The sequence below is a fragment of the Legionella genomosp. 1 genome (genome assembly GCF_900640215.1).
GTDB classification, from domain to species: domain Bacteria; phylum Pseudomonadota; class Gammaproteobacteria; order Legionellales; family Legionellaceae; genus Legionella_C; species Legionella_C quinlivanii_A.
Window position 1 is genome coordinate 1 of sequence record NZ_CAAAJH010000005.1, and the last position, 57,671, is coordinate 57,671.

Consider the following 57,671-nt stretch of genomic DNA (forward strand, 5'->3'; position numbering starts at 1 on the left):
CCAAGAAAATGTTTAGGGTATAAAACTCCAGCAGAAATTTTTTCTAACAAACTGTTGCACTTCAAATGTGAACGCAGCTCCCCGCCTTCGCGGGGAGGACAATACAAAGAGGATCTCAAATTTACTTCAGGTTCTTTCTGACTTTTTGAATAGCACGAATCTGCGCAACCGCGCGCGCCAATTCAGTAGCTGCCATAGAATAATCAATGTCAGCATTTTTATTGGCAATCGCTTCTTCAGCTCTGGTTTTAGCAGCAAGAGCCGCCGCTTCGTCCAGGCTTTCAGCACGCTCAACTTCATCAGCGAGTACGGTCACATAGAAAGGCTGAACCTCCAGCATGCCACCCGATACGTAATACACCTCCTGTGTACCGCCCATATGGGTAATCCGAATTTCGCCTGGTTTCAGTACTGTCAGTAATGGAGCATGGCCGGGAGTAATACCGATTTCTCCCAGCTCGCCGGTGGCGACCACCATCTCCACAACGCCCGAGAAAATTTCTCGTTCAGCGCTGACAATATCCAAATGGGTTGTAATAGCCATTTTTTCCTGCCTCATAGTGTCTTGGCTTTAGCGACAGCCTCTTCAATGCTTCCCACCATATAGAACGCCTGCTCAGGCAGATCATCATACTCACCAGCCAAAATACCCTGGAAGCCTTTGATGGTGTCTTTGAGAGACACGTATTTTCCGGGCGAACCAGTGAATACCTCGGCAACGAAGAAGGGCTGAGACAGAAAACGCTGAATCTTACGGGCTCTGGATACAACGCGTTTATCTTCTTCAGATAACTCATCCATCCCCAGAATCGCGATAATATCTTTCAGCTCTTTGTAACGCTGCAGCGTTTGCTGTACGCGTCGAGCGGTATCATAATGCTCTTGTCCAACAATTAATGGATCCAGCTGACGTGAGGTAGAGTCCAGAGGATCTACCGCAGGGTAAATTCCCAGCTCGGCAATCTGGCGGGACAATACAACTGTCGCATCAAGGTGAGCAAATGTAGTTGCTGGTGATGGGTCAGTCAGGTCGTCCGCAGGAACATAGACTGCCTGGATAGAGGTAATAGAACCTGTTTTGGTTGAGGTAATACGCTCTTGAAGCATACCCATTTCTTCTGCCAGTGTAGGCTGATAACCTACCGCAGAGGGCATACGACCCAGCAAGGCTGATACTTCTACTCCGGCCAAGGTATAACGATAAATATTATCGATAAACAAAAGAACGTCTCTTCCTTCATCACGGAATTTTTCTGCCATTGTCAGGCCAGTCAGAGCAACACGCAGACGGTTTCCTGGCGGCTCATTCATCTGTCCGTAAACCAGCGACACTTTATCCAGTACGTTGGAGTCTTTCATTTCATGATAGAAGTCGTTTCCTTCCCGAGTACGCTCACCGACCCCGGCGAATACTGAGTATCCGCTATGCTCAATCGCGATATTACGGATTAACTCCATCATATTAACTGTTTTACCTACACCGGCACCACCGAAGAGTCCAACCTTTCCTCCCTTCGCGAAAGGACAAAGCAGATCGATAACTTTAATACCGGTTTCGAGCAGCTCCTGGCTGCCTGCCTGCTCTTCATAGGAAGGGGCTTTACGGTGAATCGCCCAGTGCTCATCAGCACCAATCGGACCTGCTTCATCCACAGGACGTCCCAGAACGTCCATGATTCGGCCCAATGTTTTTTTACCAACTGGAACCTGAATCGGTTCGCCAGTATTTTTAGCTTCAAGGCCGCGCTTTAAACCGTCAGTGCTGCCCATGGCGATAGTACGGACAACACCGTCGCCCAGCTGCTGCTGCACTTCAAACACCAGATCACCTTCAACCAGGTGCAGTGCATCGTTTACTTTTGGAACGCTGTCACGTGGGAACTCCACATCGACTACCGCTCCGATTACTTCAACTACCTTTCCTAAACTCATATTCAAACCCTCTTATAATGCGCTTGCGCCACCGACAATTTCGGCTAATTCCTGCGTAATAGCCGCCTGTCGAGCTTTGTTATATGCCAATTGAAATTCTTTAATCAAAGCACCAGCATTATCAGTGGCACTTTTCATTGCTATCATTTTAGCCGCCTGTTCGCAGGCAATATTTTCCACCACTGCCTGATAAACCTGAAGTTCACTGTAGCGCTCTAATAAAGCATCCAGCAATTCTTTGGAATCCGGTTCGTAGATATAATCCCAATGGTGTGCCAGTTGGCTGCTATCTTTTTCGTCAGTTGGCAGGGGCAGCATTTGTCTGGTAACCGGCTTTTGGGTCATGGTATTAACGAACTCGTTATAAACCACGTGCAAAGCGTCAATTTCACCCTGGTAAAAGGCATCCAGCATGATCTTTACAACACCGATGATATCTCTGACACCTGGTTTATCACCCAAATGATCGGCACTTGCTATGACATGCCCGCCGACGCGTCGGAAAAATGCCTGACCTTTACGACCTATCACGCAGAGACTGATCTCTTTACCTTCCTGCTGCCATTGGCGCATGTTTTTGATCGTCTCACGCAACAGATTGGCATTCAAACCACCGCACAATCCACGATCGGAAGTTATCACGATAAGGCCGATGCGTTTGATGTCGCGAACCGTCATAAAAGGATGTCGATACTCAGAGTTTGCGCGGGCGATATGTTTGACGACATTATAAATTTTGCTTGCATAGGGTTTTGAGGCTCGCATTGCATCCTGGGTTTTACGCATTTTGCTTGCAGCCACCATTTCCATAGCACGAGTGATCTTTTGTGTATTCTTCACACTCGCAATTTTTGTGCGGATCTCTTTTGCTCCAGCCATATCTTGCTTCGCCTTTAATTATCAGGATGGTTTAACCATCCTGCGTAATCAATTATTCCTAGTATGCTGTTACCAGCTGCCTGTACGTTTGAATTCCTCTACTGCATGTTTCAGTTGAGATTCAATGTCATTATCGTATGCACCTGATTCATTAATTTTGCTCATCAGGCTGGCATAGGAGCCGTGCATAAAGCTGCGTAATGCCGTTTCAAAGGCATTCACTTCAACAACAGGCACATCATCGAGATAGCCTTTCTCTACGATAAACAGAGACAGTCCCATTTCGGCTACTGATAATGGCGCATATTGTTTCTGCTTCATCAGTTCAGTGATCCGCTGGCCACGCTCTAACTGTTTACGTGTAGCATCATCCAGGTCAGAAGCAAATTGCGAGAATGCTTCCAGCTCCCGGAACTGGGCTAGAGCCAGTCGCGTACCACCGCCAAGTTTCTTCATAATCTTGGTTTGAGCAGCACCACCCACCCGAGAAACAGACAGACCGGAGTTGATAGCAGGGCGTACGCCGGAGTTAAACAAATCAACATCCAGGAAGATCTGACCATCGGTAATAGAAATAACGTTGGTTGGTACGAAGGCTGATACGTCGCCTGCTTGCGTTTCGATAATTGGCAGCGCAGTGAGTGATCCGGTTTTGCCTTTCACTTCGCCGTTCGTTAATTTTTCTACTTCAGCGGCGTTAATTCTCGCAGCTCTTTCCAGCAAACGTGAATGCAGATAGAAAATATCCCCAGGATAGGCTTCACGTCCAGGTGGACGACGCAGTAGCAGAGAAATCTGACGGTATGCCCAGGCTTGTTTGGTTAAATCATCATAGACAATCAGTGCATCTTCGCCACGCTCCATGAAGTATTCACCCATAGAACAGCCAGAGTAGGGCGCAATAAACTGCAGCGCTGCAGAATCTGAGGCTCCGGCGACAACCACAATAGTGTGTTCCAGCGCACCGTGCTCTTCAAGTTTGCGAACAATAGCGGACACAGAAGAAGCCTTCTGACCGATTGCGACATAAATACATTTAACGCCAGTGCCTTTCTGATTAATAATGGCATCAATGGCAATCGCTGATTTTCCAGTTTGTCGGTCACCAATGATCAATTCACGCTGACCACGTCCAACAGGGATCATCGCGTCAATCGCTTTAAGACCAGTCTGTACAGGCTGATCAACTGACTGACGGGCAATAACGCCTGGAGCCACTTTTTCGATAGGAGACATTTTGTCGGCTTCAATTGGACCTTTACCGTCAATAGGATTACCCAGGGCGTCAACAACACGTCCCAAAAGCTTTCTGCCAACAGGCACTTCAAGAATTCGACCAGTACATTTTCCTTTCTGGCCTTCTGACAGGCTTGAGTAATCACCAAGGATTACCGCACCCACTGAGTCGCGCTCAAGGTTAAGCGCCAGACCATAGACACCGCCAGGAAACTCAATCATTTCACCCTGCATTACATCAGCAAGGCCATGCAAGCGGACAATACCATCTTTCAGACTAACGATAGTACCTTCATTTCTGGCTTCGGACGCCACATTAAAATGTTCAATTTTTTTTCTGATTAATTCACTAATTTCAGAAGGGTTTAGTGCAACTTGTGACATGAATAGTTCCTCTTGTTATGCGGCAAGGCTGGTACGAAGCGTGGTCAATCTACCACTAACCGAACCATCGATTACCAAATCCCCGGCATTGATAATTGCGCCGCCAATAAGCGACTTATCAATTACAATATTCAACTTGACTTTACGCTGCAGACGCTCACTCAAAGCCTTAATCAGTTTATCCTGCTGAGTATCCGATAACTCGGAATAGCTGAAAACTTCAACTTCGAGTGTCTTCTCATGCTCGGCGCGCTCAGCTTCAAACAGAACCATAATATCTGGTAACAGCATTAATCGTCTGTTCTCTGACAGAAGCGCGATAAGATTATTCAGCCCATCGGCATCCGCTCCGGCATTGGAAGGAAGCAATGACGATAGGAACTGACTATGCTGAGCAGAAGTCGTCGCTGGATTATTGATAAAGCGTTCGCTTTGCTCATTCATAACCAGCAAAGCCAATAGATTTAAATATTCAGACCACACCGCCAGCTTCTTTTCATTCAGAGCATGCTCGAAAATGGCTTTGGCATAAGGTCTTGCAAGGGTTACAGTATCTGGCATGTTAAATCTCTTCAATCAGGTTATCTAACAAGGCACTGTTTGCTTGAACATCAATCGTTTTCCGCAGAATTTTTTCCGCACTGGCAACAGCCAGTTGAGCCACTTGCTTGCGCAAGTCATCTTTGGCGCGATTGATTTCCTGCTGTAACTGTTCGTGAGCCAACTTAACCTGCTTTTGCGCTTCAAGCTTGGCTTCTTCTTTAGCCTCTTCAATAAGTTGGCTGGCTCTTTTGGTCGCTTTTTCGATTATTTCAGCAGAATGCGCTTTAGCCTGCTTGAGCTCATCTTTCACACGGTGCTGAGCCAATTCAAGCTCTTTGCGTCCACGCTCGGCTGCTGCAAGACCATCAGCAATTTTTTCCTGACGCTCTTCCATTGCTTTCGCTAATGGCGGCCATACGAATTTCATGGTAAACCATACAAATGCAGCAAATACGAGCATTTGTATTATTAGTGTTAAGTTAATTTCCAACGCAGTTTCTCCCCTGTAACAGTTCAGGGCGCATTCACGCCCCTAGACGGTGTTATCAAGAACCCAGATTGCTTAAGAATGGATTAGCGAAAGTGAAGAACAGGGCAATACCAACACCAATCATGGTTACCGCATCTAACAGACCAGCTACGATAAACATTTTAACCTGAAGCATAGGAACCATTTCTGGCTGACGAGCAGAGCCTTCCAGGAACTTGCCACCCAGCAATCCGAAACCAATTGCTGTACCCAGAGCACCTAAACCAATTAACAAGGCTACTGCAATAACAGTCATACCCTGAACTTGTGCTATTAAATTTGCTGCTTGCATAAAAATCCCCTTTATGGACGATGATTAAAGTTAAACCTAGTGATCCTCATGGGCAAGACTTAAATAAACAATAGTCAGTACCATGAAAATAAATGCCTGTAACGTAATAACCAAAATATGAAAAATAGACCATCCCAATGATAACAGGAACTGGGCAGCGCCAAGCGTTACCGTTCCGGCGACAGATGACATGGAGTTTAATGTAAGCAGGGCGATTAGAATAAAAATTAATTCGCCAGCATACAGATTTCCAAACAACCGCAATGCCAGAGAAATAGGTTTGGCAATTAAGCCAACCAATTCAAGGACCAGGTTAACAGGAATGAAGTACCATTTATTGAATGGCTGCAATGCCAATTCTTTGGTAAAACCTTTTATTCCCTTAATTTTGATGCTGTAGAACAGTATCAAAATAAATACTGACAGCGACATGCCAAAGGTCAGATTTAAATCATTGGTCGGTACGACTTTCAGATAGTGTACCCCCATAAGCTTGGCTGCTTCAGGAAGAACATCCACTGGAACGATATCCATGAAGTTCATCAGAAATACCCAGACAAATATCGTCAGCGCCAAAGGCCCGATCAATTTATTTTTGCCATGGAAACAATCCTTCACCTGACTATCTGCAAAGTCCAGCATCAGTTCGGCAAAGTTTTGCAGTTTTCCAGGCACAGCAGTAGTAACGCGGCGTGCTCCGAAATACATCATCAGGAGCACCAGACTGCCTAGTGTAATTGAAAAAAACAGTGTGTCTAAATTCAAGGTCCAGAAACCACCCGAACCGAACTGCATCTCTTTAACATTGAAGGTCAAATATGTTAAATGATGTTTAATGTAATCTGTACTTGATACCATTTCAGTCACTTTCTGGCCTATTTCGTTGATTATCAATAAGCAGTGGTGAAAACCAGTGCGATATTACCACTACTATATAGGTTAAAAAAAACGCCAGGGGTTGCACTTTATACGTACTAAAAACCAGCACAAACAGGAATATAGAGGAGCCTATTTTTATAAATTCCCCTAGATAAAAATTTTTCACTATTTGCCGCGCGGCTCTCGCCCCTCGATATTTAAAAAGCAGTTTTGCAAATAATAATGAAGGAAGTAACGCAATCACTCCACCCAGAAAAGCAGAAATACCGGCTTCTCTGTCTTTTACCAACAAGGCAGTGAAAACAATTATCAGGATCAATAACAATTGAATTTCCTGAAGTTTTTTTACCCCGTTTACATTATTATCAAGTTTCACAAAATAACCTACCTTTCCAGGCGCGGATTATAATGGAATCAACCTGGATAAGCAACGCAATCATTCATTTCCCTAATAAATCCTCTCGCCCCTCAGGGATAAAGTTAGAGAGAGGGGTTCATTAAACTATCTCATCATCACCGGCACGCCGTCATCTCGAACGCAGTGAGAGATCTCCCAAATCCTGGTTTGTACCAGCCTTCGGAGATCTCTCACTGCGCTCAAGACGACCTGGAATGACACAGTTTGATGAACACCGTCGCGCCAAATAGCTTATTTCAATCATTTTGCCTATATTTTAATTAGGAGTGCTGCCCTTCTTTTAGGGAGCTTTTATTCCTGTCTGAACTGATTTGACAAGTTAAGGAATTACTTATGTCTGAAAAGCAACAAGGCACCGCAGCCACTATGCGGGAAAAAATGCTCCATCGCTATGACGATGGTCATCATCATAAGCACAACAAAAATCACTTCACCTATCGAAAACACTGCAAATCCCATCCTGTGCAGGCTCTTAATGGACTTGACGAAAGCGATGACAATGAGTCAACCGGATTGTTGCGTGCATTTAAATTAAGAAAAATTCGCAAACGACTGGATAAAGGTCGATTCCATTGATAAAGTTAATGCTAACCTCCAGGTTAGCCACTTCCTGGTTTGGGTCGGTACACTGTGGTCTGTGTTTGCGCAGACCACAGATTTCTAGCCATTTGGAGCGGGGGTTTCGCTCAAATTATAGTAGCGCATCAGTTTTACCACGCGAATGACATCACTTGTATTACGTGCGATCTCAATAACCCGCTCAGCCTGTCTTGGCCGCACATCCCCCATAATGTATACGATTCTATCAGAGGTAATAATTTTAAAGGCATTGGGATCAATTGAGGCATCTGCAAAAATCTGACTTCGTATTTTTGTGGTTATCCAGCTATCCTGCAAACCACTGCCTGCATTCTGACTTACATCGACCTGATCAAATAATTCGCGATAACCACTGAGACTATTTAAACGACGAACCGCAACATCGCGCAGATGCTGGCTGGGTACATGACCTGCTAACAGTACGTCGCCATTTAATACAGCCAAGTCCAGGGAACAGCCGGGTTGCTTCAGGATTCTGTCATCAAACAGGATATGGTGGGCGTTAGCGGCCAGCTGATAATCATCCAGCTTTTTATATACATCATGCCTGTCATAAATCAGGTTAGCGCCAGTCCATACGCTGCCCAGGCAACCGCCGAGCAGCAATGACATCAAGATGATTACGATGTGCCCCATCCCTGGTCTCATACTAGGTTATGTACTGGAAAACTTTGACTACCTTTTGAACTCCAGGAACCTGTCTGGCCACTTCCACTGCCAAATCGCCCTGCTCCTGAGTAACAATTCCCATCAGATAGACTACTGCATTCTCGGTAACAACCCGAATTGAACCGGACTCAAGATTTTTTCGCGTAAGCATACGACTTCGTACCTGGCTAGTCATCCAGCTATCGCGGGTTTGCTGCGACATGGATAATGGGTATCCCAGCGTGATTTCATCATAAACCCGCCGCACATGAGGAGTTCTCTGAGCAATCTTTTCTGCCATAACCCGCAGTGAAGCAGTTGGCGTTTGTCCCACCAGCAACACTATCTGGTTAAAACTGACCACTGAAATCCGGGAATCAGCAAACTGCGGATCAGTTACGATTTCCTTATGAACCAGATGATATATCCGGGCATCACTCTCAAGCATCGACAGGCTGCGCCGATCATAGACAATAGCCCCGGCAGCCGCTCCTGCAACAACCGCTGCGACACAGCCGCTTAATAAAGCGCTAATCAGTAAAAAGCACAAGGCACGAAACTTCATGGTTTACCTCAACATCTGCCCAAACAACGACTGGTCAATTAAATCACAAAAACAGTGCAGGATAAACAAGTGTGTTTCTCTTATTCGTGCAGCACTGTCTGAGGCAACCCGGATCTCAATATCTTCAGGCCCCAAATGATTAGCCAGGAGACCTCCATCACGGCCATTTAAGGCGATAGTGTCCATGCCTCGATCATTAGCAGCATTGACAGCCTGTAAAATACTATTGGAATTTCCCGAGGTGGTTAAAACCAGCAATACATCACCCTCTTGGCCCAGAGCATAGATTTGCCGTGCAAAAACCTGATCGAAATGACTGTAGTTTGCAATCGATGTCACAGCCGCCACATCACTGCTTAAGGAGACAAAAGGCAGCGAGGGGCGCTCGACATCAAAATGATTTAACATGGCGGCTGAAAGATGCAGACCATTAGCAGCTGAACCGCCATTACCGCAAATCAGTACCTTATTGTCGCTTAACAGGCAATTCACCAAACGCAGGCCGGCTTTTGCAATCAGTGAGGACAGACTGTCGGCCACAGCCAATTTGGCTTCGATGCTGATACCAAATAATTGTCTTACTCGTTCTTCCATTTGCGTCATAACTACAACGTTCCTTGTTTGAGTTTAGTAATAACTATCAAATGCATTTTTTATCCACTCTATCTGTAAAGGTTTACCTTCAAAAAGCACTACATCAAAGCGCGCTGCACATTTGTCATGCAGTTTTTTGGTCAATAAATAATAATTCGCTGTTTTTATCAACTTGCGTTGCTTGGCAACTGTGATACTGGCTATGGCACCGCCGTAGTCGGAAGAACTTCTTGCACGAACCTCCACAAAAACCAGCGTGGACACATCACGCATAATCACATCCACTTCACCCCATCGACATCTGAAATTCGATTCAATGAATTGCAGTCCCTGCTTTTTTAAAAACTGAATAGCCTGACTTTCAGTTTGCTTCCCAAATTCTACTGACATAGCGTTATCTAGGTGGTTTCACTGGTCAAACGGGCAACACCGCCGCTAAAACGCCCCCAGGCCATCACTCTGGCCACCTGCTGTGCCCGATTCAGGTATAGAACCCCGTCTTTGTCATTAATCCCCATTGCCGGAAACAGTTGCAGCTGGTTCAAACGTGTTCCCAGGGTGTAACTATCTGCACCAATAGCGTACAGGCGGTTGTAACTGTTATATTGTTCCGGCCAGTTCTTGCTGGCGAGCTGATGATTAAATACCCAAGGCATATCGCAGAAAATAATCCCGTCGAGATCCCGGTCACGCATCGTATTCGGGGTGCCGGCATATACAGAAGAGGTGGCGAATACCGGAACATCGCCGGCAAAATAATATTTAAGTAATGGCATGATCTGGCGAGCCTTGGAAGGATAGGCAAGCAAGAAGATCATATCGAAGTCCTGGCGGCGAATTGGACCGGCAAGCCTGGCTTCCTCCGTTCCTGGTTTAAATTGCTTCTCGCTGGCTTTCTTTTCAGAAACCTGCAACAACTCGCGAATGCCCTTATTCAGATCAGACTGATTATCGTAAACCAATTGATCAACAACGATACCCCCAGCGCTCTTCCATTGCGCATCAAAGGCCGTGACAATCTCTTTGCCCCAGGCGCCATCTGGAGCAATGATGAGCGCACGCCGCAAGCCTTTCTTGCTGGCCTTAACAGCGACCTGACGGGCCTCATTGCCAGGCGAAAGCCCGAATTGATAAGCATTCTGATTACTCTCAACATCAGTATCATTCAGAAAAACAGTGGGTACAGGATGCTCTATGGCAGCTACACGCGCCACATCCGCTTTAGTTAAAGGGCCTACCACATAATCAGCGCCATTTTCTATCGCCTGCTGATAGAGACTGACCGCATCTGCGGACGCTGTGTCATAAAGCTGAACATTGATTTGTTTTCCGGAGGTATCTGAATGGTGAGCAGACATAAATCCGTCTTTTATGGCACCACCTGGTCCTGCCAGTGCTCCGGACAGGGGTAATAACAACGCGACCTGTCGGGGTCCATCATGCAAGTTGGATTTTATCGCCGCCAGTGATGGTGGAAGCAGGTTGTTAGCAGGATGATTACTGTAGTCTTCCTGCCATTTTTCCAGTCTGTAGACCAGATTTGATCCGCCATCGGGCTGTCTTGAAATTAAAGCGAGGTTTAACCAGCCTTTCAGTTCCGAACCCTCTTTGGCCTCCATATCCAGAGTAGTTAATTCAGCAATCGGTAACCGGGTTAAATCCAGCCAGAGTAATTTTCGATTATTGTCGGCAGCGCTGCCATTAACCAGAAGTTTATCCAGTTTAATTCGTTCATTAATTGCGTAAACGGAATTATTACCTGCTTCATAGGCGCTAGCTAACACCTCGTGGTACTGGCTGAAAAAATAGGCGGGAATTTCATCCGACTTTTGAATCGAAGCCAATCGTGAAATAGCCGATTTGGGCTGATCACGCATTAGATCAATTTTTGCCAGCAGGATATTCTTTTCACTGGTTTGTGCTGCATTAAGCCCCTCTAACTGTGTTAAGATATCATTAGCATCGCGCCACTGGCCATCATTCAAATATCGGCCGGCGGCCAGAATGAGCAGACCATTTCGCTCATCCCCTGACTGATTATTTGCCATGGCCAGGTAGGCTTCGGCAGGCATACTGAAAGGAGAGGGAGCTTCGGACTGGTGGACCATTGGGCGGTTTTCGATCGCTGCCTTGGTACAGTGGGTTAATAACAATACTGAAGCAGTCAATATCGATAATTTGGCTAAACGAGATTTAACGAGCATGAAAATGAGTCCACAACGCTGGAACCACATAGGATAAACCATGACAAATTCTTCGGCAACTGTTCCCGGTACCCTTTATATTGTTGCTACACCCATTGGCAATTTACAGGATATTAGTTTGCGCGCTCTGGAAACACTTAAACAAGTCGATGGCATTCTGGCGGAAGATACGCGGCATTCGGGGCAGCTCTGTCATGCATTGGGCATTGAAAAACCACTGATTTCCCTGCATGAACATAATGAAAGCTCAAAAGCAGAGCAGGTGCTTGCCAAGCTTCAGTCGGGCAAGTCCTATGCCTTAATCAGCGATGCGGGAACACCTCTTATTAGTGATCCCGGTTTTGTTCTGGTACGCCTGCTGCGTGAACAACTGATTCCGGTCGTTCCCGTTCCCGGTTGTTGTGCCTTGATTACTGCGCTTTCTGCTTCGGGAATACCCTGCGACACCTTCAGTTTTCTGGGTTTTTTGCCCGCTAAAAGCAAAGCCAGGAAAGACAGGCTGGAAGAGATGAAAATGCGTTCTGAAACGCTGGTTGTGTATGAGTCGACTCATCGTATAATCGATAGTCTGCATGATATCGCTGAAATTTATGGTTCTGATTACCGTCTGGTTTTAGCAAAAGAACTCACTAAAACCTATGAGCATTTTGAGCAGGGTTCTGCACAACAGATTATTGCCTGGCTACAGAGCGAGTCTGGACGCAGCAAAGGCGAATTTGTACTTTTATTTCCCCCGCTTTCGCAAGAGAAAACGACAGACGATACCCAACTGCTGACCATTCTGCTTGAGGAACTCCCCCTAAAACAGGCGGTTAAGATTGCATCCCGTATCAGTAAAACATCAAAGAACGAGCTGTATCAATTAGCGCTTCGCTTGCAATAAGCGCCCCTGTAATATTTTTTACCACGCCGCACAATAGACTTGTTTTTTGATCAAAAAATACATATCATGTTAGATATATTTACATACCTGCACAATAATTCTGCATAAGGATTCAGAAATGGATATCCTTTTCAATGAGCCCACGTCGGCCCGCTGGTTCTTCGTCAATCCTGTTACTAATATCATCCATCTCCTGGTGCCGGCTGTCGGCGGAGAGCGGGCTGGAACTGACAACACTTGTCAGACCATGATGGCGATGAAAACTTTTTTTGGAAAAAACGCTGGAGAACATGCCGGGGCCCTTCAGGAAATGGAATTGTATCGCCGGGCCCTGCAACAGGATATTGCATCCATTAGCCCGCAAGACCAGGAACGGCGAAGTATCAGGGAGCAAAAACAATCCCGGCTTCAACAAATTGAGAAAATTATAGCGGCATTAAGGGTAATTCAAAATACGCCTGAAATCAGCCAACTCAATCATGTGTACCCTGATTATCCTCCTTCAGTAGCCCGTTTAATGGAAGGCAGTAACGTTTACAGCATGCTGATGCCCCCGGTTACTGATGGTTATCTTTACACCAAAAACCGAGTATTCACTGTGGATAGAACGCGAAACGACCGTTTCTATGGCGCCATGATGCTCGGCTTTAATAATTTAGTTTTCGGCAGCCAATCCCCCAAAGAACAGGTAATCAGAGCTGCCGTCAGGCAACTTGAGGCATTCAGAACCCAACAGGGGAGGGATCCTGGCTTCCCCGAAATACAAGCAATACTTACATCGGTCATGAAAGAAAAAACCGGCCTGGATGTTGATTTTTCTTCAAGCCCGACAGGGGCTCCCATTACTCCTCAAATGCTGACAAACATTCATCTGGAAGACAATCCTAGCTTCCGGGATACCGTGGAAGCCTGGCTAGACACTTGCGCGCTTGAACTCTGGAGCACCCTGCCAATTTCTCCCTTTCAAAGTGTTAATAATCCCAATCTGACTGCTGGTAAAAAGAAAGAAACGCTGGCGATTATGCTTCAGTTTTTGTTGGCTGAGGTAAATATATATGCCCGCAGTAAAGACTTGTCCCAACGCAATTTTGGCCAGGTTCTGGATGAAAACAGCACATTGAGAAATACCCTGATTACCAGCGTCACCGGCACCCTGGCACAGGGCGGTAGTATTGAGCAAGCAGTCCTCGAATTCATCAATCACAACCGACAGGCCTTTGGATTAAGCAGGGCACTAAATACCGCAGATCAAAAAGAGATTGTTGATTATTTCCGCAGCGACTGGGCCACAATCAAAGATTCACCGCATTTTGATGAGTTCACTATTTGGGTGGATAAACCGGGTAAATTTGTTGTTCATCAGGGGGCTATTTGTGTGGACTTTGCGGAAGTAATCAACTCTGGCTTCAGGAATACTGTATCTCAGGCAGATCTTGCGTATTTTGATCAGGCGCGAGCCGATTATCAGTCAGTCAATGGCAAATTAAATCATACCAATCCGAGTACATTGGCCAGTTATACTATTGACGAAACCCGCCTGCCAGGCTATTTGCTTGAGCTTATTGCCAATACCGATAATCATGAGGCGCTGTCAGCGATTCTTCTGGCAAGAACAGCAGTCAGAAATGAAGGTCAGCTTCAGCCAGGCCCCAAAGTTTTCGAAACCTTAAGTGCTGAAACCGTACAGGCACTCAAACGTTCTCCTAATTGGGCCCGTCTGCAGAATATGATCGGAAGCCATATTACTGATCCAGTGACGCAAACTGCTTTTAATGCGAAATTTCTTGGTGCCTTGCAACAGATTAATATTAGCAATGAGCAAGCCAGGGCACTCTATACCGCAGTAGTCAAGAGTCGCGGCCCTCGCGCCGTTACTGGTTATGCCACTACAACCGAACTCCGTCAAATATTGACGGCCTTAGGGATCGGCGATCAGTTAAACATAGGGTTTAACATTCAAAACGGATTCTCGGTCACTGTGCGCGGAGAAGCCTATGATAATTTAGTCGCTATGCTAAACAATTATTCCGATAAAATTTATATCACTCCGGAAATGGCCCGCAATTTCTATTTGCAGGTGAAGGAGCGCTATGGTGAAAACTCAGCCCAGTACCAGGAGATGCAGGCATTGAATAACGAGGGAGTACTGCCCGCTAAAATGATCAAGGCCTTAAGTTTACTGGATATTAATCTCGTTACAAATGAGCATGATGAGCCGGAAATAGATTTTCCTGCAGGGGGAGTTGACGGGTATATTCTGCAGATTGCCAATCCGCAGCGAAACTTACAGCTTATTGAAAATATCCAGCAGCAGCAAACCATCTTCCATTTGACACCTGATATAGCAGGATTACTCTATCAAATGGTCAACAGTCAGGGACGCGGCAATGAAATCGCGTCGCTGACTAATAATCCTTCGCCTGATAAAATACGCCAGACCCTGGACATTCTGGAAATTTCGCACGGCTTGATCGGCTTTCACGGAAACAATGGCTATGATATCCATCTTTCCCCCCTTGCCAGAGAAAGACTGCGTATGCTTATGAGCAGTAATCTCAGTCTGACTGGCGGCGGCGGCAGAGGTTCAAGGGGACGAGGACAAGCTTATAGAGCGGCTACGATACCTTTACCGATGACGCCGGTAACCAATGCGCCGGTTGCACAACCCCCTGTCAATCCACCGGCAGCAAGAACAGAGCCGGTTCTGCCGCCAGCAGCAGCGCCAGCACCTGTGAATCAAATCAGCATAGAACCTGTCGCGTCTTTTCACGCAACCAACCTGCCCGCAAATGCCAGTCGAATGGATTTAAACTGTCCTGAACCTGTCTTGCAAGCATTTAGAAATCTGCTGCGCGGCGAACCCATTCTTGGCTGCAGTTTTAACAATCCTTATACCCATCAGGTAGAAACCCTGCCCAGCAATGCCGATGAGTTAACCGCAAGACACCTGCAGATTCTGGCTCGGAACGAAAGAAGCAATGTAACCGGGATCATGAATACCGGCCTTTATCAGGGAAAATTGAGTGATAACAAGATTGCCAGGCTCCGCTGTCTGGTTAAAGCGACTAATGGTGCCGGGATTGTTCAGGTTAATGCCTACGGCGGCTATCCTCACGGCAATCCCATCCACACCTACCCAAGCCCCAGACGAATGATTGTGGTGGATCAGGCCGGCTTGCAATGGCAGTCAGATTTTCGCAACACCGGCGGAATGTTTTTCTATCCTGATAATCCTGCAGATGCGCATTTACCCAATGGCTTTGCTAACTGGCAAGCCGAAAGCTTTCGCGATATGTACGGTTATCAGCGGCCAGCAGCCCCTGAGAATTATCGACAGATCAGCTGGTATGGAGTCAGTGGTAAACTTGATTTAAATCTTGTAGCGAATGCCATTTCCGCTGAGTTTTTGCAGGCCTGGCATGCGGTGGTGGCACAGGGAGATGAACTAAACCAGGGTGAGCTGGTCTGTTTGAAATTTCTTAAGGCCGGTATGGGATTTTTCGCGCATGGAGTACCGGGCGCTGACAAACCTTATCTCGAACATGCCCGGCTGCAGGGAATATTGCAGGCATTGCAAACGATTGCAGCACTTCCGGAAAATCAGCGCGCCGCGGCAATCGGTCGTATTGGCCGCCTGGAATTGCCATTTTCTGGAAATGTGCAGGGTGGTGCTGCGAATCCTCCCGGTTATCGAGACACGCTTGAGCAGATTGGCAGAGTCGTCACCCAGCTTGGATTGCAATGGGGTGGAACTCCAACTGACGATGTATTCGTAGAACGTCAGGGCTTTATTAACGCTTGTACTAATTGCGCAGATCCGCATGCCATGATTGGAAACGAAGGAGGGCATGCCAGTGTGGATGCCGCTATGGCGTCCAATGCCAACCTCGATGGCTTGAATGCCGCCTATAATCCGCATATGCGCCTGCGTCCCTTGCCACAAGGCCTGGCATTATCTCATGAGATAAGTCCTGAAACAGCAAGAGCACTGTATACTGCGGTAGTGAATCAAAATGGTCCGCAAGCAGTCACAGGCTATAGCAGCCAGCAAGAGCTTGAACGAATACTTACTTTCTTGAGATTTCCAGACATAGACTCTATTGATACTCTGGAAGGAAACCGATTTCGGGTGCATTTTCAGGCTCCGGCAATCGCGAGACTGCAAAATATTCTCCAAAATTATCAAAATTCCATCTATTTTAAGCCAGAGGCTGCGGTCAGCTTGTATCTTGCGGTGAAAGCTCGCTTTGGGGAAAACTCAGATGAGTATCGAACTATGCAAAGCCTCAATAACCAGGGGGGCAATCCCGCAAAAATTCAGAAGGCTTTAGAACTGCTTGGCATCACAGTGGACCGAATCCGCTTTCCGGCCGGAGGGGGCAATGGCTATATTTTTGAGGTCAGCGCTGAAAATCGACAACGACTGGAAGCGATACCCCAGCAGGCTCCTGCCCCAACAGCAGCAATTCCTGCAACGACAACAACAACCACCACGACGACTACGGCTGCTACTCCAGCAACTGTAACGCCTGCAACCACTGCCAGTGTGGCCAATCAACCGACATTCTTTCAGCCACCCCCTTCAAGCAGACCCTCAGCCACTACAGAGCAGGGATTAAGTTCCAATGTGGTTGAGTCATTAAAAGTATTCATGAAACAAGGCGCACGGCATATGCCACGAGGAAGCTGGGCTGAAATAGGAACAATCAATGGCCTGCCCTTTGAGATTGGGATTAACAGAGGCGGTAAATATAGCCTGGCTTCCTCTGATTATGAGTTGAGCATACTTGAAAACGGTGATCTTGAACTTCTCAGTAAAAATCGAAGGAATGCAAACGGGCGCTGGCAAACCGTAAGCGGCCCTGAAAAAATACAAGTGCTCAATCAGTTCTTTAGAGCGCTTCCCCTCAATCAGTTACAACAGCATTTCTTGCTGGATAGCTTACAAAAGTTAAGCGCTTTAACCAGCAGAAGCAATTTTCAGAGGATGTCATTACGGGATGCCTGCGACAGAGCGAATATTGTCTACCATGATGCTATGCCAGAAAACGCGATGCTTGATATCTCACCCCGAACGAGGCAGCCTTGTATCGATATTGGTAATGAGCGCATTGAGCTGGAGCAGAGCAGACTGGATTTCGCAGTACGCTCTCTAAATACTACAGCCATTACACCATCCAGAACACAACAGGCTATAGGTCAGGTCACTGACAATTTAATGGTCTTAAGGGTAGCAATAAGCACTATTCCACCCGAGGATACCCCTGCAACGAGGATAGGTAACCCTTAAGGAGAGACTATGACATGGACCAATAGTGCTTATGAAGTCATTGAAACCATTAATGATGAATATTTTTTTGCAGGGTCAGCCTGGAATACCCAAATTGCCAAACGTTTTGTGCTAAAAACAAAGCGTTTTGGCCGGCTTATTGAAGCCTCTTATTATCTACATCTGGATAAGGGAAAACCTTTTAATATCGCTTTTGAGCCCTCAACTTCTTTTGGCTGTTCGGTAGGCTGTTTATTTTGCGCCTCAGGAACCTTATCACCGATCAAAGCATTGACAGTCGCGGAAATCGTGGAACAGGTTAATACCTTGATTGCTATTTACCGCAGGGATTTTCCTGATTACAGAATTCGCGAAGACGTATTTTATTCAGGAATTGGCGAACCCACCTTAATGACCAATGTACTAATTGAAGCCTCAGCAAGACTTCTCGAGCAAAATCCCGATTTACAATTCAAAATGTCGACGATGGGAGCCTTGCCGAGCGCATTATTACGCTGGGCGGATTCCGAACTGCCGCTTCGCTCTCTACAAGTCGGAATCCCGCATTGGAACGAAGAGAAAATAAAATACCTTTATAGTAAGTGCAGCAAATACAATCTGCATGACGTTCTACAGCATGTTCAACTGTTTATGGATAAACGTCCTGATACCGCAATCAAGATCAATTATATTGTGATGGAAAATTATAATAATTCGCTTGAAGATTTAAAACGGACGGTAGAAAAAGTCATCAGTATTCTGGGATGTAATATTGAACTTAAAATTTCCTGTCTTAATCCCACTGAATTCGCTGAACAGAATCAGCTGATTGCGGTTAAACAACAGGCATTGGAAACACTGGCTGCCGGCGTTCAATCCTTTGGCCTTAAAAAAGTCTATACCTTTGGGCCGATGAGTAAGGATAAACTCGGTTGCGGGCAACTGGCCGGTAATTATAAATTATTTAGTTAAGTATGAAAGCACAATCCTTTAGTTATATTCGTGGCGAATTGGAAACCAATACTCCCTGGTATCCCCCTGATCCTGAATTTTTAAATGCCTGGCGAGATGAATTTTTTGCGATTGAGGGTGTCGATCATTACAACTACTGGCTCTGCGGAGCAGTACTTGAATCCTGGCCGACTCAGGACGTGGATATCTTAATCACAGGTTCCGTGATTGATTACCAGCATCTTGAGCATGTGATGGTCAATGCCATGCGACTGGGATTTAAACACCGGCAGTTAATCGATATCGCCTGGAATGACTATTATAAAAAATATCTGGAGCGCGGACGCTGTGAGCGCCGCGCTATATGCTGTGATCATTATTACCAGCACGGCTGGTGTAGTCTGGAGCACTGCACTGCCCAGGCGCGTCAGATTGAAACGATTGTAGTGGGTAATGAAATTATCAAAAATGGCCTGGAAATTACCCCGCCCGATCCTTATGCAGTACGACTGAGCAAATACTTGTGGAAAATTCAAATGGATAGCCCCTCCGAGAGGCAGATTCAACGAATGCTGGAAGGAAAAGTGTATACACAAAGCCCGATCATTCTACGACCGGATTTGGATTTTAAAGACTATGTCAACTGGCCATGATTCATTGTAATAAAGATAAAAATTTATTGATTCAATTTATTTAAATTTTTTTCAATTTCTGCAATAGTAGATCCCGTGTCGTTTTATTAATAAGGACTTTAATGATGACCATCACAAAAAAAATAGGGATTTCGAGTTTGCTTTTTATTATTTCCATCGCTAATGCTGCGGGTCTTGGCCACATGATTGTTAGCGATCCGGTGCTCGGCAGTCGAACCATCGTCTATGAGAAAATCAATGAATTTGCAGTGGCAGAAGGGGATATTTTACTTGCCAAAACCCGTGATTTGGATAAAGCAGGTGCAGTGTTTCGTCCAAAAATTGGTGGCAATCGCTGGGCACATGGCGTGATACCTTTTGAAATGTCAGAAGATTTGCCCTTGATGAACAAATTAGCGGTTCTACAAGCCATTGCGCACTGGCAGCAATATACGGCCCTTGAGTTTGTTGAGCTCACCTCCAAAAACCGTGCGGAATATAAAGATTATATCGCTTTTATACCGGCAGCAGGAACCACTTGTTCATCCTATGTGGGTAAAATGGGCGGCAAGCAGGAAATCAATTTATCACCGCGCTGCACTACCATGAACACGGTCCACGAAATTGGTCATGCTCTCGGTTTGTGGCATGAGCAATCAAGGGCCGATCGTGCTAATTATATCCGTATCGTCTGGGAAAATATTGATGAAGACCACCGTTATAATTTTGACCAGCAATTGACTGATGGGAAGGATTTTGGGGAGTACGATTATATGTCCATTATGCATTATGGCGCTTATGCTTTCTCAAAAAACGGCGAGAAAACGATTATTCCTTTGATGGATAATGTTGAAATTGGTCAACGAGTTAAATTGAGCGAAAAAGATATTGCCGCGGTGAAGGCAATGTATCCGGAGACATGAAGACGGTAGCACACAGGGCTATTGCTCATTGCCATCCCCGCGAAGACGTTATTGCGTAAATAGAACCAAGCAATCAACCTGTCGTCTTTGCGAACAAAGTGAAGCAATCCAGTTCCTACACTTTATTCAAGTTTCGGTCTGGATTGCTTCGCTAACGCTCGCAAAGACGGTTTTTGTGTACCTAGCTTTATTCACGAAACAATGCGATCGCGAGGATGGAAAACCCGTAACTTAGGCCCTGTAAAAAAGTCAGTCTAGAAACAACAGCTTGTATTGGGCTCAGCAGTTTCCAGATGCATCTCCTCAAGTGGTGCCTCTTTCAGATCTTTCAGTAATTTTTCCTCTTCGCTGATCTCCGGCTCAGGCAAAGCGGGCTGTTTCTGTTGATGTTTTTGATAGGCGTTCACCAGTTCATAAACAGCATAAGCAGCAATGATCACCAGAGCGGCTTGCCAGCAAATAGCTAGAGTACCGATAATCAGTGCTGGCATTACTGTATTTTTAATCATTGTATAAATAAAGTCATGCCTGGCGTTTTGGTGTTCCTGAATCAATTGTCTGACCCGTTCATCAAGAATCAATTGATCCGCCCAATAATCCTTGTCGTGCAGAGTATCGAACGGATCCTCACGATGCTGCCTGGCTAATTCGACAGCTTCCTGTAATCTTAATGTCTTTTCACGATACTCGCCAAACGCATCGGCTGATAAATACATGCCTACCGCGACTGCGCATAACGCATAGGACGCCAGGATAATTCCAGGGGGCGTGAATAGCAGGGCAGCGGAAAATCCCATCACCAGCAAACTGGCCGCTGCGGCATTAAATAGGAATTTGGCATTGGCTGCTTCCCATTTTAAATCCAGTTCACGAAGCTGGGCACGGACCGCTTCATGACGTGCTTTCAACTGCCGGCTTTCTTTATCATCAACATCGCCTTTTCTCTGCAAATGATGTTCAATGTCAGCTAACTCCTGCACATACTGCTTACGTTTTATATCGTATTCCCGATGGGCAAGAAAGCGGCGCCACATAATCATGGCCACGTCGAAGACCAGAAAACCGGCGGTGATCCAGCCGGCAGCCGGGGCGGAGATATGGAAAAAGCTGTTATAATTGGTAATACCGTTTACGGTAGCCCAGACAATGTCATTTAAAAAATTGCAATGACGTTTGTACAGTTCATCCATGAACCTCTCGGTTCTGGTTCTTGATTTTTCTTCTTCCGTGGGGAAGAAAGTATGTTTAATTAAAGCCAGCGAATCCAGCATAAAACGTGAAGCAAAAAAACCGACGCTCAATGCACGAAAAATTGAATTGGGTAATTCAAAAGTATGAATTATTTTTTCGGCATCAATGTGGTGGCCTACCAGTTTATCGAGTTTTTCAAGCACATGGGTATCACGAGCCAATCGTAAACCACTACTTAGAGTCATGCGACAAAATGCCCAATAAAGACGGCAAACGTTCAGGTAAGCAATTTTGTTACGTAACAAGGATAAATGTAGAGGCGTTTCTGCCAGATCAAGCAAACCTTCCTTAATCTTTTTGAGTAGATGTGCCAAAAATGACTCACGCGCTTTTAGCGTTTCTACATTGTTTTTTTCAATCCGATTTTTGATTTGTTGGCGAAGTAATGCATAGAGCTCAGCCTTGTTTTTCAGATCCTTATCACGGTCGCGATAATACTGATGGTAGGCATTAGCCTTATAGACCTCCTCGAGCATTAAACAGCAGAGATAAGCCCATATCCATATTTCAACATTGTCCTGCTGCCTTGCGAGCTTTTTATCCATGCTGCCGAGAATGTCATAGAGTTCCTGCTCTATCAGTGTTTTGTTGGGAGCAATGGAGCGAAAGTTGAGAATATCTTCATACTCATCGTCTTCCAGTTCGGTGCTTTCGTTTTTAAGATGATAACGCATATACTCTTCCACTGCAGTGGTCGTTTGCAGTTGTTTCTCAAAAAATCGTTCTTTTTGATTCAGGAAATTTGTATATGCCGTGTCAACCATAGTTCAATCCATAAAATGCGCAGTAAGCCGAATTTATAACTTATCATGGCTAAAGCCAAGAAACAAGACTTTCTGTATTTTATTTTTTCAATCTGCCGATAGAAAAACAATTGATATTTTACGGATTAACTCAGCTTGCTTCGAGAATTGCCGCAACCCCCATACCCCCAGCGGTACAGATTGAAATTAAACCGCGGCCACTGCCTTTTTGATGCAGCATCTTGGCAAGACTGGCTACTATCCGGGTTCCTGTTGCCGCAAATGGATGGCCTAAAGCAACACTGCCCCCCTTAATATTCAACAGTGAGCGATCAATCGAACCCATTGGACTGTTTCTGGATAAAACCCGCTTGCAATACTCCGCAGATTCCCAGGCTTTCAAAGTACAAAGAACTTGCCCGGCGAATGCCTCATGTATTTCATAAAAGTCAAAGCTCTGAAGCGTTAAACGATTGCGTTTCAATAACTCACTCACCGCAATGGTAGGCGCCATGAGTAAGCCTTCACCGGCAACAAAATTGACCGCAGCGACCTCAGCATCCACAAAACGAGCCAGTATGGGTTGATGCAATTCTTTGGCGCGGCTTTCAGAAAGCAGGTAAACAGCAGATGATCCATCCGTAAGCGGAGTGCTGTTTCCGGCAGTGAGACTGCCCTTTCCACTGGTCGTATCAAAAACCGGCTTTAATCTGGCTAACGTTTCAAAAGACGCATTACTTCGTAAAATACCGTCTTTTTTTAATCCCATATATTCTAAAACCAAATCATCATAAAATCCTTCCTCATAAGCCTTTGCACCATGCTGATGACTTAACAGGGTCAACTCATCCTGTGCTTCCCTGCTAATCTGCCATTCCTTGACCATTTTTTCGGTGTGCTGTCCCATTGATAGCCCTGTTCTTGGTTCGACAACCCCCGGATATTGGGGACTTAAATCAGAAGGCCTGAACGCCAGCAAAGCTTTAAGCTTTGAAGAAAAATCCTTCGCCTGTTTAAGCTGCGTTAGTTTCAAACTAAAGGAGCTCGGAAGCATCACCGGAAAATCGCTGTTGGTGTCGACACCGCCGGCAATTCCATCTTCTATCTGATAGTTGGCAATTTTGAGAGCAATCTGCAGACTGGCTTCCAGACTGGTACCGCAGGCGCGTTGCAAGGTATAGCCCGGTGTTGCCGGATTTAAACTGCTTCCGAGCACACATTCTCGTGATAAATTCCAGTTAAAAGGGCTGGTAATCACCGCTCCAAGAGCTACATCACCAACCAGCTGATTTTCCAGTTTGAATTTTTTAACCAATGCCTGAAGAGAGGCAATCATAAGCTCCTGAGTGCTTACGTCACTATAACTTCCCATTGATTTTACGAAAGGGGTACGAATACCCCCTGCAATATAGACCGGCCGAGTTTTCATTACGCATCCTTATTACTCTTTATTACTATAGTTTAGCCGGGTTAGGAGAAGTAAGAACAATCGTATTTTATTTGCCAATACAAAAACTGGAAAATATTTTTCCTAGCAAATCATCGGAACTGAACTCACCGGTAATTTCGCATAACCGCAGATGAGCCAGCCGCAAATCTTCTGCCAGCAGTTCACCTGCTTTGATATTGACTAATTGATCCAGGCCTTTGATTAGGAATTGATGAGCTTGTTCGAGCGCTTGCAAATGTCTCCTGCGGGCGATGAATTGGCCTTCAGATGCCTGATAGCCGACAATAGTTTTTATTTTTGTTTTTAATGCCTCAATCCCTTGCCCTGATTTCGCTGAAATGTAGATAGCATCTTTGTCAGGTAAAGCGGATGGATTGAGGTCAATTTTATTAAACACTTTTACCAGAGGAACCGCCTGCGGAAGATTAGCTCTGACTTCATCACTAATGGTACAGTCTGCATGATCAGTGGATATATCCATAATCATTAGTACACAATCAGCCTGTCTGACTGCCTGCCAGGCGCGCTTTATTCCTTCCTGCTCCACGATATCTTCACTTTCACGAAGACCGGCAGTATCGATAAAATGTACAGGCAAGTCATCCAGTAATACTTCTTCTCGCATGATGTCACGGGTGGTACCAGCAATATCAGTAACGATTGCCACTTCCCGTCCAGCTAAATGATTTATTAATGTTGACTTACCCGCATTGGGCTTGCCAACTATTACGATTGAAAGGCCCTCTCTTAAAAGAGCCCCCTGATTGGCATTGGCACGCAGGGATTGTAATTCAGCAAGAATCGATTGCAATTTTTGTAAAATTTTTCCGTCACTGAGAAAATCCACTTCTTCCTCGGGAAAATCAATTGCAGCTTCGACATACATCCTCAAATGAATAATCTGCTCGTTTAATGCATGGATTTTTTTAGAAAACTCACCCTGAAGAGAACGAACTGCCATCCTCGCAGCAGTTAGGGTACTGGCATGAATCAGATCAGCAATGGCTTCTGCCTGAGTTAGATCAATTTTATCATTTAAAAAAGCCCGTTCGGAAAACTCGCCCGGGCGGGCAAGTCTTGCACCACATGCAAGGCATTCATTTACCAGATAATCCAGAACTACTGGAGAACCATGTCCCTGAAACTCAACCACTTCTTCACCGGTAAACGAATGAGGGTTTTTAAAATAAAGAATCAGCCCCTGGTCGATTATTTCCTGATTCAAATTATAGAAACTGGTATAAGTGGCCTGACGGGGGATTAATTGATTTTGACCGCTTAGCTTAAGTCCAATTTCATAAGCGAGAGGCCCGGAAACTCGAACAATACCCACTCCTCCGCGACCAGGAGGAGTGGCTATAGCAACTATGCTGTCATTATTCATTTACTTGACGGTAACCATTTTTTTATTGACCGGTTTATCATCACTGTACTTACGGGTGATATACCATTGCTGCAAAATTGACAGTGTATTATTCACAATCCAGTATAAAACCAGGCCAGCAGGAAAACTCCAGAACAGCGCGGTAAATAATACTGGTAAAAACATCATCACTTTGGCCTGGGTCGGATCGGGAGGAGCAGGGTTGAGTCTTTGCTGAATCAGCATGGTAGCTCCCATAATTATGGGCAGTACATGATAGGGATCAGCCGCTGACAAGTCCTTGATCCAGAACATAAAGGGAGCCTGGCGTAATTCAACACTTTCAAGCAATACCCAGTATAGAGCGATAAAGACAGGAATCTGGACCAGGATAGGTAAGCAACCTCCTAAAGGATTCACCTGTTCCCCACGATAAAGCTCCATCGTAGCCTGGCTCAGTTTGGCTTTATCATCGCCATATCGTTCCCGCAAAGCCTGTAATTTAGGCTGAAGTTTGCGCATACCAGCCATCGATTTGTAACTGCTTGCTGACAATCGGTAAAAAGCCAGTTTGATTAGTACTGTAACCAGTACAATAGACCATCCCCAATTGCCTATCACCGAATGAATAGCCTTCATTATGGAAAACAGGATAGAGGATAAAAACCATAACCAGCCATAGTCCACTGTCAGCTCAAGCCCAGGTGCTATTCCCTGGAGTACCTCAGTATTTTCGGGACCAACGTATAAGCCCGCGGCTATATTCTCTGACTCACCAGGCTTCACATGTATTGCCGGACTTACTGAACCAATTGTGTAATCTCCCGCTGAAGCACGGGTGTAAATTGTATTTTTAGCTTCTTTAGCTGGAATCCAGGAGCTTAAAAAATAATGCTGCTGCATAGCAATCCAGCCGCCATCAGCCTGCGCATTCAAATTATTCTTGTCCATATCCTTGAAGCTGACTTTCTTATATTTCGACTGTCCGGGTATAGAATAGGAGGCGCCTGTGTATGAACCTACATGAAACATGCTGGATTTATCTTCTTCAGGAGTTGACCGCAGCAACTGCGTGTTCATATAGCCTTTCCAGGGTTCATTCCCCTGATTGCTGATAACATAGGCAACATTAATCAGATAACTACCCCGAGTGAAAGTAAATGTTTTTTTCACTTTCAAACCATTAGTGGTTTCACCTTCCAGTGTGACTACTAAACTGTTTTGCCCAGGTTCCATCTGATAATTATTACTGGCAGTCGTGTAATTCAAATCGAGAGTATCGATCTGTTTGCCGTCATGAATAAACAAGCTGCTGTTCGCAACATACTGCTGGTCGGGTTGCTCGTTCAGAATGGTGATCGGCTTATCCTGCTCGGAAACACTAACCGGGTAATTCAGCAAGTTAGCACGGACGACATCTCCTTGCCGGGTATCAATCATCATGTTAAACACATCGGTTTTTACATGGATTAATTGCCCGGTTTTTTCATTAGCAGAGGAAACGCCTTGTTCTTTAATTGCTGAACCGGAAGTATTACTTTCAGTTCCCGGTATATTGGGCAGCAGTTTATTGCCGCTGGAAGTGGATGTATTGGCAGCGCTTAGAGGTTGCGGTGCAGGATAGTCCATTTGCCAATTGGTCCATAAGGTATAAATTATCAGCGCTAGGGCTGCGTATAACACGATTCGTCGGGTATCCATTAAGGTTTCTCTTCTTTCGGTAATACAGGATCAAATCCTCCATCAGCCCAAGGATGGCAGCGTAACAAGCGGCCTATGGCGAACCATATTCCTTTGCAAATGCCAAATTGTTGAATTGCTGAGAGGGCATAGTCAGAACAGCTCGGATAAAACCGGCAGCATGGGCGCATAACAGGTCGAATGAGCAATTGATACAGCTTGATTGGTATTCCAGCTAACTGGCGTAAAATTTGGTTAGTTTTTCCCATGCTGAACCCAGTTTTGTACAAATTGACTCATTGCTTGAATTAATTACACCAGGACGCGCCAAAATTACAATATCCACAGCTGGCAGGCTGCTGTGCCTGAAACTTTCGCGTAACAGGCGCTTCAGGCGATTTCGATGGCAGGCTTGCGGTATTGCTTTTTTTGATAGGGCAAACCCAATCCGTGCAGACTGCTCAGAATTTTTGCAATGAAGTATTACAAAATCCGATGTTACAGTCTTGTTAGCCTGACTAAACACGCGATTAAACTCTTTTTTGTTGGTTAACCGGCGTGCTCTGGTGAATCGATACACTTAGGCAGATAAACGTTTACGTCCTTTGGCTCGACGACGCTTTAATACCAGACGACCACCTCGAGTTGACATGCGTTGACGAAAACCGTGATCACGCTTGCGTTTCAAATTACTGGGTTGAAAAGTTCTTTTCATAATAAACCGGATCTTTAGGATTTAGAGGTGGGCAATGATAGTGGACTTTAATTATTCTGTCAAATCCCTGTTTTGTTTGTGGTCGGCTGTAAATAATAAAAAAATTATATAGTTTATCTTTTGTGTTTATTATATAGAGACACAAGATCTGTTGATAACTCAATAAATTTAAATAAAATCATGAGTTTAATTAAACATCTATCTTGTTTATAAACCTTGATCTTCACAGGAATGCTTTGTTGGTATATTAGTGACATCAGTTTTCAGGCTCATTTCATTCAACTTTATACACAGATTTTATAGCCCCATATATACAAACTATTATTATTATCGTACAGTCATTCAAAGTTCGCTGTTTTATGTTCATTTATGAGTATTAAAATAAGAGATGCTGAGATAAACGACATTGATCCCATTTTGTCGCTTCTTAAAGAGTTAGCTGTTTTTGAAGAAAAACTACCCCAGAACAATGGTCTGACTCGTGAAAAGCTGGTAGATCATGTCTTTGAAAAGCAGTATATTTCGCTATTGGTGGCTGAGGAAAACAATGCCGTCGCCGGTCTGGCCATATATCATTATACTTATTCCGTTTCGGTTGGGGCGCGGGCTCTGTATCTGGAGGATCTGTTTATTTCAGAAGAGCATCGACATCATCGACTTGGCACACTTCTTTTATCCAGGCTTGCTCAAATTGCGCTTGATAATGAATGTTGTCGCCTGGAATGGCACACCTTTTCCTGGAATGAACAGGCAGTAAATTTTTATACCAGCCTGAATTGTGTTTTTCGACCCGATTCAATTCCAGTACGATTACAAGGAGAGCCGCTTGTCGAATTAGCTAAATTTCTTGAGAACTGACTTGTTCTAACGGCGAATTATTGTGTGGGATATATTTAAGCTGTCCTCAATATGTACTGAGGGGCGAGGGTACCTGAATTGACTTGTTAGGTGGTATAAGAAGTACATGGCAGTACTGATTTTAGATTAAGCGGATTAGAATGCTATCTCTTGGCTTCAATAAAATTTGCTTAATTTTTGTGGATAAGCCTGTTTTTTTCATTATCTACAGGTATAATTGGTTCCCCAATATTTTTTTTACTATTCAACGCAAGCTATTTATAAGCTTTTTCGTTGGTGTTTATATTTCTGATAAATGTCGTCCCCCTTTGGGTGATTGCCATTACGTTAAGAAAATGTCGTCATTCCCGCGCAGGCGGGAAACCATTTCTCAGTTGGCATTATAGCGAGCTCAGAGATGGTTCCCCGCCTGCGCGGGGAGGACAGTTATACAATTGAGCTTAACTTAATGGCAGTGAACAGTTGGGTGACTTGCCACAAGCAGGATGGATCTAATGGCAGTACTACGTTGATTCATTGCAAAGTGTTGCAATGTAATTTGTTATGAGGAGTGTTCTGTGTCCGTATCACTTTGGCAGAGATGCGCTAAGCTTTTAGAAGAAGAGTATCCGCCGCTGCTATTCAATACATGGCTACGTCCGTTACAAGCTAAATATCAGGACAACCATTTAGTTTTACTAGCCCCTAACAAATTTATCGTTGAATGGATTAAACAGAATTTTTTTACTCGTATTCGTGAACTGGTTATGCAGTTGGCTGGCGATCAGGTTTCTTCAGTGACTATTGCTATTGGAAGTAGCGAGCCTGTTATTACCCCCTCAACAGCTCAGGCAGCGACAGGGATTGACTCCAATATTTCTTCCCCCAGCAGCAATGAAGAAAGCAAGCAGGTATATGTAAAAACTGCCACTAAAAAAACGGCTGATTATAAGAACAGCTATTTGAATAAAAAGTTTCATTTTGGAAGCTTTGTTGAAGGTAATTCCAACCAATTGGCAAGAGCGGCTTCATTGCAGGTCGCCGAGCGTCCGGGTGACGCTTATAATCCGCTGTTTATTTATGGCGGCGTTGGTTTGGGTAAAACGCATTTAATGCATGCCATTGGCAATATGATTCTGAAAAATAATCCTGAAGCCAAGGTGCTCTATCTGCATTCCGAACGCTTTGTGGCCGATATGGTTAAAGCCTTGCAGACTAATTCCATTAATGAGTTCAAACGATTTTATCGTTCCTTAAATGCATTGCTTATCGATGATATCCAGTTTTTTGCAGGTAAAGATCGTTCACAGGAGGAGTTTTTCCATACATTCAATGCCTTACTTGAAGGCCAGCAGCAAATTATCCTTACCAGTGATCGCTATCCCAAGGAAATCGAGGGAATGGAAGAGCGTTTAAAGTCTCGTTTTGGCTGGGGATTGACTGTGGCTGTTGAACCTCCGGAACTAGAGACACGGGTTGCTATTTTAATGAGCAAAGCAGAGCAATCCAGTATTGAGCTTCCCTATGAGGTTGCTTTTTTTATTGCCAAGCGAATCCGCTCCAATGTCAGGGAGTTAGAAGGGGCCTTGCGGCGAGTTATCGCTAATGCTCATTTCACAGGTAAACCCATTACCATCGATTTTGTTCATGAAGCCTTGCGTGATCTGCTAGCCCTGCAGGATAAGCTCGTAACTATCGAGAATATCCAGAAAACAGTTGCTGAGTACTACAAAGTAAAAGTAGCGGATCTGCTTTCCAAGCGTCGAAGCCGCTCTATTGCACGACCTCGGCAAATGGCGATGGCATTAGCGAAAGAATTGACCAATCATAGCTTACCTGAAATTGGTGATCATTTTGGCGGTCGTGATCATACCACCGTACTGCATGCATGCCGAAAAGTGAAAGAACTTTTGCAAGATGAAAGCAGTTTTGCAGAGGATTATAAAAACCTTATGCGTATATTGTCTTCTTAAGGAAAAAAGGTGCTAAGTTTTAGTGTTGCAAAAAGTGATTTGTTACCACGTTTATTAGTAGTTTCCGGGGCTGTGGATAAACGACAAAGCCTTGCTATTTTGTCCAATATTTTACTAGGTGTTGACAATAATCAGTTAACTCTGACGGCAACTGATCTTGAAATGGAAATTGCCTCGACTCTTGACTGCACTTCAGAAGTTCCTGGCGGCAAACTGACCGTTCCCGCAAAAAAGTTTATTGATATAATCCGTTCTCTTGATGACGATGCCAGGCCTACTATCAGCCTTCAGACCAATGCGCTGTTGATTAAGTCGGGTCGCAGCCAGTTCAAGCTGGCTACCTTGCCAGCTGAGCAATTTCCTGCTTGCAATCAGGAACAATCAGAATTCCAGTTTTCTATTGCACGAACAGCCCTAATCCATCTTTTTCAATCGACTCATTTTGCAATGTCTCAGCAAGATGTGCGGATTTTTCTGAATGGTCTTTTATTCAATGTCGATCCTTCATTAATTACCAGCGTTGCCACCGATGGTCATCGAATGGCTATTTGCAAGTATGAATGTGATACAGGTATTAGTGACCAGCGATTTTTACTTCCAAGAAAGGGTATTCAGGAAATGCTGCGTCTGCTGAATTCGATTGAAGACGAGACCGTTACTGTAATGGCGGGCAAGTCACATTTTCGACTGAACACCTCTGTTTATTCCTTTACTTCAAAATTGATAGAAGCGCGTTACCCTCCCTACATGAAAGCGATTCCTGTGGATAATGATAAATTCGTGCTTATAGAAAAAGATCCCTTGAAGCGAGCTTTGTCGCGCATAGTCATTCTTGCACATGAAAAGTCACGTGCGGTTTTGATGCATATTCAGCCCGGCGCCGGTATAACCTTGATTGCTAATAATCAGGAACAGGAGGAGGCGCGTGAGCAATTGGAAGCCCAAGTCGATGGCAGTGAATTAAAAATCGGGATTAATGCGAGTTACTTACTTGATGTTTTAAATTTCATTTCAGATAGTCATGTTCGTTTATCCATGTCCAATACCGATAGAAGTATTTTGGTTGAATCACTGACTGACGAATATTATCAATATATCATTATGCCTATGAAGTTATGAAGCTAGCCGAATTATCAATTCATCACTTACGTAATTTCGATTCTTCACATTTTAATCTTCATCCTCATATCAATATTATTCGCGGTGTGAATGGCAGCGGTAAAACGAGCTTTCTCGAAGCTATTCACCTGTTATCAACTGGCCATTCATTTAGAACACGCGAAACCGCTAGCCTGGTTACATTAGGTCAGGGGGAAACCATCGTTTTTGCTAGAACTTCAGATGAACAAACTGTTAGTATAAAAAAGATTCTCCGTGGCACCAGTACTGCCCGAATTAACCACCAGCCCTGTTTGTCTGCCAGTCAATTAGCTAGTTTCCTCGCTTGTCAGATTTTCTATCAAACAATTTTCCAAATTATCGATGCTGGACCTTCTTATCGTCGTGAGCTTCTTGATTGGGGTGTGTTTCACGTGGAACATTCCTATTTTCAAGTTTGGAGGGATTATCATCAGGCTTTAAAACAACGTAATGCCTTACTTAAGCAATCAGCCAGGCCTGAATTGCTTTATCCATGGAATAAGCTAATGAGTGATTTAGCGGAATTGATTCATCAGCATCGCTTACGGTATTTCGATAGGCTTCGTATTCAATTCAATACGAGGCTTAGTGAGTTAACTCAAATCAATGCATCTGTTTCCTATTACAAAGGTTGGGATAAGAAGACTGAGGGACGCTCCTTAGAATCAGTACTGGATTCAAGCTATAGCAGTGATCTTTATCGTCAATTTACACAGTATGGAGTTCATAATGCAGACATTGTCATTCAGTCAGAAGATACCAGCCTCAAGGCAAAATCTTATTTCTCACGCGGCCAACAGAAGATTCTCTTACTGGCACTTAAATTTGCTCAGATCGATTTGTTAGACAGATCCTGCATACTTCTTATGGATGATCTAAGTTCTGAATTGGACCGTATTCATCTCGATAATATAATGCAATATATTAGTGGGTCCCCTAATCAGTTTTTTATTACAGCTAAGCCCGATGATCTTCCGTCTGAGCAGTGGAAAAAACTGGACAGTAAAGAAATCATTCTACGCTAGAACCTTGTCTAATGTTTCACGTGAAACAAAGAAGATAGACTTAAATATCAATAATATCCGGAACATTCTAATCCAGGCATGTAAAGAAGAACGATTTAATGCTATAATTTCATTTTTGCGACAACGGCATGTAGAGGAATCTTTTATGAGTGTTGATGCTAGTTATGACTCATCGAATATTAAAGTTTTGAAGGGATTAGATGCAGTCAGAAAACGCCCAGGCATGTACATCGGTGATACCGATGATGGCACGGGACTGCATCACATGGTTTTCGAGGTGGTTGACAATTCAATTGACGAAGCCTTGGCTGGCCATTGCAAGGAAATCCATGTGCGCATCCATGCAGACGAGTCGATCACTGTAAAAGATGATGGGCGAGGGATTCCCGTGGATATTCACAAAGAGGAAGGACGATCTGCCGCCGAAGTCATTATGACTGTACTTCATGCCGGTGGTAAGTTCGATGACAACTCCTATAAGGTGTCAGGCGGTCTTCATGGCGTAGGTGTTTCGGTGGTTAACGCATTATCCGAAGAGTTGCATCTGCTGATACGTCGCCATGGTAAAGTACATGAACAGCACTATCGTAATGGCGTTCCTGATGCTCCGCTTACCGCAACGGGTGAAGCGAGCTCAACAGGAACTCAAGTGTGGTTTAAACCAAGTGCAAATACATTCTCCAATATTGAATTCCATTATGATATCTTAGCCAAACGTCTGCGAGAGCTGTCCTTTTTGAACTCTGGCGTTTGTATTCATCTTTTTGATGAACGAACACAAAAACAGGATACATTCCGCTATGAGGGGGGTATAAAAGCATTCGTTGAGCATTTGAATCGCAATAAAACTCCGATTATGCCAATCGTATTTTCTCTGACTGGAGAAAAAGACAACATTCAAATCGAATTGGCCATGCAATGGAATGACTCATTCCAGGAAACTATTTTTTGCTTTACAAATAATATACCGCAGCGGGATGGCGGCACTCATTTAGCAGGATTTCGTGCTGCATTAACCAGAACCTTGAATAACTACATTGAGAATGAAGGTTTTGCCAAAAAGGCTAAAATCACCACTACTGGTGATGACGCGCGAGAAGGATTAACCGCAGTATTGTCAGTAAAAGTTCCTGATCCCAAGTTTTCTTCACAGACTAAAGACAAGCTGGTTTCCTCAGAAGTCAAAGCGGCTGTTGAATCACTGGTTGCCGAAAAATTAAATGACTTTTTATTAGAGAATCCCGCAATTGCCAAGTCAATTGTGGGTAAAATCATTGATGCTGCCAGAGCAAGAGAAGCTGCCCGACGAGCACGTGAAATGACACGTCGAAAAGGGGCTTTGGACATTGCCGGCCTTCCTGGAAAGCTGGCTGATTGCCAGGAAAAAGATCCAGCGCATTCCGAACTTTATATCGTTGAGGGAGATTCTGCGGGTGGATCTGCAAAACAGGGAAGAGATCGAAAATTCCAGGCAATCCTGCCATTAAAAGGCAAGATTCTCAATGTGGAAAAGGCACGCTTTGATAAAATGCTTTCCTCTCAGGAAGTAGCTACTCTGATTACTGCCTTAGGCTGTGGAATTGGCCCTGATGAATATGATCCCGACAAAATTCGTTATCACCGTATTATCATTATGACCGACGCTGACGTCGATGGTTCGCATATCAGAACGCTGCTTTTGACGTTTTTTTATCGGCAAACACCAGAATTGATTGAAAGAGGTTATATTTATATTGCTCAGCCCCCTCTATACAAGGTTAAACGCGGCAAACAGGAACAATATGTAAAAGATGATGAAGCGCTTAATGATTATTTAACTCAAAGTGCCCTTGAAGGTGCATCATTTTCTCCAGGCACAGATGCACCAGCGATTACATCCAAGGCGCTAGAAGATCTGGTAATGCAATTTAGACGTGTTGAAAAAATTATCAAACGCCATTCAAGACGTTACAGTGCCGATATCCTTAAACGGATTGCCTATCTGCCTAGCCTGCATGCTGATGATTTTAATAATCATGAAGTCATCAATAATTGGGCTAATCAGTTGCATCAGAGCTTACAGCAGATTGGCGCGAAAACCCATCACTATTCTGTCGATGTTATTCATAATACAGAAAGTGATCATCATTTACCTCGTGTTACTGTAACTCAGCACGGTATGGATTCTCATATTATTCTTAATGCCGAGTTCTTCTTCTCCAAGGATTATCGTGAAATCATTCAATTAGGTTCTAAACTGGCAAACCTGATTGAAGAAGGGGCTGAAATAAAACGAGGGGAAAAATCCCTGGCTGTAGAGAGCTTTGAGCAAGCTCTGGCATGGATTTTGGAAGAAGCCAAGCGCGGTCAAACTATACAGCGATATAAAGGATTGGGTGAAATGAACCCTGAGCAATTGTGGGAAACCACAATGGATCCGGAAGTACGGCGTATGCTGCAAGTAAGTATCGAAGATGCAGTAGCGGCGGATGAAATATTCACTTGCCTGATGGGAGATCAGGTAGAACCACGACGTGACTTTATTGAATCCAATGCATTGGAAGCTGAAAATATTGATGTTTGATGAGTGTTCATCGCTGAAATTGATTTAAAACCCTCTCTCTAGCTCTCTCCCTGAGGGAGAGAGGACTTTATGGATAATCTTTAAATTAATCCCGCCACACATACTATTTTCTCATCATGCACATATAAACGTAAATCTATGAGAAATCCACTCTCCCAGGATGGGAGAGTGCCAGGTGCACTGCCATTCAGTTAAGGACTTCTGTCATTCCCGCGAAAGGCGGGAATCTATTCATCAGTTGGCATTGTGGCTCGCTCAGAGATGGATCCCCTCCTTTCGCGTAGATGACAGTTTCATATACAAGTGATCTTAACTTAACTTAATGGCAGTGAGGGCTAGGGGAGAGTTGATCTTTACCCTTTTACCTCTGAGTGTTAAAAATATGAGGAATTTCTCTTAAGTTGAATGCTGTATGCCTGCTATCAAATTTCAAAGTTCTTTAAAATTGATAAAGGTAAATTGAATAATCAAGAATGGATAATTTTAAAAAAAATAATTCAGTTTGAGACAAAAGAAAAAGCCACATCCTTGCGGCGAAGCACATTCCATGTGCTGGTCCCTTCGCTGACTTCCTGTCAGACAATCCCTGTCATCCCTTTAATTTAAGTATACTTAAATCTGGTTTTTACTCCTAAGGTTATATGATGACGCTGCTGTAAGAAATATCTCAAAACAATGTCAGCAAAGAACCCGATTAGTGGCTGCTACCCCAGCTCCAGCAAGATCCCTTTTTCTCCTCTTCCGTATCGCTGTCAGAATAATAGGCGCCATCGTCTTTGGCTTTAGAAGTAGAGCAACCTCCAAATATACCGCACTTGACTTTTCCAGGATTCACTGATTTAGGAGAGTCGGGCGCATCGGATTTAGAAGCAGCGTTTTTACCTTGACGAGAGATTTCAAAATCGGAGTCGTCGCCATGATCATGTGCTGCTCTTACCTTGTTCTTCACCAAGTCGGCAATTTCAGTAAATATATTAGAGCCTTCCTTTGGACAAAGCGCAGTTAAGTGATTACAGGCTGCTGCACGATTTGCTAAATTCATGCCTGCGATGCGTTTTGCCAGATCTTCCTTCGCACTAGTAATACCAGGTCGAGTGCCGACATTGGGATAAGTTGCAAAATGCTTGGTCAGTTTCTCCAAATGCGTGACTAATTCGCTGTCTTCTTTACAAGTCGCTAAAGAATCAATGTGGTCAGCTGCCTGCAATGCACGTTTAACATGTTGAGCAAAGCTATGCTTACTAGTGCCTAAAGCGCCCCTTACTACCGGGGTTTCCGGGAAAGCAGCTTTTACATTTCTTATTAATGAGTACAAATTGTTACCGGGTGTATTTTCAGCAAGTGACTGAGCTTTTCCCTGTTGAGATTTATTATCGCCCAGTAGTTCATTGGCAAAATCAGCATTGGCGTGAAATGTTTCTGGCTTGAAGTTTTGTGCCCAGGCCTTATAAGCAATATGGGGTTTATCTGTAATAACATTGACCCGATCAAATACGTGATAAGCATCCTGTATTTTTGTGGCAAAGGGATTTGCTGCAGTTGCGCGCAGCGCCTGAGTTCTTGGAGTGAGGCTGCTCAATTGCTCCTTCGGGCAGTTACGAACGACGTTAACGGCAATTAAACGTTGTGTTTCTTCGTCCAGCTCATTCATTACAGCGTGGTTTTCAGGTTGATCTATGGATCCATCATTAAAAAGTGCAGCATATGCATCCTGTGATTTATCTGCCAGACCAGCTAGCGCTTCTTTAGAAAATTGCATGTAAAACTCCTTCTATAGTTGGGTACTGCCCCGATTTGTTCATACTGTCATTCTGACGGGCGAATAAATAGTAACTTAATCAACAACAGATGTAATGAAAAAAATTAAAGTTTTTTTTTGAGGGGTCGACATCAGTATTGAGTGTTGTTGGCCTCAATAATAATAATAAGGAGAGGGCAATGTCTAAAAATTCCTTACTGCAAGATCCATTTCTGAATGAACTACGCAAAGAAAAAGTACCAGTGTCCGTGTTTCTGGTTAATGGGATTAAACTGCATGGGCTTGTGGATTCATTCGATCAATATGTTGTAATGTTGAAGAATTCGGTGACGCAAATGGTTTATAAACATGCCATATCAACGGTTGTTCCTGCCCGAATGATTAAAATTCCTACTGGTGAGGAAGATGAAAATATGGCAGACTGATAAAATAAAGACTTTGATTAATGGTAGTACTGAGTGTTTGAACGACCTAAAGCTGGCGAACGTGCCATTCTCGTGCAATTGGCTCTTCCTGAATTAAATGCAGAAAGAGCGCTACAGGAATTTAAAGAGCTGGCCACTTCAGCAAAAGCTGAGGTGGTTGCAGTTGTTACTGGCAGTAGAGCAGTACCTGAGGCGAAATATTATGTTGGCTTGGGTAAGGCAGAAGAAATTCAGCAGCAAGTGGAAGAGCATAAGGCGGAGCTGGTGCTGGTGAATCACGAGCTTTCTCCTTCTCAGGAGCGAAACCTTGAGCGATTGCTTCAATGCAGAGTCGTTGATCGCAGTGGTTTGATTCTTGATATTTTCGCCCAGCGCGCGCGAACATTTGAGGGAAAGTTGCAGGTTGAGCTGGCCCAATTGCAGCATTTGTCGACCCGGCTAGTACGCGGATGGACCCATTTGGAGCGTCAGAAAGGGGGAATTGGCTTAAGAGGCCCTGGTGAAACCCAGCTCGAAACTGACCGACGGCTGCTGCGTGAACGAATCCGCTATATTAATAAACGTCTGGAAAAAGTAAGGCGAAGCCGTGATCAAAACCGCCGTGCCAGGCAAAAAGCAGAAATGCCGACCGTCTCGCTGGTCGGTTATACTAACGCCGGAAAATCAACATTATTCAATGCCTTAACGGGTGAGCAAATCTATGCAGCCAACCAGTTGTTTGCAACGCTTGATCCCACCATGCGTAAGGTCGATCTGCCTGGCTCAGGGTCCATTATTCTAGCCGACACCGTAGGTTTCATTCGCGATCTGCCGCATCAGTTAGTGGAGGCCTTTCGTGCTACACTGGAGGAAACACAGGAAGCTGATCTGTTACTGCATGTGATTGATATTGCTGATCCTATCTGGCGGGAAAATGTAGCGGCTGTGGAACAGGTACTGGCTGAAATTGAGGTGGATGATATACCGATCATTCAGGTTTTTAACAAGATTGATCAGCAAGAGGGGTGGACACCCAGAGTCGATCAGCAAGAGGAAGGCAGCAAAGTCTGGCTATCCGCAAAAACCGGGATTGGACTTGATGGATTGCGCGAGGCAATTGCAATTCATTTGCACGGTCAGGTCAGTGATGAAATGCTGCGTCTTGCTCCTGATCAGGCAAAACTTCGTGCCAGCTTATATCAGTTGAATGCGGTAAAATCGGAAATCATTAATGAAGACGGCAGCTGGGAGCTCAATGTGCGCTTGACTAAAGCACAGAAAGCCGCTCTTTTTGATAAGCGATAACTGTCTGCTTTTCGTCTTTGCGAACTAAGTGAATCAATCCAGATCGAACCTTGAACAAAGTTAGGATCTGGATTGCTTCGCTAATGCTCGCAAAGACTATTTTTGCGCACTTCTTCCTAAACTAATTTGGAGTACAGATCCTCCCATAAGGGATTCGTTTTCTCAATCAGTTCTATCTTCTTTTGCCTTGATCCACCTTTGAGTTGCTTTTCTCGTGATATGGCACTCATGATATCTTCCGCTAGCTCATAGTACACGAGACTTTTACACCCATATCTTTTTGTGAACCCTTCGACTTCAGCAAACTTATGTTCATAAACTCTTTTTAGCAAATCGCTGGTAACACCAGTGTAAATAGTACCATTACGTTTATTTGCCATGATATATATAGCGGGTTGATATTCACGCATACCTTTGGTGTCCTTAAATGCTAGTTGGAAAAACTGTGATGCCTGTATTGCTTCCGTAATGCATGTATATCAGATAGTTACTGCGCTGTATAGTGAAGCACTCCGACCGTACTGGGTTGCTTCGCTGAAGCTCGTAAAGACGGTTTTTTGAATAAACTGCTGTCTTTACGAACAAAGTGAAGCAATCCAGATCGAGCCTTGAACGAAGTTAGGATATGGATTGCTTCGCTGACGCTCGCAAAGACGGTTTATCTGTATTTACCCAACAACATCTCCTCGCAATGACAGCATAGAAAACTGTTAGCTTTACAGAAACGGCTTCGCCTTTTACAATTCCGGATTATTTCAAGGTAAAGCAGGTTGGAATGCGCGTCCTTCATTTTTACAAAACCTATATCACTGACAGTAAGGGTGGGGTGGAGCAATTTATCTATCAGCTGATTAATAGCGTTAGCTCCCAAGGCGTTTCCAGTGAAGTATTATCCTTAAGCAAAGATAAAACGGCGGGCACTACTGAGTTTGCAGGTCATACAGTTCATCGTGCCCCTCTGAACTTTCAACTGGCTTCAACCGGATTTTCATTTTCAGCTATCCAGCGCTTCCGGCTGCTAGCCAATGCAGCCGATGTTATCCATTATCATTTTCCCTGGCCATTTATGGATGTGGTGCATTTTGCCTCACGGATAAAAAAACCAACGGTGGTCACCTACCATTCAGATATTGTCCGCCAAAAAAATCTGTTAAAACTTTATCAGCCTTTAATGCATGCTTTTTTAGGACGAGTCGATCGAATAATTGCTACCTCGCCAAATTATATCGCAACCAGTGAGGTGCTTAATCGTTATAAAGAAAAAACCAGCATTATACCTATTGGGCTCGATGAATCGATGTATCCTCTTCCTGCCAAGGAGAAACTGGACCTTTGGCGGCAACGGTTAGGCCAGCGCTTTTTTCTGTTTGTAGGAATGCTTCGCTATTATAAAGGTCTGCATACCTTATTGATGTCATTGAAAGATCTGGATTATCCGGTCGTCATTGTCGGAAGCGGACCTGAAGAAGCCACATTGAAACAGCAGGCAGAATCGCTCGGTTTAAAACAGCTTTATTTTGCGGGTGCCCTGGAAGACGAAGATAAAATGGCCTTGCTTAAGCTTTCTTATGCTTTCGTATTTCCCTCCCATTTACGCTCGGAAGCATTCGGAATTTCCCTTCTTGAGGCGGCGATGGCTGGCAAACCATTAATTTCCTGTGAAATTGGTTCAGGGACCAGCTTTATCAATCAGCATCAGGAAACAGGCCTCGTTATTCCGCCAGAAAACCCCTTGAAGTTAAAAGAGGCTTTAACTGATTTGTGGAGTAACCCAGAAAGAGCTGCTGCAATGGGAGAAAATGCGCGAAGCCGCTATCTTAAACATTTCACAGCAGATAAAATGGCTGCTGATTATGCCAATATCTATCGAGAGCTCATCATTTAACCAAGGGGTTAAGGTTCCATTCTGCCAAGGACTAGGGTAAACTCCGAGAAAATCTTTATATGCAGCGTTTTACAAAGGCATGCCAACAGACTATTCGCCCCGAAGTTTTCAGGATTTCAGTGAGGATTTAATGCAAATAATACCAACAATTTTATGCGGAGGAGCTGGTTCCCGCTTATGGCCAGTTTCGCGTGAATTACATCCCAAGCCTTTTATTCAACTCAGTGACGGCCAAAGTTTATTACAAAAAGCATTTATACGCGGCGCTTTGATTCCTGGTGTTAAAGAAATAATGACGGTTACCAATCGTGAGTTATTTTTCAAAATTCAGGATGTTTATCGCGAAGTCAACAGTGAGTCGCTTTATACCTCATTTATTCTTGAGCCTTTTGGTAAAAATACCACCGCAGCGATTGCATCTTCTGCACTGACGATTGCTAAAAAATACGGGGATGATGCCGTTATGCTGGTTTTGGCAGCGGATCATCTGATTGAGAATCAGGATGCTTTTCAGACAGCAGTTGCCCAGGCAAGCATGCTGGCAGCGGCAGGTCATCTGGTTACGTTTGGTATTGAGCCCAATCATCCGGAAACGGGCTATGGTTACATTGAAGCCAATATTACTGAGCCGATTAATCTTAAGACGCAGGAAGGAAAACCGGAAGGCTATTCAGTAAGCCGTTTCGTTGAAAAACCATCAAAAGAAAATGCCCAGGCATTCATCGATTCTGGTAATTATTTGTGGAACTCGGGTATGTTTTGCTTCACAGCAGGCCGCATACTGGAAGCATTAGAACAGTTTTGTCCCGAAATATTACAGGCAACGGCCAGCTGCATTTCAGCTTCAAGGCATGATGTTAGCCAGGGTTCGGAGCAGACTCATCTTGATTCTGCCTTATTCGCTGAAGTACCTGATAATTCTATAGACTATGCGGTAATGGAGCCTGCATCGCATAATTCAAAAGTGGCTGTGGTGCCTTGCAATATTGGCTGGAGCGATATCGGCTCCTGGCGGGCAATCGGCGATTTATCAACGCCTGATGAAGCAGGAAACCGCGTCGAAGGCCAGGCGTTAATTCATGAAAGCAGTAATTGTTATATTCAGAGTAATGACCGTTTGGTAGGAGCTGTTGGTGTAGATGATTTAATTATCATTGATACACCGGATGCCCTGTTGGTCGCGAATAATCAGCGTGCCCAGGATGTAAAGCATGTTTACGCCGAATTAAAGGCACGAGGTCATGAAACGCATAAGTTGCACCGTACAGTTCATCGGCCCTGGGGTACTTACACCGTATTGGAAGAAGGTACCAACTTCAAAATCAAGCGTATTGAAGTTAAACCGGGTGCCAGTTTAAGTTTACAAATGCACCATCATCGCAGCGAGCACTGGATTGTGGTCAGCGGCATGGCGAAAGTTGTTAATGGCGATCAGGAAATGCTGGTGGGAACGAACCAGTCTACTTACATCCCCGCAGGACATCGGCATCGTTTGGAAAATCCTGGGGTGCTGAATCTGGTCATGATTGAAGTTCAAAGTGGAGAATATCTGGGAGAAGATGATATTATCCGATTTGAAGATAATTACGGGCGAGTGTAATGACAGCTCTAACCTGCTTTAAAGCCTATGATATACGCGGGCAACTAGGTATCGACCTTGATGAGTCAATTGCTTATCGCATAGGCCGGGCCTTTGCGCAGTTTCTGAATGCCAAACGTCTGGTAGTTGGCGGTGATATCCGGCTGTCAACAGAGTCTCTAAAGGCGGCACTCATCCGTGGAATTAATGATGCCGGTGCGGATGTGATTGATTTGGGTCTGACCGGCACCGAAGAAGTCTATTTCGCATCGTTTCACTGGGATGTCGATGGCGGCATCGAGGTGACGGCCAGCCATAATCCTATGAATTATAACGGCATGAAAATGGTCGGACCCAAAGCGCTGCCAATTAGCGGCGATAGCGGGCTTAGAGAAATTCAACGCCTTGCTGAACAGAGTGAATTCACAACTCCTTCCAGAAAAGGAAGCTGCATACAGCAAAGTATATTGCAGGCCTATTGCGATCATTTGCTGGAATATATTGACCTGCAGACGATAAGGCCTTGCCAATTGGTGGTCAATGCCGGAAATGGTGCAGCAGGTCATGTGATAGATGAATTGGAAAAGCGTTTTAAGCAACGCAGTATCCCCATTCAGTTTATCAAGATTAATCATGAGCCGGATGGACATTTTCCCAATGGTATTCCTAATCCCCTGCTGCCGGAAAATCGTTCCTCAACCGCTGATGCGGTAAAGCAACACCAGGCGGCAATGGGTATTGCCTGGGATGGTGATTTTGACCGCTGTTTTCTCTTTGACGAAGAAGGCCAGTTTATTGAGGGGTATTACATAGTGGGCTTATTGGCCGCCACCTTTCTTAAACAATATCCTGCTGAAAAAATCATTTATGATCCCAGACTCACCTGGAATACCATCGATGTGGTGAGCAATGCCGGTGGTCTGGCTATCCAAAGTAAAACGGGGCATGCCTTTATTAAAGAAAGAATGCGGCAGGAGAATGCCATTTACGGCGGCGAGATGAGCGCCCATCACTATTTTCGGAATTTTGCCTATTGTGATAGCGGGATGATCCCCTGGCTGCTTGTTCTTGAGTTATTATCAAGAACAGGTAAAACACTATCGCAACTGGTCAAGGAAAGAATGTCGCTTTATCCCTGCAGCGGCGAATTAAATTACAAGGTCACCGATGTGAAACCGGTTCTTGAAAGGGTGTTAAATTATTACTTAAATGAAAAGACCGGAGAAGAAACTCCTCATGTCGATAGAACCGATGGCTTAAGTCTTGAGTTCAGTCAGTGGCGTATGAATATTCGTGCCTCCAATACTGAACCCTTATTACGTCTTAATATTGAATCGCGTGGTTGTCATTCTCTGGTTAACGAACGGGTACGTGAAGTGGAATCATTAATCCACGCAGACTAGCTCACGTTTTTAATTAGCAACAAATACGAAATGGTGGTTGAGGAAATAGCATGCAAAAGAAAGTCGCATTAATTACTGGTATCACTGGACAAGATGGAGCTTATCTTGCTGAATTACTATTGGCAAAAGGCTATGAAGTTCATGGTATCAAACGTCGATCTTCTTTGTTTAACACAGCGCGTATCGACCATCTGTACCATGATCCTCATTGCAAAGGTTATGATTTAACCTTGCATCATGGTGATTTAACGGATTCCTCAAGCCTTGTCCGTATTGTGCAGCAGGTACAGCCGGATGAAATCTATAATCTGGCCGCGCAAAGCCATGTCGCTGTCTCATTTGAAGAGCCTGAGTACACCGCCAATTCAGATGCTCTGGGCGCATTAAGACTTCTTGAAGCAATACGAATTACCGGCCTTGAGAAAAAAACCCGCTTTTACCAGGCAAGCACCTCTGAGCTGTATGGATTAGTACAGGAAGTTCCTCAGCGTGAAACCACGCCCTTCTATCCACGAAGCCCTTATGCAGTTGCCAAACTCTATGCTTACTGGATGACTGTAAACTACCGCGAAGCGTATGGGATCTATGCTTGTAACGGAATTCTGTTTAATCATGAATCCCCTATTCGCGGTGAAACGTTTGTTACTCGTAAAATTACCCGCGCGCTGGCAAGAATAAAACTGGGTTTCCAGGATAAACTCTATCTGGGTAACTTAAACGCCTTGCGTGACTGGGGACATGCTCGTGATTACGTGGAAATGCAGTGGCTGATGCTACAGCAAGATCAAGCGGAAGACTTCGTGATTGCCACTGGAAAGCAGCATTCTGTACGCGAATTTGTTGAAATCGCAGCCAGAAAGATAGAGATTGACATTCAATGGGAAGGTGAGAACGAGCAGGAAAAGGGATATGATGCCAAAACGGGCCGCTGTATCGTTGAGGTGGACCCACGCTATTTCCGGCCTGCTGAAGTAGAAACTCTGCTTGGTGATGCCACTAAAGCAAAAGAGAAGTTAGGTTGGGAGCCTAAAACGACATTTGAAGAATTGGTCACTGAAATGATGAGTGAGGACTTGAAAGAAGCGCAACGCGATGATTTGATGCGCCAGCACGGTTTTAAATATACCAATTTCAATGAATAATGCTTAGCAGGTGAACACAGAATGATCCCAGTCTATCAACCGTATTTTAGTGGTCGTGAGAAAGAATATGTTAATCAATGTCTGGATTCCACCTGGATTTCATCCAAGGGCGAATTCATTTCCAGATTTGAGAAGGCTTTTGCAGAATATACCGGCTCGCCCTATGCAACGACTGTTTCCAATGGCACTGTAGCCATTCACCTGGCCTTGGAAGCGCTGGGCCTGGGCGAAGGTGACGAAGTAATCGTGCCTACACTGACTTATGTTGCCTCAGTGAATACCATTCTCCAGACTGGCGCCACACCGGTTTATGTCGATTCATTAGAGCCAAGCCTGCAAATTGATCCTGCGGATGTTATCCGTAAAATTACACCACGTACCAAAGCAGTGATGGCCGTCCATCTTTATGGCCTGCCCTGCGAGATGGATCAACTGACTGCCATCTGCAAAGAGCACCAGCTGTATTTAATTGAGGATTGTGCAGAAGCCTTTGGCACGCTCTATAAAGGTCAGCATGTGGGTACTTTTGGCGATGCGGCGACCTTCAGTTTTTTTGGGAACAAGACAATTACCACCGGCGAAGGCGGTATGGTTCTTTGCAAAACAAAAGCCTTATATGAGCGCGCCTGTCATCTGAAGAATCAGGGCGTTTCTCCAGAACGCGAATATTGGCATAATATTGTGGCCTACAATTACCGAATGACTAATATTTGTGCAGCAATCGGTTTGGCGCAATTGGAACAAGCGGATGCAATTCTCGCTAAAAAACGCGAAATCGCTGCCTGGTATAAAGAAGGATTAGCCGATTTGCCGTTATACTCACATGAAGAAATGGAAAATACGCGACATTCCTTCTGGATGTGTTCAATTATTGTTGATGACGCAAATCAGCGTCAGCCTCTTCGTGATTTCATGAAATCTAAGGGCATAGAAACACGGCCATTCTTCCATCCATCGCATCAGCTACCGCACTGTGCTGCAAAAGGAGAGTTTCCGGTCGCTCAATCGCTGTCTGAACGCGGGATAAATTTGCCTAGCTCCCCGATACTTGAGTATAAGGATGTGGCTTATATCTGTGAAATCATAAGGTCTTTTTTTTGATATAAGCAGGGATTTGTATAATAACTGGTCATAATGAATTGCTTTATTTATCACCATAACTAGCGTATTATTCTGCACTAGTCATTTACATCAATTTATTGAACTGCTCTGCAGTCAGTTTTGATAAAAACTGGTTAAAAAAGATTGTTTATGAATAATTATTTAAAAGGCATTTGGTCATCCCGGTATTTTTGGTCACATCTTGCTCTTTCTGATTTAAGATCACGGTGGCGTCGCTCATCAATGGGTATTTTGTGGTCAATTATTCAACCATTGGGGATGACTATACTTTTGTCATTGGTATTCAGCAGACTATTTCATATCGATATTACACGCTATGCGCCATATATCCTGTCAGGCTTGATTGTCTGGGAGTTTATTGGCTCCACCCTAACTGGTGGTTCCCTCGCTTTTGTACAGGCTGATGCCTATATTAAGCAATGCAGGCATCCTCTGGCCATATACACCCTGCGCCTGCTTTTATGCAACATCATTGTGTTGGCGCTGGCTAGTACAGTACTGTGGGTTTGGGCTGTTGTAGTGATGCCTGAAAATTTTGGCTTCAGTTGGCTGGCCATTTTCACATTTTTTCCAATACTCGCCTTAATTGTCTGGCCGTTAGCGAGTCTGCTGGCTTATCTGGGGCCAAGATTCAGAGACATTCCACATGCAATGGGATTAATTTTACAGATGATCTGGTTTATCTCACCTGTCTATTTTGAAGAAAAAATGTTTCGTAGCGGCGGGCTTGGAGGGCTGGTTGATTACAATCCGGTATACCATCTGCTGCAAATAATCCGTGCTCCTGTGCTTGAAGGCAAGTGGCCAACGCTTACTAACTATCTGGCTTGTCTGTGCGCAGCATTTATTTTCTTTTGCCTAGCGGTGCTGGTCGGTCGAAAATCAGAACGTCGAGTGATATTTTATTTATGAGAAAAAATTATATCAAACTGGAAAATGTGAACCTGGTGTATTCCTCTGTCGCCTATCAGGAGCGTTCGCTCAAGTCCTTACTGAGTAAACTCGGCAGACCAAAACAAAATAAACATTTGATGTCAGATATTCATGCATTGAAAAATGTGAGCCTGACTATCGAGCAGGGTGAGCGTGTTGGCTTACTTGGCCATAATGGTGCTGGCAAGAGCACCTTTTTAAAAACTGTAGCCGGACTTTACCCCATTTCATCTGGAAAGCTGGATGTCTGCGGTCAGATCCGCTCACTTTTCGATTTAAGCTTAGGGTTTGAGCCTGATGCGACAGGCCGCGAAAATATTCTCTATCGTGGTCTGCTGCTAGGCTTGACGCCACGATTCATGAAAGAAAAAGAAGCCGAAATCGTTCAGTTTTCCGGACTGGGCGAGTTTATAGACTATCCTATCAAAACCTATTCAGCAGGGATGCAGGTTCGCTTGGCATTCGCTATTTCGACAACGGTAGGCGGCGATATCTTATTGCTGGATGAGGTCATTGGTGCCGGTGATGCAAATTTTATGCTTAAAGCAAAAGACCGTATACACAGTCTGATTGAAAGGGCAGAAATTCTTGTTTTAGCGTCCCATGATTTTTCCGCTTTAAAAAATCTATGTGAGAGAGGGCTTGTTTTCCATCATGGCGAGCTTGTTTTTGATGGTGCAATAACCGATGCCATTACTTTTTACCACCAAATTAATGAGCTTAGCGTTGCCTAAGTATGGATAAATCTAACATCATGCTTGTGGTCATGGGATATGGCGGACATGCCAGAAGCGTTGCTGATGTTGCGTTTTCTGCTGGTTACAGGCAATTGGTATTTGTAGACTCGAACGCCCGGCCTCAAGAGAAGTTTATCAATTTCCCGGTATTAAATACTTATCCTGATCAAACCCGGGATTGCTGCTTAGCTTCAGGAGATAACAGCCGGCGCGAGCAACAAATGAATGAGGCGATTAAGAAACAATGGCAGATTGCTTCGATAATTTCACCAAAAAGTAATCTGTCTCTGGAAACCTCGATCGGTAGCGGTAGTTTTGTGGGCCATTTGGCAAGCATCGGACCACAGGCCTCAATTGGACGAGGATGTATTATTAATACAGGCGCAATCGTTGAGCACGATTGCTCAGTGGGTGATTTTAGTCACATCTCAGTTAATACGGTTTTAGCCGGATATGTGTCAGTGGGTAAATTTGTATTTGTCGGTGCAGGTGCAGTTATCCGCGATCGGGTGAGTATCTCCGATAATGTGATTATTGGAGCTGGCAGCACAGTGATCAGAGACATCCACGAACCCGGTGTGTATGCAGGGTCGCCGGCAAAAAAAATATGTTCATCGCAGGAGCTCCCGGGAAGCCAGCTGTCGTAAATTGATTGATTATGAGTGATAGGTAAAATGCAAATAAATTGTGTAACGAGCCAGCATCAACTTAAGAATCACAAACCAGTGAGAGTGATGTGGCTGATTCATGACGCCGACGCCAAAAAGTTCGAGATCGCCATGTTAAAAACACTAGGCATCCATGAAATTTACTTACCTAAAATCTCACCAGTTTCCTGCACGCACATTCCAGATCCTGTTGATTATTCTGAAGATGCTGGTTTAAGCATACCTGAGGAAAAAATAAGCCTGTTAAATCAAACAGACTGGTATTCAGCTCCTGATGACGAAGCGATGTCGATTGCAAACGACTATTTTGATATTGCTATCATTCATTGGGGGGATGCCGGCATATGCCGGTTTGTTAACCAATTCAAAGGCACCCTGATTTTACGCGCCTACGGAATTCCGAATGAACTTGCCTATTCGAGTATTATAAATCTTCATTTGCTGAACAGCTGCAGCAACCCAAGACTGGTAAGGTCTCTCGGCTCGCGATTCTGGTTCGGAGAAGCATTTGAAAATATCAAAGCTAATGAGCCCGAGTATATTAAAAAACGCGCAATTTACCTGCCCGTTGGTTTAACTGAATCTGCGATGGCAGAGTCATGGGAAGGTAGTGACAAGTCGATATTGTTTGTTTGTCCTGATCTGGCTCGTAATAGTTATAATCAGAAAACCCAGGAAAAATTTAGCAAGGATTTTGCTGGTTTCCCTTATGTGATAGCCGGGGAACAGCAATTTATGCCAAAAAATGCAAATAATATTCTAAGATTCCAGCCCAAAGCAGAACACGAAGTAAATTTACGTGAAATGCGGGTCATGTTCTATTATAACGAGGAGCAAAGATACCTTCACAAATATCCTCTGGAAGCAATCCAGTCAGGTATGCCATTGATCTTTATGGCTGGCGGAGTGCTTGACCAGCTCGGAGGTTCTTACCTCCCTGGAAGATGCCTGAACATTAGCGACGCTCAGGAAAAAATAAAACGAATCCTGAATGATGATTGGGACTTTATCAATGAGATTCGCAAAACCCAGCTCAGTATTCTCGAACAGGTTAGTTGGAAACATTGTGAATCCGCCTGGCGCAATTCATTTACCCAGGTTTTAAAAGAATTAAGTAAGCCGCAACAGCAAAGACCCGCTTTTACACTGGCTCCTCGCAAAAAAATTGCAGTCATACTTCCTATCGGGTACCGAGGCGGAACTCTTAAAGCAGCCAAATTGATTACACAAGCATTATATCAGGGCAGCAGGGAGTGGCAGGAGCCTGCTGAGGTTGTTTTTTTCCATCTTGATGAGCCAGGTATTTATTCTGAGGAGGATTGGAATTCATTATATCCAGGAGTACAGCGACGCAGCTATCAGTGGAAAATACTATCGTCCCCTGAAGCCAGACGTGCTATGCGCTATGCCGGTTATGACGACTGGGAACCTACCAGCCGAAGCTATTGTGTGCCGGATGATGGGATCAATGACTCTCTTGACTGTGATCTTTGGATTGTAGTTTCTGACAGAATGAACTTGCCTCTCCTGCCGATACGACCCAATCTGTACATTATTTATGACTGTATTCAGCGCTATATCCCTGCAATCCTGCCTTCTGATGACATTGGTTGCATAGAGGCGGTACGCCAGGCAAACGGGGTGCTGGTAACCACTCAATTTACGAAAGAGGATGCCCACCAGTATTTTGGAATAGAGCCTGAAAAAGTGAAACAGGTGCCTATGCTGATGGACCTATTCAAGAAAGAGAAATCCTGGCCTATCCCGGAAGAACCTTATTTTCTGTGGACAACCAATAAGGCGCTTCACAAGAACCTTGAGAATGCGCTCACAGCGTTATATATCTATTACACCCGCCTGGATGGAAAATTTGCCTGTCATGTAACCGGGGTAAATGCCCAGGATATTTTAGAAACGGTTTCTACTCAAACTCGTCGAAATATTTCAGCGCTTAAAAATCTACAGGAAAAAATTATATTCTGGGGTGAGTTATCTGAACTTGAGTATCAGAAAAAATTGGCAGGCGCTAAATTCCTTTGGCATCCATGCAGAATTGACAATGGAACAGGAAGTGTTGTTGAGGCCGCCAGTTTAAACGTGCCCTCGCTAAGCAGTGATTATCCGGCAATGCGTGAAATGAACGAGACTTTCAGTTTAAATTTGACCTGGATGAATCCTGATAATCCAGGATTAATGGCTGCCGGGTTAAAAGAAATGGAGAACAATTATCAGCCAATGAAGAAATTGTTGCCAGCAGACGCTAAATTAGCTGAGCGGCAGGTTGAGAAACTAGCTAATGAGTATTGGAGGGTGGTACGCGAATGTCTGTAAAATATTATGGAATATATTTAGCTTATCCTCCCACTGTTAATCTAAAGCATGAGGGCCTGGGACGTTATCTGGCTTCTTTTCTAAAGGGTGCAGCCGATCGCCAGGACGTTTGTTTTATTATCGCCTGCCCGAGTTGGTCGCGACAATCGCTTATAGAACTGTTTAAAAGTGAGAATGTACCAGAGAGCAATTTTAAAATTGTATCGCCCGCTTCCATACCCTACATTTTACGCTGTTATGAGTTTTATTCCTCTTTAAGAAAAAGAAAACAAAAATCGGGTCGCTTGAGCCGTATTTTTAAAACTGAAATCAAGCCCAGGCTCTTAAGGATTGTTCGCCGCAGTACAAAAAAATTAGTTCAGGCACGTACATTTTCTTCTTTGCTGAAATTGATTTTCGATCCCGGTGTTTTGCTATTGATGCTTTTAGGATTGTGCTTTCCTGCGCTGGTGGTCATCGCATTTGTAATTGCTCTGGGCGTCTACCTCTACAAGACATTCGATGGGAAGAAATTGAAGAAACTCACTCTGTTCAAGTCCTTTGAAAGACGCACAGAGCAGGCGGTTTCCAGGTTGGATACTCCAAAAGATAGCCGGGTGCTCGTAAGACTTTTCAAATTAATGGAGGAAATTGAAATACAGCAGCTGCATCAGTTAATCGACCAGCAAACTCAGGTTCGTGCATGGTATGCGCCCACCGCATTCTGGCCCTCTTTCAATCGAATACAGGGTCCAAAGCTAATGTGTGTTCCAGATGTTGTACTATCAGAGTTTCCTATCGGATTTTGTGATATTGGCGGCAATCGGTTTCTGGACAATTTTAAAGCTCTGGAATCTGCCATTTACGCCGGAAAATATTTTGCCGTATACAGTGAGACTATCAAGTGGAAGGTTTTAGTTGATCGCTATGGCATAGACCCAGAGAATATTGCCGTTATTGAGCATGCCCCCTCTACGCTGGACTCCTTCGTGTTGCCCATGCATGAGCAGGGAAAAAGAGCTGAGAGTTTATCCAGGGCCTATTGTCATAATTTAATAGGGCAAGCATTATCGCGAAGTAAAAACAGCTACATTAGGAATTTCATAAATGTCGAGTTCAGGTTTTTGTTTTATGCCAGCCAATTCAGACCGAATAAAAATATAATTACTCTGCTAAGGGCTTATGTGCATCTTCTCAGGAAAAATCTAAGGCCCCATAAACTGATTCTCACCGGTGATACTAAAGCGTTTAAAGGGGTACAGGAGTTTATTATTAAGCACTCCCTGCAAAAAGAGGTGTTTTGCCTTCATGGTTTATCTGTAGAGGAGTTGGCTGCTTTTTATAAATCTGCTGATTTGGTTGTCAATCCAAGCCTGAGTGAAGGGGGATGCCCATTTACATTTACAGAAGCCTTATCGGTGGGAACGCCCGTCGTGATGTCAAGAATTTCAGTTGCTGAGGAAGTGTTGACTGATCCCTTATTACAAAAGTTCAGTTTTTTTGATCCCTATAGCTGGGAAGATATGGCTAGTAAAATGGAATGGGCGATACAACACCGTCAGCAATTACTTGATATCCAGTCAAAAACCTTTGAGCAATTACGACACCGGAACTGGACTCATGTGGTTAATGAACATATTAAAGTGTTGGAGGACATTTCTTCCGGGCAGCAATTGTTGAAGTCATCAACAGCCTGTGAATCTGCTCCCACAGAAATTTCGGTTGAATTAGTGAATTGACAAGAATATACAGTTAATTTTCAAAAGCTTCCTACCGGCGATTTCTTACAATCCCGGTGGATAGTTTATAAACCTTCAAGTTGTAATATCAAATCTTATTCTGTAACATAAAACGCATTTTTAGCGCCTCGGCTCTAACCTCAAAAGGCTGAAAATTGTCTCAAATGATGAATAACAACCGATTTCAACCGCTTTATTTATCGCATCTTGGTAAAAACATTCTAGCAAAATTACCCTATTTATTTCTTTCTTTGTTTTGCCTGGTTCTCATCTCCGGTATTTTTTTGCCTGTTTATACTGATGAGGTGGTAATGAAGTGGGCGATAAGCCGCTTTTTTGAAGAATCAGGAAAATCCCTCTCTTTTTTTCCACAATGCCTGAAAACGATGAATGTACAAATATCCTGGATATTTTATCCAGCGGCCCTGACTTATTCATTAATTTATAAATATTTGTTTCCCCTGGGCCTGCGCATAAGCGGCCTCGTCGTCTGTTTTCTCTGGCTTTCAGGAATAGGCTACTGGTGTTTTAAAATTATTAAACCTCGACAGACTGCCGCTTATTTTCTGGCGGCTTTGCTTGCAGCAAGTATCGCTCTGGGTGTTATGCCGTTTAACTTCATAATGGCCAGGCCTGAGCAAGTACTTATGCTTATACTACTATTGTCCTTTCTTTATTGTCTTTTTTGGAAAAATACGTTTTCAATAAGAATGCAATGTTTGGCAGGACTAATTTTTATACTACTCTGCAGTTGCTTTTTTTATATTCATCCCCAAACGCTATTCTTTTTACCATTTATGATGGCTGTTGCATATTGTATAAGCGAGAAAGGCCCGCGCTTGTTGCAAGCAGCTATGCTCTTGATTCCGCTCGTTTTGGCTTATAAGACAATTCAAACTGCCCATATAATGGCTAATTGTGAACAAACGCCCGTGTTGAATACCGTGTTAGCCTCCAATACACTCTTCCCCTCATTTCTTTGGCAGTCGCCGCTTGAATTCTTTAAGCAGGGTTTTTTTAATTTAAAGGAGGTACCGGGGAAAATAATTAGTTATCTCGTTTTTCAACCCTTCTATCAATCTTATTGGCTTCCCAGTGGTGCGGAGGCGGGAATCTTTTCTCATCTGCTTAATATGGGCATTGAATTTGTACTTTACCTGCTTATTATCGGCAGCCATCTACTGGCCATAGGTGTTCTTGTTTATGGTTTAATAATGCGTACATTGACTACATCCATAGTATTAGGAGGCCTGCTTGCTTTCGGATCCCTTGGGAATTCGTTTTTTTATAAAATCTGGAATTTTTACGGAGCAAGTCAATTTTTACCTCTATCTGTTATGCTGATATTAAGCTTGCCGCTGACCACTGTACAAAATAGACTTTCAAACCGCATTAATTCCCTTTCAATAATACTGATGCTCTTTGCATCGCTTTCTATGTCGTTTTTAGTCGGTAATTATCTTCCGGCTATGATCACTAACTCCAGTACACCCGATGCAGACATTTCTGGGCAATACTTATCTATGCCTGTTTTTGGGGTTAAAAAGCATATCCAAACACTGAAAACCCTTGCTCAGGAATGTAAACTGTCTACTGACAAAGTAAAAAATCTTGTCGTAGATCAAATGACCTATTACGCTTTTAAGGATCAATCAAATCCAATTCATGTGCTTTACATTTCGGAAGCCGGGTACGGCCAGGATTTAACGAATGGTCGGCTCAAACCCTTTTTAACCAAGATAGATAGTCCCGGGCTTATTATCCGATGTTCCTATTTACCTCCGCAATTGGGAGAACTGCCTCGCTCTGAAAAAAACGGTTATTGCTGTATTAATCTGCAACAATTATCTAAAACTGATGTTAAGGTTTAAGCCTGACGCTTTGTTCCATGTGCAGTATAAATTACAAATGCTGCATCATACAAAGCGCCTATGACTTATTGATCCTGCCACTCACCGTTTATCCAGTTGGCAGAAGGCAGACCTGCCAGCTTCCTTTCCCAGGCCTTGAGGATGAAGTTTTGTAACTCTTCAAAGGCCGTTACGCTTTCTACATACAGGGAGGATTTTTCCTTGATTTCCTGAATTTTTTGCTTTCGCCAGGCTTTATCTCTGGCAACACGCATTGCCAACTCAATATATTCTTTCTGATTACTGGCAACAAGCCCGGAAACACCGATGTAGTCATATATGGATGCTGTCCACTTACCAAAGGGGATGTCAAAAGGAAGGGTAACTACAGGAACGCCTAGCATCATAGCATCAAAACTTGAAGACATGCCGCAAAGAGGAAACGAGTCTAAACAACAATCAACGCTCATTAACAGAGAGTGAGCATCCTGCTTGCTTAAAGTTGTCAGGAAAATACATCGATTAATATCCTGCCCCAGCTTCTGCGTAAGCCTTGCTTTAAGAATTGTACCGGAGGGGATATCGCTTCGAAGGATAGCAATTCTTGCATCCGGATCAGCCTTCAATAAGTCATGTAACATTTCATCCATTAGTGGATGAATTTTGGGAGGAGTGTTAGCGCATAAATACACATGCTGCTCAGGGCCGCAATTCAATAGTCTTTTGCGGATTTCGTCGCGCTCAGTTTCCGAGAATGTTGAACTGACAGTATGTGCTGGTCTTTCGATCCAGTAGGGCGGATGCTCGAGGTATGACACCGCAGTCTGATAGAATTCATCTGGCTTAACCGGCTCTGCAGGCCGCCATGAAATGTAATAGTCTGAGTTGGTTAACCCATTGGTCCAGTTTGGTTCCAGTAAAATCATTTGGAGGTGAGCAAGCCTGGCCATCAGTGGGAAAAACATTGAAAGGGTGCTGGGCCCTGAAACGATGATGTCGAGCTTTTGAGCTGCTATAATTTTAATGGCGGGTTTGGTATCATCAGCAGGGAATTCTACTATGTTATCAGTACTGGCCAGCCAGCCTTTCGCAATGTTAGAGTTGCTCTCGTTACCTGGACGCAGGTAAACGGTTTCAAATAAGTTCTTATCCAGTCGGCGCAACAAGCCAGACATCATGGGCATGAAGTCGTAAACGATAAACCCAATTCTAATCTTTTTAGCGGGATTACGCGAAGTCGGCGGCTGCCCAACGACATGAGACGCTGTATAATTAAGCTCCGGCCATGTAGAAAACGAAAATCGCTCCAGTGCCCGCATTGCATGATGGTATTGCCTGGCGCCGGCATCAGGAGATGTGAATATGCATTGCCAGGAACCCCATTCGAATAACAAATCTTTGGATGGCGAATTAAGGGTTATTGATTCGGATGCCAATTGTTTACATGATTCGATAAATTGCGTGATTGCTTCTTCAGAGGGGATAAAGGGCAAAGACAATGAGGCAATCACTTTTAAAGTATGGAGTATTTTTTGGGAATCCTTTTTGGAATGAAATGATTTGCATGCAGCTTCATACATATTCTGGAAAAATTCAGTTTCAATATCCAGGTGTTTTCCCAGGTAAATGGCGCTTTTTGCAGTTTGGAAATCGAAGTTGTTTTTTGAAATATGTGAAATAAAGTATTGTTCCAGTGATTTGAATTCATCAGGGGTACAAGCTTGTTTAATTGTGTGATAATTAATTAAGAAGCTTAATGGTATGCCCGCATTAATCACCTCTTTATAGAAGTCCGCTGCCGAAGTATTAGTAAGTTCTGCGCCTGAAATTTGCTGCATAAACCTGAAATAACGCTGGACGTAATTATGGTGAGCACAAGTCTGGAGATAGTATATTCTTAACCAATTGTCTTCAGGATAAATCCGCATTCCCTGTTCAAATATTTCGCAAGCACCTTCGGCATTTTTTAGGCGCAATGTGGCTAATGCAGACAGAGTGTAATTCGTGAGGTTGGTTCGTTCCAGCCTGGATAGTCTTTGATAAATTTTTTCGGCCTTGCCGCTACGGTTCTGCTCCGCAAACTGCCAAAGCCTGATTAAACTTTCCGAACGATTACGCCTGATGCCGAGGGTTACTCTTGCAAAATTAATATATTTATTGTCGTAAAGAGCGGCTTTAATATATCGTTTTGCCTTCGGTGGTGTTACTTTTTTTATTAGATTGTATAACGTCATGGCTTTGATCATCCTAGATTTGCAGGCAATAGCGTAACTGGATTATCCGTAAACTAATACCCAAGTCATTAAAGAAACCTCCCTGAAACACTACAGAAAGGCAGCTTTCAGCAAGAGGAATCAAAATATAGAAAGTATACTGATCCCAGATGCCCTGGTTTTAATTAATATTTTTTCCATACTACACGATTCACATAGTCCACATAGCTGTGGATTACCCGTAATACTTTGTCGGAAACATTGGGCATGCTATAGTCGCTTACAAGGCGCAGCTGCCGTTTCTCACCACGTGATTGGGATTCCAGAATGTCGAGTCCCTGAAGAATTCGCTCAGCTTCAAGGCCAACCATCATTGCACTAGTCTCCTCCATGCCTTCTGGTCTCTCATGCGCCTCACGTAGATTAAGCGCTGGGAAGTTGAGAATAGAGGATTCTTCATTGATGGTTCCGCTGTCAGACAAGACAGCCTTTGCCGACATTTGCAGCTTCACATAATCAAGAAAGCCAAGCGGCTTCAGCGGGCGTATTAACTCGTGCAGGCGTACTCCAGTCGTATCCAGTCGTTTCTGCGTACGCGGATGGGTTGACAAAATAACAGGTAACTCATACTTCTCGGCTACTGCGTTCAGAGCTGAGACCAGTTTGTGAAACGATTTGTCTGATTCGATGTTTTCTTCACGGTGGGCACTTACCACAAAGTATTGCTCTTTGTATAATCCCAATCTTTCCATCACCTCGGAAGCCTGAATTTTCGGTAGATAGTGATGAAGAACCTCATACATTGGGCTGCCTGTTTTGATAACCTGGTCAGGGGGTAGTCCCTCTCTGAGTAAATAGTCTCTTGCAATCGTGCTATACGTCAGATTGATGTCTGCTGTGTGGTCAACTATGCGGCGGTTGGTTTCTTCGGGTACCCTCTGATCAAAACAACGATTGCCCGCCTCCATATGAAAAATGGGAATCTGACGCCGCTTTGCGGGTATGACCGAGAGACAACTGTTCGTATCACCCAGAACCAGCACCGCTTCAGGCCTGTGTTCTGCCAGAACGCGATCAACTGCGATGATCAAATTTCCAATCGTATGTGCTGCACCTGTACTGCCCGAAGCACTATCAAGAAAAACATCGGGTTTGCGAATGCCCAGATCATCAAAGAAGATCTGATTCAACTCATAATCATAATTCTGGCCTGTATGTACCAGTATGTGATCACAGTGTTCATCCAGTGCTGCCAATACGCGTGACAGTCTGATAATTTCGGGACGCGTACCAATGACGGTCATTACTTTCAATTTTTTCATTTTTACTCTCAAACCGGGCAAGCATAGGTATCGGGACGCGAACGATCAAAAATTTCATTGGCCCATAGCATCACGATCATTTCATCATCGCCGATATTGGTAATATCATGCGTCCATCCCGGAACTGTTTCCACAATCTCGGCAGATTTACCGTCAGTGACAATTTCATGGGTCTCGCCTGTTTGTATGTGACGAAACT

Annotated in this window: 50 protein-coding genes (1 of these 50 running past the window's edge); 24 read left to right on the plus strand and 26 right to left on the minus strand. The window is 44.2% G+C overall.

From position 1 onward, the window contains the following. Positions 1-121 precede the first annotated feature (121 nt). The 9 genes from E1O89_RS06360 to E1O89_RS06400 all read right to left on the minus strand — a co-directional run bounded on the left by E1O89_RS06360 (position 122) and on the right by E1O89_RS06400 (position 7,050). Complete coding sequence (locus E1O89_RS06360; RefSeq protein WP_058507309.1) at positions 122-544, minus strand: F0F1 ATP synthase subunit epsilon; 423 nt, start codon at positions 542-544, stop codon at positions 122-124. 11 nt (positions 545-555) lie between these two features. Further along, positions 556-1,932: a F0F1 ATP synthase subunit beta gene (gene atpD, locus E1O89_RS06365; RefSeq protein WP_058506944.1), complete on the minus strand. Its 1,377-nt coding sequence runs from the start codon at positions 1,930-1,932 to the stop codon at positions 556-558. 12 nt (positions 1,933-1,944) lie between these two features. Continuing rightward, positions 1,945-2,811 carry a F0F1 ATP synthase subunit gamma gene (gene atpG, locus E1O89_RS06370; RefSeq protein WP_112218773.1) on the minus strand — a complete coding sequence of 289 codons (867 nt, stop codon included), beginning with the start codon at positions 2,809-2,811 and terminating at the stop codon, positions 1,945-1,947. 69 nt (positions 2,812-2,880) lie between these two features. Then, positions 2,881-4,431: a F0F1 ATP synthase subunit alpha gene (gene atpA, locus E1O89_RS06375; RefSeq protein WP_112218774.1), complete on the minus strand. Its 1,551-nt coding sequence runs from the start codon at positions 4,429-4,431 to the stop codon at positions 2,881-2,883. A 15-nt stretch (positions 4,432-4,446) separates the two neighbouring features. Further along, a complete protein-coding gene (locus tag E1O89_RS06380; RefSeq protein ID WP_133139439.1) occupies positions 4,447-4,992 on the minus strand; it encodes a F0F1 ATP synthase subunit delta in 546 nt (181 codons plus the stop codon). Between the two features lies 1 nt (position 4,993). Then, complete coding sequence (locus tag E1O89_RS06385; RefSeq protein ID WP_133139440.1) at positions 4,994-5,464, minus strand: F0F1 ATP synthase subunit B; 471 nt, start codon at positions 5,462-5,464, stop codon at positions 4,994-4,996. 55 nt (positions 5,465-5,519) lie between these two features. Further along, the gene (gene atpE / locus E1O89_RS06390) at positions 5,520-5,795 is read right to left on the minus strand and encodes a F0F1 ATP synthase subunit C (protein WP_028385819.1); all 276 of its coding nucleotides are present in this window, start codon (positions 5,793-5,795) and stop codon (positions 5,520-5,522) included. Between the two features lie 36 nt (positions 5,796-5,831). Further along, the gene (gene atpB, locus E1O89_RS06395; RefSeq protein ID WP_112218776.1) at positions 5,832-6,653 is read right to left on the minus strand and encodes a F0F1 ATP synthase subunit A; all 822 of its coding nucleotides are present in this window, start codon (positions 6,651-6,653) and stop codon (positions 5,832-5,834) included. A gap of 1 nt (position 6,654) precedes the next feature. Then, on the minus strand, positions 6,655-7,050 hold the full coding sequence (locus tag E1O89_RS06400) for an ATP synthase subunit I (RefSeq protein WP_133139441.1): 396 nt from the start codon (positions 7,048-7,050) through the stop codon (positions 6,655-6,657). Positions 7,051-7,425: 375 nt separating this feature from the next. Between E1O89_RS06400 and E1O89_RS06405 the strand changes: the two genes are divergently transcribed. Continuing rightward, positions 7,426-7,668: a hypothetical protein gene (locus E1O89_RS06405; RefSeq protein ID WP_112218778.1), complete on the plus strand. Its 243-nt coding sequence runs from the start codon at positions 7,426-7,428 to the stop codon at positions 7,666-7,668. Between the two features lie 84 nt (positions 7,669-7,752). Here E1O89_RS06405 and E1O89_RS06410 read toward each other — a convergent pair whose 3' ends face one another. Genes E1O89_RS06410 through E1O89_RS06430 form a run of 5 tightly spaced genes read right to left on the minus strand, consistent with a single transcriptional unit; the run spans position 7,753 to position 11,703 of the window. Beyond that, positions 7,753-8,328 (minus strand): BON domain-containing protein, encoded by a 576-nt coding sequence (locus E1O89_RS06410; RefSeq protein ID WP_165483083.1) that lies wholly within the window; start codon positions 8,326-8,328, stop codon positions 7,753-7,755. A 13-nt stretch (positions 8,329-8,341) separates the two neighbouring features. After that, complete coding sequence (locus tag E1O89_RS06415) at positions 8,342-8,905, minus strand: BON domain-containing protein (protein ID WP_112218780.1); 564 nt, start codon at positions 8,903-8,905, stop codon at positions 8,342-8,344. Between the two features lie 3 nt (positions 8,906-8,908). Beyond that, complete coding sequence (locus tag E1O89_RS06420) at positions 8,909-9,508, minus strand: SIS domain-containing protein (RefSeq protein WP_112218781.1); 600 nt, start codon at positions 9,506-9,508, stop codon at positions 8,909-8,911. Positions 9,509-9,532: 24 nt separating this feature from the next. Beyond that, a complete protein-coding gene (locus tag E1O89_RS06425; protein ID WP_133139443.1) occupies positions 9,533-9,889 on the minus strand; it encodes a YraN family protein in 357 nt (118 codons plus the stop codon). An 8-nt stretch (positions 9,890-9,897) separates the two neighbouring features. Continuing rightward, positions 9,898-11,703: a penicillin-binding protein activator gene (locus tag E1O89_RS06430; RefSeq protein ID WP_133139444.1), complete on the minus strand. Its 1,806-nt coding sequence runs from the start codon at positions 11,701-11,703 to the stop codon at positions 9,898-9,900. A 40-nt stretch (positions 11,704-11,743) separates the two neighbouring features. Between E1O89_RS06430 and rsmI the strand changes: the two genes are divergently transcribed. The 5 genes from rsmI (at position 11,744) to legP (ending at position 20,361) form a co-directional block, all read left to right on the plus strand. Further along, entirely contained in the window at positions 11,744-12,586 is an 843-nt protein-coding gene (gene rsmI, locus E1O89_RS06435) for a 16S rRNA (cytidine(1402)-2'-O)-methyltransferase (protein WP_133139445.1), read from the plus strand. A gap of 118 nt (positions 12,587-12,704) precedes the next feature. Next, on the plus strand, positions 12,705-17,876 hold the full coding sequence (locus E1O89_RS06440; RefSeq protein WP_133139446.1) for a hypothetical protein: 5,172 nt from the start codon (positions 12,705-12,707) through the stop codon (positions 17,874-17,876). 9 nt (positions 17,877-17,885) lie between these two features. Beyond that, positions 17,886-18,827 (plus strand): radical SAM protein, encoded by a 942-nt coding sequence (locus E1O89_RS06445; RefSeq protein WP_133139447.1) that lies wholly within the window; start codon positions 17,886-17,888, stop codon positions 18,825-18,827. A gap of 2 nt (positions 18,828-18,829) precedes the next feature. Continuing rightward, complete coding sequence (locus E1O89_RS06450; RefSeq protein WP_133139448.1) at positions 18,830-19,459, plus strand: hypothetical protein; 630 nt, start codon at positions 18,830-18,832, stop codon at positions 19,457-19,459. Between the two features lie 101 nt (positions 19,460-19,560). Then, the gene (legP, locus tag E1O89_RS06455) at positions 19,561-20,361 is read left to right on the plus strand and encodes a Dot/Icm T4SS effector Zinc-dependent metalloprotease LegP (RefSeq protein ID WP_133139449.1); all 801 of its coding nucleotides are present in this window, start codon (positions 19,561-19,563) and stop codon (positions 20,359-20,361) included. Positions 20,362-20,615: 254 nt separating this feature from the next. Here the strand turns inward: legP and E1O89_RS06460 are convergent, their stop codons facing one another. The 7 genes from E1O89_RS06460 to rpmH all read right to left on the minus strand — a co-directional run bounded on the left by E1O89_RS06460 (position 20,616) and on the right by rpmH (position 27,563). After that, positions 20,616-22,376, minus strand: coding sequence for a hypothetical protein (locus E1O89_RS06460; protein ID WP_133139450.1), 1,761 nt, complete (start codon positions 22,374-22,376; stop codon positions 20,616-20,618). Between the two features lie 130 nt (positions 22,377-22,506). After that, positions 22,507-23,784: an acetyl-CoA C-acetyltransferase gene (locus tag E1O89_RS06465; RefSeq protein ID WP_133139451.1), complete on the minus strand. Its 1,278-nt coding sequence runs from the start codon at positions 23,782-23,784 to the stop codon at positions 22,507-22,509. 67 nt (positions 23,785-23,851) lie between these two features. Then, complete coding sequence (mnmE, locus tag E1O89_RS15415) at positions 23,852-25,189, minus strand: tRNA uridine-5-carboxymethylaminomethyl(34) synthesis GTPase MnmE (RefSeq protein ID WP_165483084.1); 1,338 nt, start codon at positions 25,187-25,189, stop codon at positions 23,852-23,854. Further along, positions 25,190-26,869, minus strand: coding sequence for a membrane protein insertase YidC (yidC, locus tag E1O89_RS15420; RefSeq protein WP_165483085.1), 1,680 nt, complete (start codon positions 26,867-26,869; stop codon positions 25,190-25,192). It abuts the gene before it with no gap. Then, positions 26,869-27,117: a membrane protein insertion efficiency factor YidD gene (yidD, locus tag E1O89_RS06475; protein WP_112218790.1), complete on the minus strand. Its 249-nt coding sequence runs from the start codon at positions 27,115-27,117 to the stop codon at positions 26,869-26,871. The genes yidC and yidD overlap by 1 nt, the downstream gene beginning before the upstream one ends. Continuing rightward, entirely contained in the window at positions 27,084-27,428 is a 345-nt protein-coding gene (gene rnpA, locus E1O89_RS06480) for a ribonuclease P protein component (RefSeq protein ID WP_133139452.1), read from the minus strand. The genes yidD and rnpA overlap by 34 nt, the downstream gene beginning before the upstream one ends. Then, a complete protein-coding gene (gene rpmH / locus E1O89_RS06485; RefSeq protein ID WP_028372496.1) occupies positions 27,429-27,563 on the minus strand; it encodes a 50S ribosomal protein L34 in 135 nt (44 codons plus the stop codon). It abuts the gene before it with no gap. Positions 27,564-27,932: 369 nt separating this feature from the next. Between rpmH and E1O89_RS06490 the strand changes: the two genes are divergently transcribed. The 5 genes from E1O89_RS06490 (at position 27,933) to gyrB (ending at position 35,101) form a co-directional block, all read left to right on the plus strand. Further along, positions 27,933-28,421 carry a GNAT family N-acetyltransferase gene (locus E1O89_RS06490; protein ID WP_133139453.1) on the plus strand — a complete coding sequence of 163 codons (489 nt, stop codon included), beginning with the start codon at positions 27,933-27,935 and terminating at the stop codon, positions 28,419-28,421. Between the two features lie 557 nt (positions 28,422-28,978). Continuing rightward, positions 28,979-30,373: a chromosomal replication initiator protein DnaA gene (gene dnaA / locus E1O89_RS06495; RefSeq protein ID WP_133139454.1), complete on the plus strand. Its 1,395-nt coding sequence runs from the start codon at positions 28,979-28,981 to the stop codon at positions 30,371-30,373. Positions 30,374-30,382: 9 nt separating this feature from the next. Next, positions 30,383-31,492, plus strand: coding sequence for a DNA polymerase III subunit beta (gene dnaN / locus E1O89_RS06500; RefSeq protein ID WP_133139455.1), 1,110 nt, complete (start codon positions 30,383-30,385; stop codon positions 31,490-31,492). After that, complete coding sequence (recF, locus tag E1O89_RS06505) at positions 31,489-32,538, plus strand: DNA replication/repair protein RecF (RefSeq protein WP_133139456.1); 1,050 nt, start codon at positions 31,489-31,491, stop codon at positions 32,536-32,538. The genes dnaN and recF overlap by 4 nt, the downstream gene beginning before the upstream one ends. A 145-nt stretch (positions 32,539-32,683) precedes the next feature. Continuing rightward, a complete protein-coding gene (gene gyrB / locus E1O89_RS06510) occupies positions 32,684-35,101 on the plus strand; it encodes a DNA topoisomerase (ATP-hydrolyzing) subunit B (RefSeq protein WP_112218796.1) in 2,418 nt (805 codons plus the stop codon). A 694-nt stretch (positions 35,102-35,795) separates the two neighbouring features. Here gyrB and E1O89_RS06515 read toward each other — a convergent pair. Next, a complete protein-coding gene (locus E1O89_RS06515; protein WP_133139457.1) occupies positions 35,796-36,860 on the minus strand; it encodes a hypothetical protein in 1,065 nt (354 codons plus the stop codon). Positions 36,861-37,039: 179 nt separating this feature from the next. Here E1O89_RS06515 and hfq point away from each other — a divergent pair, with 179 nt between their 5' ends. Both hfq and hflX read left to right on the plus strand, forming a co-directional pair. Further along, positions 37,040-37,285: an RNA chaperone Hfq gene (hfq, locus tag E1O89_RS06520; protein ID WP_133139458.1), complete on the plus strand. Its 246-nt coding sequence runs from the start codon at positions 37,040-37,042 to the stop codon at positions 37,283-37,285. 33 nt (positions 37,286-37,318) lie between these two features. Further along, positions 37,319-38,569, plus strand: a complete 1,251-nt coding sequence (gene hflX / locus E1O89_RS06525) for a ribosome rescue GTPase HflX (protein WP_133139459.1) — start codon at positions 37,319-37,321, stop codon at positions 38,567-38,569. 116 nt (positions 38,570-38,685) lie between these two features. Here the strand turns inward: hflX and E1O89_RS06530 are convergent, their stop codons facing one another. Further along, on the minus strand, positions 38,686-38,979 hold the full coding sequence (locus tag E1O89_RS06530; protein ID WP_133139460.1) for a GIY-YIG nuclease family protein: 294 nt from the start codon (positions 38,977-38,979) through the stop codon (positions 38,686-38,688). 365 nt (positions 38,980-39,344) lie between these two features. On the opposite strand from E1O89_RS06530, the gene E1O89_RS06535 reads away from it, so the two are divergent. The 11 genes from E1O89_RS06535 (at position 39,345) to E1O89_RS06585 (ending at position 53,958) form a co-directional block, all read left to right on the plus strand. Beyond that, the gene (locus tag E1O89_RS06535) at positions 39,345-40,454 is read left to right on the plus strand and encodes a glycosyltransferase family 4 protein (RefSeq protein ID WP_133139461.1); all 1,110 of its coding nucleotides are present in this window, start codon (positions 39,345-39,347) and stop codon (positions 40,452-40,454) included. A gap of 130 nt (positions 40,455-40,584) precedes the next feature. Continuing rightward, the gene (locus tag E1O89_RS06540) at positions 40,585-42,054 is read left to right on the plus strand and encodes a mannose-1-phosphate guanylyltransferase/mannose-6-phosphate isomerase (protein WP_133139462.1); all 1,470 of its coding nucleotides are present in this window, start codon (positions 40,585-40,587) and stop codon (positions 42,052-42,054) included. Then, positions 42,054-43,436, plus strand: coding sequence for a phosphomannomutase CpsG (locus E1O89_RS06545; protein WP_133139463.1), 1,383 nt, complete (start codon positions 42,054-42,056; stop codon positions 43,434-43,436). Before E1O89_RS06540 ends, E1O89_RS06545 begins: the two co-directional genes overlap by 1 nt. Before the next feature lie 50 nt (positions 43,437-43,486). Beyond that, the gene (gmd, locus tag E1O89_RS06550) at positions 43,487-44,578 is read left to right on the plus strand and encodes a GDP-mannose 4,6-dehydratase (protein WP_133139464.1); all 1,092 of its coding nucleotides are present in this window, start codon (positions 43,487-43,489) and stop codon (positions 44,576-44,578) included. Positions 44,579-44,599: 21 nt separating this feature from the next. After that, complete coding sequence (locus E1O89_RS06555) at positions 44,600-45,679, plus strand: DegT/DnrJ/EryC1/StrS family aminotransferase (RefSeq protein WP_133139465.1); 1,080 nt, start codon at positions 44,600-44,602, stop codon at positions 45,677-45,679. A gap of 150 nt (positions 45,680-45,829) precedes the next feature. After that, positions 45,830-46,612, plus strand: coding sequence for an ABC transporter permease (locus tag E1O89_RS06560; RefSeq protein WP_133139466.1), 783 nt, complete (start codon positions 45,830-45,832; stop codon positions 46,610-46,612). Next, positions 46,609-47,367: an ABC transporter ATP-binding protein gene (locus E1O89_RS06565; protein WP_133139467.1), complete on the plus strand. Its 759-nt coding sequence runs from the start codon at positions 46,609-46,611 to the stop codon at positions 47,365-47,367. Before E1O89_RS06560 ends, E1O89_RS06565 begins: the two co-directional genes overlap by 4 nt. A 2-nt stretch (positions 47,368-47,369) precedes the next feature. Continuing rightward, on the plus strand, positions 47,370-48,017 hold the full coding sequence (locus E1O89_RS06570) for an acetyltransferase (RefSeq protein WP_133139468.1): 648 nt from the start codon (positions 47,370-47,372) through the stop codon (positions 48,015-48,017). A 27-nt stretch (positions 48,018-48,044) separates the two neighbouring features. Beyond that, entirely contained in the window at positions 48,045-50,369 is a 2,325-nt protein-coding gene (locus E1O89_RS06575; protein WP_133139469.1) for a glycosyltransferase, read from the plus strand. Then, a complete protein-coding gene (locus tag E1O89_RS06580; RefSeq protein WP_133139470.1) occupies positions 50,360-52,087 on the plus strand; it encodes a glycosyltransferase in 1,728 nt (575 codons plus the stop codon). Before E1O89_RS06575 ends, E1O89_RS06580 begins: the two co-directional genes overlap by 10 nt. Before the next feature lie 155 nt (positions 52,088-52,242). After that, positions 52,243-53,958 carry a hypothetical protein gene (locus E1O89_RS06585; protein ID WP_133139471.1) on the plus strand — a complete coding sequence of 572 codons (1,716 nt, stop codon included), beginning with the start codon at positions 52,243-52,245 and terminating at the stop codon, positions 53,956-53,958. A 65-nt stretch (positions 53,959-54,023) separates the two neighbouring features. On the opposite strand, the gene E1O89_RS06590 is transcribed toward E1O89_RS06585, so the two are convergent. The 3 genes from E1O89_RS06590 to wbjC all read right to left on the minus strand — a co-directional run. Beyond that, a complete protein-coding gene (locus tag E1O89_RS06590) occupies positions 54,024-56,171 on the minus strand; it encodes a tetratricopeptide repeat protein (protein WP_165483086.1) in 2,148 nt (715 codons plus the stop codon). A gap of 164 nt (positions 56,172-56,335) precedes the next feature. Next, the gene (gene wecB, locus E1O89_RS06595) at positions 56,336-57,472 is read right to left on the minus strand and encodes a non-hydrolyzing UDP-N-acetylglucosamine 2-epimerase (RefSeq protein WP_133139473.1); all 1,137 of its coding nucleotides are present in this window, start codon (positions 57,470-57,472) and stop codon (positions 56,336-56,338) included. An 8-nt stretch (positions 57,473-57,480) separates the two neighbouring features. After that, positions 57,481-57,671 carry the 3' end of a UDP-2-acetamido-2,6-beta-L-arabino-hexul-4-ose reductase gene (wbjC, locus tag E1O89_RS06600; protein WP_133139474.1) on the minus strand. Its footprint extends 937 nt past the window's final position, so only the last 191 of its 1,128 coding nucleotides appear in the window; the start codon falls outside the window, past its right edge — the gene reads right to left on this strand; the stop codon is at positions 57,481-57,483.

Bases quoted from the DNA above. Each gene is read 5' to 3' on its own strand.
- E1O89_RS06360 (WP_058507309.1), bottom strand. From the start codon at position 544: ATGGCTATTACAACCCATTTGGATATTGTCAGCGCTGAACGAGAAATT.
- atpD (WP_058506944.1), bottom strand. From the start codon at position 1,932: ATGAGTTTAGGAAAGGTAGTTGAAGTAATCGGAGCGGTAGTCGATGTG.
- atpG (WP_112218773.1), bottom strand. From the start codon at position 2,811: ATGGCTGGAGCAAAAGAGATCCGCACAAAAATTGCGAGTGTGAAGAAT.
- atpA (WP_112218774.1), bottom strand. From the start codon at position 4,431: ATGTCACAAGTTGCACTAAACCCTTCTGAAATTAGTGAATTAATCAGA.
- E1O89_RS06380 (WP_133139439.1), bottom strand. From the start codon at position 4,992: ATGCCAGATACTGTAACCCTTGCAAGACCTTATGCCAAAGCCATTTTC.
- atpE (WP_028385819.1), bottom strand. From the start codon at position 5,795: ATGCAAGCAGCAAATTTAATAGCACAAGTTCAGGGTATGACTGTTATT.
- atpB (WP_112218776.1), bottom strand. From the start codon at position 6,653: ATGGTATCAAGTACAGATTACATTAAACATCATTTAACATATTTGACC.
- E1O89_RS06405 (WP_112218778.1), top strand. From the start codon at position 7,426: ATGTCTGAAAAGCAACAAGGCACCGCAGCCACTATGCGGGAAAAAATG.
- E1O89_RS06410 (WP_165483083.1), bottom strand. From the start codon at position 8,328: ATGGGGCACATCGTAATCATCTTGATGTCATTGCTGCTCGGCGGTTGC.
- E1O89_RS06415 (WP_112218780.1), bottom strand. From the start codon at position 8,905: ATGAAGTTTCGTGCCTTGTGCTTTTTACTGATTAGCGCTTTATTAAGC.
- E1O89_RS06420 (WP_112218781.1), bottom strand. From the start codon at position 9,508: ATGACGCAAATGGAAGAACGAGTAAGACAATTATTTGGTATCAGCATC.
- E1O89_RS06425 (WP_133139443.1), bottom strand. From the start codon at position 9,889: ATGTCAGTAGAATTTGGGAAGCAAACTGAAAGTCAGGCTATTCAGTTT.
- E1O89_RS06430 (WP_133139444.1), bottom strand. From the start codon at position 11,703: ATGCTCGTTAAATCTCGTTTAGCCAAATTATCGATATTGACTGCTTCA.
- rsmI (WP_133139445.1), top strand. From the start codon at position 11,744: ATGACAAATTCTTCGGCAACTGTTCCCGGTACCCTTTATATTGTTGCT.
- E1O89_RS06440 (WP_133139446.1), top strand. From the start codon at position 12,705: ATGGATATCCTTTTCAATGAGCCCACGTCGGCCCGCTGGTTCTTCGTC.
- E1O89_RS06445 (WP_133139447.1), top strand. From the start codon at position 17,886: ATGACATGGACCAATAGTGCTTATGAAGTCATTGAAACCATTAATGAT.
- E1O89_RS06450 (WP_133139448.1), top strand. From the start codon at position 18,830: ATGAAAGCACAATCCTTTAGTTATATTCGTGGCGAATTGGAAACCAAT.
- legP (WP_133139449.1), top strand. From the start codon at position 19,561: ATGATGACCATCACAAAAAAAATAGGGATTTCGAGTTTGCTTTTTATT.
- E1O89_RS06460 (WP_133139450.1), bottom strand. From the start codon at position 22,376: ATGGTTGACACGGCATATACAAATTTCCTGAATCAAAAAGAACGATTT.
- E1O89_RS06465 (WP_133139451.1), bottom strand. From the start codon at position 23,784: ATGAAAACTCGGCCGGTCTATATTGCAGGGGGTATTCGTACCCCTTTC.
- mnmE (WP_165483084.1), bottom strand. From the start codon at position 25,189: ATGAATAATGACAGCATAGTTGCTATAGCCACTCCTCCTGGTCGCGGA.
- yidC (WP_165483085.1), bottom strand. From the start codon at position 26,869: ATGGATACCCGACGAATCGTGTTATACGCAGCCCTAGCGCTGATAATT.
- yidD (WP_112218790.1), bottom strand. From the start codon at position 27,117: ATGGGAAAAACTAACCAAATTTTACGCCAGTTAGCTGGAATACCAATC.
- rpmH (WP_028372496.1), bottom strand. From the start codon at position 27,563: ATGAAAAGAACTTTTCAACCCAGTAATTTGAAACGCAAGCGTGATCAC.
- E1O89_RS06490 (WP_133139453.1), top strand. From the start codon at position 27,933: ATGAGTATTAAAATAAGAGATGCTGAGATAAACGACATTGATCCCATT.
- recF (WP_133139456.1), top strand. From the start codon at position 31,489: ATGAAGCTAGCCGAATTATCAATTCATCACTTACGTAATTTCGATTCT.
- gyrB (WP_112218796.1), top strand. From the start codon at position 32,684: ATGAGTGTTGATGCTAGTTATGACTCATCGAATATTAAAGTTTTGAAG.
- E1O89_RS06515 (WP_133139457.1), bottom strand. From the start codon at position 36,860: ATGCAATTTTCTAAAGAAGCGCTAGCTGGTCTGGCAGATAAATCACAG.
- hfq (WP_133139458.1), top strand. From the start codon at position 37,040: ATGTCTAAAAATTCCTTACTGCAAGATCCATTTCTGAATGAACTACGC.
- E1O89_RS06530 (WP_133139460.1), bottom strand. From the start codon at position 38,979: ATGCGTGAATATCAACCCGCTATATATATCATGGCAAATAAACGTAAT.
- E1O89_RS06535 (WP_133139461.1), top strand. From the start codon at position 39,345: ATGCGCGTCCTTCATTTTTACAAAACCTATATCACTGACAGTAAGGGT.
- E1O89_RS06540 (WP_133139462.1), top strand. From the start codon at position 40,585: ATGCAAATAATACCAACAATTTTATGCGGAGGAGCTGGTTCCCGCTTA.
- E1O89_RS06545 (WP_133139463.1), top strand. From the start codon at position 42,054: ATGACAGCTCTAACCTGCTTTAAAGCCTATGATATACGCGGGCAACTA.
- gmd (WP_133139464.1), top strand. From the start codon at position 43,487: ATGCAAAAGAAAGTCGCATTAATTACTGGTATCACTGGACAAGATGGA.
- E1O89_RS06555 (WP_133139465.1), top strand. From the start codon at position 44,600: ATGATCCCAGTCTATCAACCGTATTTTAGTGGTCGTGAGAAAGAATAT.
- E1O89_RS06560 (WP_133139466.1), top strand. From the start codon at position 45,830: ATGAATAATTATTTAAAAGGCATTTGGTCATCCCGGTATTTTTGGTCA.
- E1O89_RS06565 (WP_133139467.1), top strand. From the start codon at position 46,609: ATGAGAAAAAATTATATCAAACTGGAAAATGTGAACCTGGTGTATTCC.
- E1O89_RS06570 (WP_133139468.1), top strand. From the start codon at position 47,370: ATGGATAAATCTAACATCATGCTTGTGGTCATGGGATATGGCGGACAT.
- E1O89_RS06575 (WP_133139469.1), top strand. From the start codon at position 48,045: ATGCAAATAAATTGTGTAACGAGCCAGCATCAACTTAAGAATCACAAA.
- E1O89_RS06580 (WP_133139470.1), top strand. From the start codon at position 50,360: ATGTCTGTAAAATATTATGGAATATATTTAGCTTATCCTCCCACTGTT.
- E1O89_RS06590 (WP_165483086.1), bottom strand. From the start codon at position 56,171: ATGACGTTATACAATCTAATAAAAAAAGTAACACCACCGAAGGCAAAA.
- wecB (WP_133139473.1), bottom strand. From the start codon at position 57,472: ATGAAAAAATTGAAAGTAATGACCGTCATTGGTACGCGTCCCGAAATT.